The organism is Paracoccus maritimus, assembly GCF_025195095.1.
Lineage (GTDB): Bacteria > Pseudomonadota > Alphaproteobacteria > Rhodobacterales > Rhodobacteraceae > Paracoccus > Paracoccus maritimus.
In genome coordinates this window covers 1-54,567 of record NZ_JANAVZ010000013.1, presented here as the reverse complement: position 1 = coordinate 54,567, position 54,567 = coordinate 1, and the positions used below count along the sequence as shown (strand labels likewise).

The 54,567-nt window shown below is 61.8% G+C and carries 63 protein-coding genes and 1 pseudogene; 36 read left to right on the top strand and 28 right to left on the bottom strand.

Annotation, left to right across the window (positions count from 1 at the left end; translation table 11 throughout):
- From MU516_RS17045 to MU516_RS17010, 8 genes are all read left to right on the top strand, one after another.
- Positions 1-587: type IV secretion system protein (locus MU516_RS17045; protein ID WP_260278462.1), on the top strand; the 587-nt coding region annotated here is incomplete at its 5' end.
- Positions 587-820: a hypothetical protein gene (locus tag MU516_RS17040; protein WP_260278461.1), complete on the top strand. Its 234-nt coding sequence runs from the start codon at positions 587-589 to the stop codon at positions 818-820. The genes MU516_RS17045 and MU516_RS17040, both read left to right, overlap by 1 nt.
- A complete protein-coding gene (locus tag MU516_RS17035) occupies positions 817-1,596 on the top strand; it encodes a hypothetical protein (protein WP_260278460.1) in 780 nt (259 codons plus the stop codon). The genes MU516_RS17040 and MU516_RS17035 overlap by 4 nt, the downstream gene beginning before the upstream one ends.
- Before the next feature lie 3 nt (positions 1,597-1,599).
- The gene (locus MU516_RS17030; RefSeq protein WP_260278459.1) at positions 1,600-2,628 is read left to right on the top strand and encodes a TrbL/VirB6 family protein; all 1,029 of its coding nucleotides are present in this window, start codon (positions 1,600-1,602) and stop codon (positions 2,626-2,628) included.
- On the top strand, positions 2,625-3,278 hold the full coding sequence (locus MU516_RS17025) for a VirB8 family type IV secretion system protein (RefSeq protein WP_260278458.1): 654 nt from the start codon (positions 2,625-2,627) through the stop codon (positions 3,276-3,278). The genes MU516_RS17030 and MU516_RS17025 overlap by 4 nt, the downstream gene beginning before the upstream one ends.
- A gap of 4 nt (positions 3,279-3,282) precedes the next feature.
- Complete coding sequence (locus MU516_RS17020; RefSeq protein WP_260278457.1) at positions 3,283-4,014, top strand: TrbG/VirB9 family P-type conjugative transfer protein; 732 nt, start codon at positions 3,283-3,285, stop codon at positions 4,012-4,014.
- A gap of 4 nt (positions 4,015-4,018) precedes the next feature.
- Positions 4,019-5,281 (top strand): TraB/TrbI/VirB10 family type IV secretion system protein, encoded by a 1,263-nt coding sequence (locus MU516_RS17015; protein WP_260278456.1) that lies wholly within the window; start codon positions 4,019-4,021, stop codon positions 5,279-5,281.
- Positions 5,281-6,315 (top strand): ATPase, T2SS/T4P/T4SS family, encoded by a 1,035-nt coding sequence (locus tag MU516_RS17010; protein WP_260278455.1) that lies wholly within the window; start codon positions 5,281-5,283, stop codon positions 6,313-6,315. The genes MU516_RS17015 and MU516_RS17010 overlap by 1 nt, the downstream gene beginning before the upstream one ends.
- A 233-nt stretch (positions 6,316-6,548) precedes the next feature.
- Here the strand turns inward: MU516_RS17010 and MU516_RS17005 are convergent, their stop codons facing one another.
- The 3 genes from MU516_RS17005 to MU516_RS16995 are packed head-to-tail and all read right to left on the bottom strand — an operon-like array spanning position 6,549 to position 11,164.
- Positions 6,549-8,558 (bottom strand): type IV secretory system conjugative DNA transfer family protein, encoded by a 2,010-nt coding sequence (locus MU516_RS17005; protein ID WP_260278454.1) that lies wholly within the window; start codon positions 8,556-8,558, stop codon positions 6,549-6,551.
- A gap of 12 nt (positions 8,559-8,570) precedes the next feature.
- Positions 8,571-10,529: a relaxase/mobilization nuclease domain-containing protein gene (locus MU516_RS17000; protein WP_260278453.1), complete on the bottom strand. Its 1,959-nt coding sequence runs from the start codon at positions 10,527-10,529 to the stop codon at positions 8,571-8,573.
- Positions 10,526-11,164 (bottom strand): helix-turn-helix domain-containing protein, encoded by a 639-nt coding sequence (locus MU516_RS16995; protein ID WP_260278452.1) that lies wholly within the window; start codon positions 11,162-11,164, stop codon positions 10,526-10,528. Before MU516_RS16995 ends, MU516_RS17000 begins: the two co-directional genes overlap by 4 nt.
- A gap of 462 nt (positions 11,165-11,626) precedes the next feature.
- On the opposite strand from MU516_RS16995, the gene MU516_RS16990 reads away from it, so the two are divergent.
- The 4 genes from MU516_RS16990 to MU516_RS16975 all read left to right on the top strand — a co-directional run bounded on the left by MU516_RS16990 (position 11,627) and on the right by MU516_RS16975 (position 14,161).
- Positions 11,627-12,310, top strand: a complete 684-nt coding sequence (locus MU516_RS16990; protein ID WP_260278451.1) for a ParA family protein — start codon at positions 11,627-11,629, stop codon at positions 12,308-12,310.
- Positions 12,307-12,945: a hypothetical protein gene (locus MU516_RS16985; RefSeq protein WP_260278450.1), complete on the top strand. Its 639-nt coding sequence runs from the start codon at positions 12,307-12,309 to the stop codon at positions 12,943-12,945. The genes MU516_RS16990 and MU516_RS16985 overlap by 4 nt, the downstream gene beginning before the upstream one ends.
- Before the next feature lie 218 nt (positions 12,946-13,163).
- Positions 13,164-13,598, top strand: a complete 435-nt coding sequence (locus MU516_RS16980) for a hypothetical protein (protein WP_260278449.1) — start codon at positions 13,164-13,166, stop codon at positions 13,596-13,598.
- A gap of 359 nt (positions 13,599-13,957) precedes the next feature.
- On the top strand, positions 13,958-14,161 hold the full coding sequence (locus MU516_RS16975) for a dodecin family protein (protein WP_260278448.1): 204 nt from the start codon (positions 13,958-13,960) through the stop codon (positions 14,159-14,161).
- A gap of 51 nt (positions 14,162-14,212) precedes the next feature.
- Here MU516_RS16975 and MU516_RS16970 read toward each other — a convergent pair whose 3' ends face one another.
- Positions 14,213-15,106: an ArdC family protein gene (locus MU516_RS16970; RefSeq protein WP_260278447.1), complete on the bottom strand. Its 894-nt coding sequence runs from the start codon at positions 15,104-15,106 to the stop codon at positions 14,213-14,215.
- A 516-nt stretch (positions 15,107-15,622) separates the two neighbouring features.
- On the opposite strand from MU516_RS16970, the gene MU516_RS16965 reads away from it, so the two are divergent.
- Positions 15,623-15,991, top strand: a complete 369-nt coding sequence (locus MU516_RS16965; RefSeq protein WP_260278446.1) for a hypothetical protein — start codon at positions 15,623-15,625, stop codon at positions 15,989-15,991.
- Positions 15,992-16,334: 343 nt separating this feature from the next.
- Here the strand turns inward: MU516_RS16965 and MU516_RS16960 are convergent, their stop codons facing one another.
- From MU516_RS16960 to MU516_RS16945, 4 genes are all read right to left on the bottom strand, one after another.
- A complete protein-coding gene (locus MU516_RS16960; protein WP_260278445.1) occupies positions 16,335-17,123 on the bottom strand; it encodes an SAM-dependent methyltransferase in 789 nt (262 codons plus the stop codon).
- Between the two features lie 61 nt (positions 17,124-17,184).
- The gene (locus MU516_RS16955; protein ID WP_260278444.1) at positions 17,185-17,796 is read right to left on the bottom strand and encodes a DUF6927 domain-containing protein; all 612 of its coding nucleotides are present in this window, start codon (positions 17,794-17,796) and stop codon (positions 17,185-17,187) included.
- A gap of 1 nt (position 17,797) precedes the next feature.
- A complete protein-coding gene (locus MU516_RS16950; protein WP_260278443.1) occupies positions 17,798-18,424 on the bottom strand; it encodes a hypothetical protein in 627 nt (208 codons plus the stop codon).
- Between the two features lie 472 nt (positions 18,425-18,896).
- Positions 18,897-19,088 (bottom strand): hypothetical protein, encoded by a 192-nt coding sequence (locus tag MU516_RS16945; protein WP_260278442.1) that lies wholly within the window; start codon positions 19,086-19,088, stop codon positions 18,897-18,899.
- A gap of 267 nt (positions 19,089-19,355) precedes the next feature.
- On the opposite strand from MU516_RS16945, the gene MU516_RS16940 reads away from it, so the two are divergent.
- The 6 genes from MU516_RS16940 to MU516_RS16915 all read left to right on the top strand — a co-directional run bounded on the left by MU516_RS16940 (position 19,356) and on the right by MU516_RS16915 (position 23,416).
- On the top strand, positions 19,356-19,508 hold the full coding sequence (locus MU516_RS16940) for a hypothetical protein (RefSeq protein ID WP_260278441.1): 153 nt from the start codon (positions 19,356-19,358) through the stop codon (positions 19,506-19,508).
- A 477-nt stretch (positions 19,509-19,985) separates the two neighbouring features.
- On the top strand, positions 19,986-20,564 hold the full coding sequence (locus MU516_RS16935) for a DsbE family thiol:disulfide interchange protein (RefSeq protein ID WP_123194461.1): 579 nt from the start codon (positions 19,986-19,988) through the stop codon (positions 20,562-20,564).
- The gene (locus MU516_RS16930; protein WP_111772737.1) at positions 20,561-21,082 is read left to right on the top strand and encodes a TlpA disulfide reductase family protein; all 522 of its coding nucleotides are present in this window, start codon (positions 20,561-20,563) and stop codon (positions 21,080-21,082) included. The genes MU516_RS16935 and MU516_RS16930 overlap by 4 nt, the downstream gene beginning before the upstream one ends.
- Positions 21,083-21,177: 95 nt before the next feature.
- Positions 21,178-21,906, top strand: a complete 729-nt coding sequence (locus MU516_RS16925) for a cytochrome c biogenesis CcdA family protein (protein WP_111772736.1) — start codon at positions 21,178-21,180, stop codon at positions 21,904-21,906.
- Between the two features lie 10 nt (positions 21,907-21,916).
- On the top strand, positions 21,917-22,525 hold the full coding sequence (locus MU516_RS16920) for a class I SAM-dependent methyltransferase (protein WP_425606879.1): 609 nt from the start codon (positions 21,917-21,919) through the stop codon (positions 22,523-22,525).
- A gap of 231 nt (positions 22,526-22,756) precedes the next feature.
- Complete coding sequence (locus tag MU516_RS16915; RefSeq protein WP_111772734.1) at positions 22,757-23,416, top strand: cation diffusion facilitator family transporter; 660 nt, start codon at positions 22,757-22,759, stop codon at positions 23,414-23,416.
- Here MU516_RS16915 and MU516_RS16910 read toward each other — a convergent pair.
- The 7 genes and pseudogenes from MU516_RS16910 to MU516_RS16880 form a co-directional block, all read right to left on the bottom strand.
- Positions 23,400-24,647, bottom strand: coding sequence for a cytochrome P450 (locus MU516_RS16910; protein ID WP_111772733.1), 1,248 nt, complete (start codon positions 24,645-24,647; stop codon positions 23,400-23,402). The two genes, MU516_RS16915 and MU516_RS16910, sit on opposite strands and share 17 nt — an antisense overlap.
- A 3-nt stretch (positions 24,648-24,650) precedes the next feature.
- A pseudogene (lspA, locus tag MU516_RS16905) lies at positions 24,651-25,031 on the bottom strand (signal peptidase II); the annotation flags it as partial.
- Positions 25,032-25,046: 15 nt separating this feature from the next.
- Positions 25,047-26,603, bottom strand: a complete 1,557-nt coding sequence (gene tnpC, locus MU516_RS16900) for an IS66 family transposase (RefSeq protein WP_260278440.1) — start codon at positions 26,601-26,603, stop codon at positions 25,047-25,049.
- A 54-nt stretch (positions 26,604-26,657) separates the two neighbouring features.
- Entirely contained in the window at positions 26,658-27,011 is a 354-nt protein-coding gene (tnpB, locus tag MU516_RS16895) for an IS66 family insertion sequence element accessory protein TnpB (RefSeq protein ID WP_260278439.1), read from the bottom strand.
- Positions 27,008-27,439: an IS66-like element accessory protein TnpA gene (tnpA, locus tag MU516_RS16890; protein WP_260278438.1), complete on the bottom strand. Its 432-nt coding sequence runs from the start codon at positions 27,437-27,439 to the stop codon at positions 27,008-27,010. The genes tnpB and tnpA overlap by 4 nt, the downstream gene beginning before the upstream one ends.
- Positions 27,363-27,665: a hypothetical protein gene (locus tag MU516_RS16885; RefSeq protein WP_260278437.1), complete on the bottom strand. Its 303-nt coding sequence runs from the start codon at positions 27,663-27,665 to the stop codon at positions 27,363-27,365. The genes tnpA and MU516_RS16885 overlap by 77 nt, the downstream gene beginning before the upstream one ends.
- On the bottom strand, positions 27,662-28,516 hold the full coding sequence (locus tag MU516_RS16880) for a cation efflux transmembrane domain-containing protein (protein WP_260278436.1): 855 nt from the start codon (positions 28,514-28,516) through the stop codon (positions 27,662-27,664). Before MU516_RS16880 ends, MU516_RS16885 begins: the two co-directional genes overlap by 4 nt.
- A 56-nt stretch (positions 28,517-28,572) precedes the next feature.
- Here MU516_RS16880 and MU516_RS16875 point away from each other — a divergent pair, with 56 nt between their 5' ends.
- Both MU516_RS16875 and MU516_RS16870 read left to right on the top strand, forming a co-directional pair.
- Positions 28,573-28,917: an ArsR/SmtB family transcription factor gene (locus MU516_RS16875; protein ID WP_035746440.1), complete on the top strand. Its 345-nt coding sequence runs from the start codon at positions 28,573-28,575 to the stop codon at positions 28,915-28,917.
- A complete protein-coding gene (locus tag MU516_RS16870; protein ID WP_035746442.1) occupies positions 28,914-29,102 on the top strand; it encodes a multicopper oxidase domain-containing protein in 189 nt (62 codons plus the stop codon). The genes MU516_RS16875 and MU516_RS16870 overlap by 4 nt, the downstream gene beginning before the upstream one ends.
- Positions 29,103-29,463: 361 nt before the next feature.
- Here the strand turns inward: MU516_RS16870 and MU516_RS16865 are convergent, their stop codons facing one another.
- From MU516_RS16865 to MU516_RS16845, 5 genes are all read right to left on the bottom strand, one after another.
- Entirely contained in the window at positions 29,464-29,658 is a 195-nt protein-coding gene (locus MU516_RS16865; protein ID WP_260278435.1) for a hypothetical protein, read from the bottom strand.
- 583 nt (positions 29,659-30,241) lie between these two features.
- Positions 30,242-30,658: a hypothetical protein gene (locus tag MU516_RS16860; protein WP_260278434.1), complete on the bottom strand. Its 417-nt coding sequence runs from the start codon at positions 30,656-30,658 to the stop codon at positions 30,242-30,244.
- Positions 30,659-30,661: 3 nt separating this feature from the next.
- Entirely contained in the window at positions 30,662-30,895 is a 234-nt protein-coding gene (locus tag MU516_RS16855) for a hypothetical protein (RefSeq protein ID WP_260278433.1), read from the bottom strand.
- 72 nt (positions 30,896-30,967) lie between these two features.
- Positions 30,968-32,818 (bottom strand): ParB/RepB/Spo0J family partition protein, encoded by a 1,851-nt coding sequence (locus MU516_RS16850; protein ID WP_260278432.1) that lies wholly within the window; start codon positions 32,816-32,818, stop codon positions 30,968-30,970.
- A 262-nt stretch (positions 32,819-33,080) separates the two neighbouring features.
- On the bottom strand, positions 33,081-33,554 hold the full coding sequence (locus tag MU516_RS16845; RefSeq protein ID WP_260278431.1) for a DUF3768 domain-containing protein: 474 nt from the start codon (positions 33,552-33,554) through the stop codon (positions 33,081-33,083).
- A gap of 997 nt (positions 33,555-34,551) precedes the next feature.
- On the opposite strand from MU516_RS16845, the gene MU516_RS16840 reads away from it, so the two are divergent.
- Together MU516_RS16840 and MU516_RS16835 are read left to right on the top strand one after the other, a co-directional pair.
- Entirely contained in the window at positions 34,552-36,090 is a 1,539-nt protein-coding gene (locus MU516_RS16840; RefSeq protein ID WP_260278430.1) for a site-specific DNA-methyltransferase, read from the top strand.
- The gene (locus tag MU516_RS16835; RefSeq protein WP_260278429.1) at positions 36,087-38,735 is read left to right on the top strand and encodes a DEAD/DEAH box helicase; all 2,649 of its coding nucleotides are present in this window, start codon (positions 36,087-36,089) and stop codon (positions 38,733-38,735) included. Before MU516_RS16840 ends, MU516_RS16835 begins: the two co-directional genes overlap by 4 nt.
- 18 nt (positions 38,736-38,753) lie before the next feature.
- Here the strand turns inward: MU516_RS16835 and MU516_RS16830 are convergent, their stop codons facing one another.
- Together MU516_RS16830 and MU516_RS16825 are read right to left on the bottom strand one after the other, a co-directional pair.
- Complete coding sequence (locus MU516_RS16830) at positions 38,754-38,990, bottom strand: DUF4113 domain-containing protein (RefSeq protein ID WP_260278428.1); 237 nt, start codon at positions 38,988-38,990, stop codon at positions 38,754-38,756.
- A gap of 152 nt (positions 38,991-39,142) precedes the next feature.
- Positions 39,143-39,763 (bottom strand): LuxR C-terminal-related transcriptional regulator, encoded by a 621-nt coding sequence (locus MU516_RS16825; protein WP_260278427.1) that lies wholly within the window; start codon positions 39,761-39,763, stop codon positions 39,143-39,145.
- A 118-nt stretch (positions 39,764-39,881) separates the two neighbouring features.
- On the opposite strand from MU516_RS16825, the gene MU516_RS16820 reads away from it, so the two are divergent.
- Together MU516_RS16820 and MU516_RS16815 are read left to right on the top strand one after the other, a co-directional pair.
- Complete coding sequence (locus MU516_RS16820; protein WP_260278426.1) at positions 39,882-40,130, top strand: hypothetical protein; 249 nt, start codon at positions 39,882-39,884, stop codon at positions 40,128-40,130.
- Complete coding sequence (locus MU516_RS16815; protein WP_260278425.1) at positions 40,120-40,773, top strand: acyl-homoserine-lactone synthase; 654 nt, start codon at positions 40,120-40,122, stop codon at positions 40,771-40,773. Before MU516_RS16820 ends, MU516_RS16815 begins: the two co-directional genes overlap by 11 nt.
- A 523-nt stretch (positions 40,774-41,296) precedes the next feature.
- Here the strand turns inward: MU516_RS16815 and MU516_RS16810 are convergent.
- Positions 41,297-42,469, bottom strand: a complete 1,173-nt coding sequence (locus MU516_RS16810; protein WP_260278463.1) for a DNA polymerase Y family protein — start codon at positions 42,467-42,469, stop codon at positions 41,297-41,299.
- A gap of 102 nt (positions 42,470-42,571) precedes the next feature.
- Here MU516_RS16810 and MU516_RS16805 point away from each other — a divergent pair, with 102 nt between their 5' ends.
- The 4 genes from MU516_RS16805 (at position 42,572) to MU516_RS16790 (ending at position 45,526) form a co-directional block, all read left to right on the top strand.
- Complete coding sequence (locus MU516_RS16805; RefSeq protein ID WP_260278424.1) at positions 42,572-42,883, top strand: hypothetical protein; 312 nt, start codon at positions 42,572-42,574, stop codon at positions 42,881-42,883.
- Between the two features lie 17 nt (positions 42,884-42,900).
- The gene (locus MU516_RS16800) at positions 42,901-43,587 is read left to right on the top strand and encodes an SOS response-associated peptidase (protein ID WP_260278423.1); all 687 of its coding nucleotides are present in this window, start codon (positions 42,901-42,903) and stop codon (positions 43,585-43,587) included.
- A gap of 362 nt (positions 43,588-43,949) precedes the next feature.
- Positions 43,950-44,330, top strand: a complete 381-nt coding sequence (locus MU516_RS16795; protein ID WP_260278422.1) for a hypothetical protein — start codon at positions 43,950-43,952, stop codon at positions 44,328-44,330.
- Positions 44,327-45,526 carry a hypothetical protein gene (locus MU516_RS16790; protein WP_260278421.1) on the top strand — a complete coding sequence of 400 codons (1,200 nt, stop codon included), beginning with the start codon at positions 44,327-44,329 and terminating at the stop codon, positions 45,524-45,526. Before MU516_RS16795 ends, MU516_RS16790 begins: the two co-directional genes overlap by 4 nt.
- Positions 45,527-45,907: 381 nt before the next feature.
- Here MU516_RS16790 and MU516_RS16785 read toward each other — a convergent pair whose 3' ends face one another.
- The gene (locus MU516_RS16785) at positions 45,908-46,483 is read right to left on the bottom strand and encodes a recombinase family protein (protein ID WP_260278420.1); all 576 of its coding nucleotides are present in this window, start codon (positions 46,481-46,483) and stop codon (positions 45,908-45,910) included.
- Between the two features lie 148 nt (positions 46,484-46,631).
- Positions 46,632-47,153: a hypothetical protein gene (locus MU516_RS16780; protein ID WP_260278419.1), complete on the bottom strand. Its 522-nt coding sequence runs from the start codon at positions 47,151-47,153 to the stop codon at positions 46,632-46,634.
- A 137-nt stretch (positions 47,154-47,290) separates the two neighbouring features.
- Here MU516_RS16780 and MU516_RS16775 point away from each other — a divergent pair, with 137 nt between their 5' ends.
- Complete coding sequence (locus MU516_RS16775; RefSeq protein ID WP_260278418.1) at positions 47,291-47,644, top strand: thermonuclease family protein; 354 nt, start codon at positions 47,291-47,293, stop codon at positions 47,642-47,644.
- A gap of 60 nt (positions 47,645-47,704) precedes the next feature.
- The gene (locus MU516_RS16770; protein WP_260278417.1) at positions 47,705-48,013 is read left to right on the top strand and encodes a hypothetical protein; all 309 of its coding nucleotides are present in this window, start codon (positions 47,705-47,707) and stop codon (positions 48,011-48,013) included.
- Between the two features lie 67 nt (positions 48,014-48,080).
- On the opposite strand, the gene MU516_RS16765 is transcribed toward MU516_RS16770, so the two are convergent.
- From MU516_RS16765 to MU516_RS16755, 3 genes are all read right to left on the bottom strand, one after another.
- Positions 48,081-48,401, bottom strand: coding sequence for a hypothetical protein (locus MU516_RS16765; protein ID WP_260278416.1), 321 nt, complete (start codon positions 48,399-48,401; stop codon positions 48,081-48,083).
- A complete protein-coding gene (gene repC / locus MU516_RS16760; protein WP_260278415.1) occupies positions 48,398-49,654 on the bottom strand; it encodes a replication initiation protein RepC in 1,257 nt (418 codons plus the stop codon). Before repC ends, MU516_RS16765 begins: the two co-directional genes overlap by 4 nt.
- A gap of 309 nt (positions 49,655-49,963) precedes the next feature.
- Positions 49,964-50,515 (bottom strand): hypothetical protein, encoded by a 552-nt coding sequence (locus MU516_RS16755; RefSeq protein ID WP_260278414.1) that lies wholly within the window; start codon positions 50,513-50,515, stop codon positions 49,964-49,966.
- A 369-nt stretch (positions 50,516-50,884) separates the two neighbouring features.
- Between MU516_RS16755 and MU516_RS16750 the strand changes: the two genes are divergently transcribed.
- The 5 genes from MU516_RS16750 to MU516_RS16730 form a co-directional block, all read left to right on the top strand.
- On the top strand, positions 50,885-51,235 hold the full coding sequence (locus MU516_RS16750) for a hypothetical protein (RefSeq protein ID WP_260278413.1): 351 nt from the start codon (positions 50,885-50,887) through the stop codon (positions 51,233-51,235).
- 181 nt (positions 51,236-51,416) lie between these two features.
- Positions 51,417-51,953, top strand: a complete 537-nt coding sequence (locus MU516_RS16745) for a lytic transglycosylase domain-containing protein (protein WP_425606880.1) — start codon at positions 51,417-51,419, stop codon at positions 51,951-51,953.
- Between the two features lie 12 nt (positions 51,954-51,965).
- A complete protein-coding gene (locus MU516_RS16740; RefSeq protein WP_260278412.1) occupies positions 51,966-52,277 on the top strand; it encodes a TrbC/VirB2 family protein in 312 nt (103 codons plus the stop codon).
- Positions 52,277-52,546 carry a VirB3 family type IV secretion system protein gene (locus MU516_RS16735; RefSeq protein WP_209059471.1) on the top strand — a complete coding sequence of 90 codons (270 nt, stop codon included), beginning with the start codon at positions 52,277-52,279 and terminating at the stop codon, positions 52,544-52,546. The genes MU516_RS16740 and MU516_RS16735 overlap by 1 nt, the downstream gene beginning before the upstream one ends.
- Positions 52,539-54,567: VirB4 family type IV secretion/conjugal transfer ATPase (locus MU516_RS16730; protein WP_260278411.1), on the top strand; the 2,029-nt coding region annotated here is incomplete at its 3' end. The genes MU516_RS16735 and MU516_RS16730, both read left to right, overlap by 8 nt.

Here is a 54,567-nt window from a genome sequence, read left to right as displayed (position 1 = left end):
AACAGGTCGTCTCATCGCTGACCGATGGCTTCGATCTTGACACGCTGCTGGCCGGCCTCGATCTCGATGACCTCCTGGGCGGCCTCAACCTCGGCAATCTTCAGGATCAGCTGGCAGCGGCTCGTTCGGGCGATTGGGGGTCCGTGTTCGGCAACGGCACGGTCGGCGGATCTCCTGCTGGCGACGTCATTGCCGGGATCTATGAAAGCGCCGGTCTGTCGCAGGACGGAGTGGACGCGCTGACCGCCAGCGACAATCCGGATCAGCAGCGTGTGGGCACTCAGGCGGCGACCAGTGCCTATACCTCGGCCGCGGCCGAGAATGCGATCGAACAGACCTCGGCCTCGCTCGACCGTACAGCTACGCTGATCGGGCAGATCGACGACGCGACCAATCTCAAGCAGGCGATCGACCTCAACACCCGTGTGACGGGCGAATTGGTCATTGCGCTCATCAATCAGGCCAACATGGAGGCGATCCAGACCGTCTCCATGGGCCAGGCCGGTGTGATCGACGCAGCGACGATGGCCGATGACGAAAAGTTCCTGTCGCTGACCGGCGACGACGCTCTGATTGAGGACGAGTGATGATGAAGCATATCTGGATCGGCTTCTCGCTCGTCGCGCTTGCGCTCGCCATTGGAGGCTGGCTCTGGCTGCGGGACATCACCACACTGCCGTTCTCGCCCCCACAGCCTGAACAAGCCGCCGATCCTGAAACGGCCGCCGTCATGGAGCGTGTCCGTCAGGAACAGGCGGAGGCGCTGGCCGAAGACACCGCGCCCTCGACCGAAGAACCCCAAACGGAGGACCTGGAATGACGACGCCGAAGACACGCCTGATCGGTGCCACGGCCATTGCCGCCCTTGCCCTCGCCGGGGCGCTGGTCGCCTGGCAGGCATCCTCCGACAGCCCCGCCGATCTGGCGCAGCTCTCGGACAACGACAAGCTGGAGATCCTGAACAGCGGCGATGCCGACGCGATCAGCGAGCTTCTGGAAGCCGAGGAGGCCGCCGCGCAGGCGCATTTTGCGCGCGAGCGGCTGGAACGCCAGAAACGGGAGGCCGAGATCGAGGTGGAGCGCGCCGAGGCCAAGGTGCGCGGCGCAGCCTATTGGGACAGCTTCGATCCCGACAGCATCGACCTGACAGGCTTCGATTTTTCAATGGCAGAGGTTGGTCTGCGCGATGAAAGGCGCGCCATGCTCGACAATGCCTCATTCGTCACCGATTTCGAACGTGCCAGCGACTTGAACTATTCTCGTAGCAAATTCGATTGTGATCCATCGCGATATCGGCGGATTGATCGTGTGCTGACACGCGAAGCCCCTCTGCCGATGCCCACAGATGCTTCCGATGTCGCGCGCGTATTGGACTACCTTGCCGACCGTGCAGCGCTCCAAACCGGAGATTGTTCCTGTGCCACTCAGACCGTGCCAATCGAAAAGGGATGGCGCTTGCTCTCCCGCCTGGCAAACGACCCGAGCAGCGAAACAATCAGCGGAAGCTTCGCGAAAGACCGCGCGATGAACGAGATTGCCATATTGTTCCGCACCGCCTTGGACGTTGAAGCGCGTAGTTTCTGTGAACGAGGCTGAGCAATGGAGTTCATCACGATTATCATCGAACTGATCGATGATCGCGTAACACAGGTTGCAGAGAACACCTTCGGACGTCTGGCATCGGTCCTCTCTGGCGGACTGGAAATTCTGGCGGTGCTGCTGATCGTCCTTTACGGCATCAATGTGCTCTTCCGCTTCACGGAATTCTCCTTCCCGCAGCTGATCGGCATCATGATCCGGATCGGTGCGATCTACATGTTCCTGTTTTCGTGGGAAAACTTCAACATCATCTACAGTGCCGGAACGTCCCTCTTCGATACGGTCGGAAACACCGTGCGCAACTTCGTGGCCGGCGATGCCGCCGCAGGCAGCGAGGAAGCAGCAAGAGGCATGTTCTTCATCCTGTCGAACATCATTGACGCTGTTGTCACCGGTCGTGCGATCCTGACCCGCGCCATTGTGGCCGGACTGCTTTTCGCGGTCCTCGGTCTGCTCGCCGTGGTGTATATCCTTGTTGTAGCCTACGCGAAGATGCTTCTGGCGGTTCTGATCGCCATCGCGCCCCTGATGGGGTTCTTCCTGCTGTTCCAACGCACCCGCTCGATGTTCGAGGCCTGGCTGGCCGCCGTCTTCGGCTACCTGATCTATCCGGTGGCAATCGGCGGAGTAATCGGAACCATCGCCGGGCTGCTTGTCCATATCAATACCGGCGAAAGCGGCATTCAGGATCTGAGGAGCGTTCTGGGCTTCATCACGGTGGCAGGTCTGGGCATCAAGATGCTCGCGGACGTGCCGTCCATCGCATCGAGTCTCACCGGGCAGTTCAATCTTGGCTCCATGTCGGGCGCCGCCTCGGCAGCAATGAACCCGATGGGCGCCATGCGTCGCCGCGCGCTCAACTTCGGGGCCGGTTACATGACAGGCCGCACCGCGAAGATGCAGGAACGCGCCAGCGACAAGTCATACGCAAGCGCTGGTATGGCGGCACGCGGTACCGCTGCGGATCGCACGCGCGCCATGCAGACCAAATTTTCCGAAATCGCCCGTTTGAGAAAGGCATCGAAGTGACCGATCAGGCCCTCAAATCCCAACTGAACCGCGACATGTATTTCGGGATCAGGCGGCGCGAACAACTGGCCTGGGTCGTGGCAATCATCGCCGGCCTGGCTGCCCTGCTGCTGGCTGCCGCGATTCTCGTGATGATGCCGCTCAAGACCACGCAAGCCTATCTCGGCCTTGTGGACCGCCAGTCCGGCGACGTGATCCGTGCCTATGAAGTCGGCCGGGCCACGCTGACCGAACGGGATGCGGTGATCGAAAGCTGGGTCTACAACTATGTCCTCGATCGCGAGACCCACGACATTCACGACCAGCAACAGCGTCTCGAACGGGTGATCTCCCGATCCGTCGGCACCGCCCGCGACGATCTGCTCGATCTGTGGAACCCCAGGTCCTCGCGCTATATCCGCAAGCTCATCTCCCGCGACGCGCGTGTGTTCGTAACCATCAACGCGATCACGCTTCTGAGCGAGAACACCGCCCAGGTCCGCCTGCAGAAACGCATCGTCGATGGCACCCGCGAGGGCACATCGAACTACATCGTCACCCTCTCCTGGCGCTTCAAACCCGCGAACACCGCCTCCGACCGGATGATCTGGGAAAACCCCTTCGGCTTCCAGGTGACGGATTATCGCATCGACCATCAATCGGAAGGATAAGGCCATGCCCCGTTTCCCGGCCCTCGCCGCATCTGCAATGTTCGGCTTTTGTGCTCTTTGCAGCGCCGCCACCGCCGAAATCACCCCCTCCGTCAGCCCAACAGACGATCGGGTCCGTACCGTCGTCTTCACCGAACGGCAGGTCTACCGGATCGACACGAAGGTGCTGACCGCCACGACCATCGAGTTCGGTCCGGGCGAGGAAATCATCAACGTCGCCCTCGGCGACAATGTCGGCTTCACTTACGGTCAGCTCGGCGACAACAGCCTCGCCGTCAAGCCGACCCAGACCGGCGTACGCACGAACATGTCGGTTGCCACATCGCGCGGCACCTATGTCTTCGAGATGATCGAAGGCGCGAGGCGGCCGATGTACCTGGTCGAATTCGCCTATCCAAAATCCGGGGCCGCCACCCGCAGCGCGATCCGCGGACCCAGCCCGAATTCGCGGACCTACTATGTCAAGCAGGCCAGCCGGGCGACCGGCTTCATGCCCGCCCGGATCTGGGATGACGGGACCAAGACCTACATGCAGTTCTCTCAGAACGCCGCGATGCCGGCGGCCTTCCGCGCCGATGGCAACGGTCGGGAATACTCGGTCCAGACCAAGATCGAGAACGGCGTGATGATCATTCCGAGCGTTCAGGACCGCTGGGTGCTGCGCCTCGGCGATTCGGAAATCTGCATCTGGTCGGACCGCCTGCGCGCCGCGCTGGCAAAGCAGGGAAAGGGGTGACGCCATGGCTGCACGCAACGAAATCCTGAACCAGAAGCGGACCCCGCGCAAAAGCGGCTGGATGCGGACCACCGCGCTGGCGGCAGGCTTCGCCGCCGTCGGCGGCGCCGGGGTCTATTACGTCCTCTCACAGCCGGACGCTGCTGACGGGGCGCTGCTGGAAACCTCGCAATCCGCCGCGATCCAGCAGAACGACCGCAGCGGCGTCATGGTGCCCGACCTGGGCGAGCCGGAGATCGAGGCCACGCCCGTTGCCGACGATCAGGGCGAACTTGACCGCCTGCGCACGGAAAACGAGCGCCTGGCCGCGCAGATCGCCGAGGAACAGGAAGCGGCCGCCGAACGTCGCAGGCTGTTCGAGGAACGGCTTGACGAGATCGAGCAGGAGAACGCTGACCAGCTCGCGGCGATGCAGGCGCAACTTGAATCCGATTACAGCCGCAGGCAAGCCGAGGCCGCGGCCGAACAGGCCGCGCGCCTGGCCGCCGAGCAGGCCGAAGCCGACCGGCGCAGGGCGCTGGAAGAAGAACGTGCCCGCCGCGAGGAAGAACTGGCCCGCCGGATGCAGGCGCCCCCGGTGATGGGAAAGACCGGCTCGGAGACCTTCGCGAACGGAACAGTCGGCGCCGAGCGGCAGGCCATGTCCGGTGATCGGGAATTCCTGATCGCCAGTGCCGCCGCGACCGAGACCCGCCGCGCCACCGTGACGGCCAATCCCTCGAACACGGTCGGACAGGGCACGATCATCGAGGCCGCGCTTGAAGTCGCGATCAACTCCGACCTTCAGGGCCAGGTGGCAGCCATCGTCTCGCGCGATGTCTGGTCGATGGACATGACCCGCGTGCTGGTGCCCAGGGGCTCGAAGCTGTTCGGCACCTATAATTCCGAGATGGGACAGACCCAGAAGCGCGTCCTGGTGGCATGGACTCGCCTGACCACCACCGACGGACAGACCGTATCGCTCAAGTCCTATGGCTCCGACCGCCTCGGCCGCTCCGGCATGGTCAGCGAGGTGAACAATCACTTTGCTTCCCGCTTCGGCTCGGCCGCGCTGGTCAGCGTCATCAGCGCCCTGCCGTTGCTGCTCTCGGACGATGGCGACGATTCGTCCGGTTCCTCGAACGATGCGGCGGCAAATGTCAGCAACAGCCTGTCGGGCGCCGTGGGCGATGTGATGAAGGGGTATCTCGGCCAGAAACCGACGATCCTCGTGCACCAGGGATCGAACGTGTCGATCCGCGTCGATAGCGACCTGGAATTCTACTGATGCTGGTCCCGCTGCTGATCGACGCGCTGACGCCTCTGCACCAGGTTCTGAAACGTCCCGATCTCGTCGAATGCTCGATGAATGCCGATGGCCGGATCTGGGTGAAACTTCAGGGTCATGCCCAGATGCACACACCGCAGGGCGTCCCGGTATTGCCGCCACAGAAGATGATCGAAATCACCGAACTCTGCGCCGGCGCTGCCGGCGAGAAGTTCGATGAGGACCGCATCCTTGCGACCGGGACATTCGATTTCTGGATCGAGGGCATGGAGGGCGGGACACGCAAGTTCCGCTTCCAGGCCGTTCGCTCGCCGGCCGTCTATGGCGGACCCGTCGCCATGTCGCTGCGCGCCTTCGTGACCGGCGATGCGCAGAAGGATTTCCGCTTCGAGCGGTTGCGGGATCTGGGCAAATCGCTTGAGGCCGAGATTGCCGAGAACGCCCGCGCGATCTTCGACATGGCGCTGGACGGCAATTGCGACTTCGACGACGTTCTGGCGGCCCTCGCGCGCGAACGCATGAACCTGGTGATCTCCGGGGCCACCGACAGCGGCAAGACCGCTCTCACCCGGCGCTATATCTCGTTCATCGAGCCCGATGAGCGCATCATCACCATCGAGAAGGGGGTCGAGCTGTTCCCGACGCAGCCCAACAGCCTGATGCTGCAATCCGAGCTGGACCCGGCAAGCCAGCGCAATCCGACAAAGCTGCTTCAGGCATGCCTGCGTCTCAACCCGCGGCGGATCATCCTCGGTGAACTGCTGGGACCGGAGGCCCAGACCTTCATGGAGGCCATCAACTCCGGCCATGAGGGTTCCATGACCACGATCCATGCCAGCACCGCCCGCATGGCCTTCGAGAAACTGTCCTCGCTGATCCGCCAGTCCGGCGCGCGCATCGACCACAGCGAACTGCTGGAGAACTTCCGCCAGTCGATCCATTGCGTGATCCAGGTGATGGAAGACCGCCGGACCGGGAAACGCGGCATCGCTGAAATCTGGTTCCCGTCACTCGATGCAACCGGGACGCCGTGAGGACCATTTCTGTTCGGTGAGATGGCCCATGCACGGCCTCACCGACTGGAGGAATGGTATGAGCGAAAATTTCAGAACAACGAATTAAGAATTACGAACTGTGATTTGCGTATCACGTCAGACGAGTCTGCGTGCCCGGAGGGACGCTAGACGAACAGATCGGCCCACACCTCCGTGCGGGCCATATCAGAAAGAGATGCAGTCCATGACGGGAATGCCCGTTGGATTGAAGCCTAGTCTTCCTCGATCGGTACGAGCTTCTTGAGCTTCGAGACGGCTCCACGCTTCTTGTCGACAGCCGTCTTCGAATCCTTGTCGATGCTGCTGTCAATATTCGCCATCCGCTTCTGAATAGCCTCCTTGAGCTCCGTTTTGGGCATGGATTTTGCAGTACGCGGTTTTTCGGCATGGCGCTCGGTCTCGAACGTCTTCGCCTCTGCGATCGCTTCGCGCATCTGCCGGTTTTCCACGGCTGTCCGCACCACCTGCTGTTCCAGCCTGTCGATATGCTGCAACTGGCGCGACGGATAGGGATAGGCCCCCTTCTGGCGCTCGAAGATCGGCTTGAAGACAGGATCGGCGTAATAGACGATCTTGTCCGCCAGGATCGGCTGGTGCCCCTCCGGCATCAGCAAGACCTTTGACTTGGGCAGGCCCCGCAGCTGTGCGGCCGTGAACAGCGGCAGCTCTTCGGTCGAGAGATTGACGCTGCGGTTCGAGAAGTCGTTCAGCGTATAGCTGTAGGACGCCTTGAAGCCCGTCCGGGTGCCGAGCGCCTTGGTGATCTCTTCCGTGGTCGAATGATCGTTGGGAGAGATATAGATCTTCATCTCGCAGCCGGCGATCAGGCTTTCGACCTCGGCATCGCTGTAGCCCACAGATTTCAGGCCGGGGATCGACTGTGTAACCACCGTCGTGCGCGCGCCGTGACCGGCAAGCTGCTTCATCGACTGCTGCACGATCGGCATGTAGCCAAGCTGGTCGAACTCGTCGAGCATGATGAACACCTGCCCCAGCCCGCTGTCGTGGTCCGAGCTGGTCTGCCGGATCGAGGCGATCAGGTCCGTGAACATCAGCCGGATCACCGCGTTCAGCGGCGAGATATCGTCCGACTGCACCACGATATAGATCGACTGCCGCCGCGAGCGGATATCGTCGAACCGGATATCGTCGCGCCGGGTCACGGCCTGGATCTGCGGGTTGGCCCACTGCTTCAGCCCGCTGTCGCTCATGACCTGGCTGTAGGATTGCCGGATCTTCGGATCGAGGTTCCCGTAATTCGAGAACTCGCGGCGCACGATGGGATTGTCCGACGACCTCGCGATGGCGTTGTAGCGGTCGCTGTCGCTCACCCCGACCTCGCTGCCATCGCCGAACATCAGCGCATGGACACGGGTCAGCGTCGGATCGCCCATCTCGATGGCACGCAGGCAGCCGGCGATGAACCATTGCTTTGCCCCGCCAAGGAAGTTCGAGGCCGACCCCTCCCCCTTCGCGACCAGGAAATTGTCCGCGAGCTTGTCCAGTTCCGCGTACCGGCGGTTCGGATGCGTGATCGCGGCAATGCGCGCCAGCGGATTGTAGTGGTGCGAGCCATGCTCGAAATCATAGGGCGCGAAGCGAAACACCTCGTCGCCCAGCTCCACCCGCATCCGCGATGTGTTCCGGAAGATTTCGCCCTTCACATCGAGCACCACCAGCGAGCCGTCCGCCAGCAGGCAGTTGGGCGTGAGATAGGACACCCCCTTGCCCGAGCGCGTCGGACCGATCAGCAGGCATTGCGGAAAGGCGTCGATCGGTGCCGAGATGAACTCCGCCTTGAGCGCTTCCTTCGGCGATGTTTCCACCACCTCCAACGGCTTGCCGCGCAGCTCCTTCGGCGGGCGCGCGACCTTGCCAAAGATCAGGCCGCCCTCTTCCAGCGGCGTGATGAAGCCGTTCCGCCGCATCTCCCTGATCCCCTGGAAATGCGCCGTGCCGTAGCGCGTCGTCGTGGTGCTGTAGACCATCACGCCGATGAACACGATGCAGAGCGCAACCACCCCGACGAAGATCGCCGCGGCGATCTTCTGCGCCTCGGTCTGAAGGCTCAGATCGCTCAGCACTCCGACGATCGAGATCGGACTGCCGTTGAAGTCGCGGTTCATGCCGTTCAGCACCAGGCTCGATGCGATCACCGCGATCAGAAGCGTCATGACGATGCCGGCGACGATCCGCACCCGGTCTTTCAGGTCAAGTTCCATGCTGTCCTCCCCTCAGAGCGAGAAATCGTCGCCGGTGCTGCTCTGGCTGAGCACACGCCGCGCCTTGTGGGGCTCGTCGGCCGCATCAAAGCCTTTGGCAATCTGCTCACGCGACAGATCGAACTTCGCGGCATGTTCCGGACGCTCCGCCATCGCCATCACCGAGGCCGCCAGCTCGCGCTGGTGCAGCCGGTTGGGTGTGATGGCTTCGAGATCGCGGTAATCGGCCTCGGCCATACGCTCGAAGCCCCTGGTCCCGAACTCGGCACGAAGCGCCGCCGCGTATTCCCGCTCGCTCTCGCGGTTGGCGAACTCCGGCGCCGCGGAGGGATACTCGCGCTCGGTCAGGCGCTGCATGAAGGACCGCAGGTAATCCCTGTCGGGCGTCATGATATTGGCCCGCATCTCCCCTCGCACCTCCTGAACCCTGTCGAACATCTCGTCGGCCGAGATCTTCGGACCGCGCTCGGGATCGACGGCCGAGGACAGCACGTCACGCTTCTGATCATCGCTCAGCAGGTCGTTCTCGAACACGCCCTTGGCGTATTGCCGGTCGATCCCGGCATCGCCCGACAGCTCGTCGAACTTCTGCCAGAAATCCGCCACCGCGCCGGGCCGTGCCTCGAAGCTGTAATCGACATTGGCAAGCTCGACCGCGCGCAGCGACGTCTTGTAATCGCGAATCTGATCGTCGCCCAGCTCCGCGCCCGAGAAGGCCCGGATATCGTCCTCGTCCGAGACCCCGGCCGAGAACATCTCGACGGCGGTCGCCAGTGTCTCCCGGCCAATGTCGCGGCCCTCGGGCACGTAATCCTCGGCGCGGCGGGCCAGAAGGTCGCCATCGGCATGCAGGCTGTTCGCCATCGGGCCGGGATGCGCGATCCCCTCAACCTCGATGACAACGCCATAGTCCTGCTTCACATCGTCAAGGAAGCTGCCAATCGCCGTGAAATGCTTGCCCTGCATCTCCGGGGGAAGCTCCAGGACCTTGTCCCGCATCCGCTCCGCCCATCCCTGGATCGCCGCTTCGAAATCTTCCGGGGTCTCAACATTCTCAAGTGCCATCTCGAATTCCTTCCTTGAAATCGGGTTCTGCGTGGCGATGCCGTGGATCATTCGATCCGCAACCTCCGCCACGCGCTCGTTGCCCACCATCTTCGCGGCTTTCGCCACCTCTCCCCACTCGTCCGCCTCGTCGATCAGCATCCCCAGAACGCGATCCGTCAGCGCACGCTGGCCCGGAACCCGGCCCTGCCGCCATTGCGCCGAGGATGGCGAGTACTGAAGATCGCCACGCTCGTAGCGCGTCGTTGCCTCCAGGTGGACGCCGTAATCCTGCGCCACCGACACCATCAGGTTCCGGAAGCCCTGGTAGGTGAACGGCGCATCCAGCTTGTTCGACAGATAGAACCAGCTGCCGTTCTCGATCCCACGATTGTTGACCAGCACATGCACATGCGGATGCGACCTGTCCGTGTGTAGCGCCGCGATGTATTCCCAACGATCGTCGGCGAATTCCTTCTCCGACCCGAACGCCCGCTCGCACATTTCCTCCGCGATGGCCGCCGCATCGCGCGGCGCCGTGTCAGGCGGAAACGAGATCAGCAGATGCGATGTGTGGCCGTTCTTCGGCGTACCCTGCCAGCTGGCCTCCCAGCTATCGGCGATAGCCTCAAGCGAGGCCTCAGGCTGACGCCGCTCGTCGGTCAGCGCATCGCTGAACCCAAACGTGTATTGCGCCTTGGTGTTGATGTAATCCATCTGCCGGCGCATCTGGTGGCGCGTATGCGTCCCGCCGCTGGCGATCTTCTTGAAGACGGCGGCCCGCGAGCCTTCCGCGAAATTCCACTTGTTCAGCAGGCTGCCCGACAGCCCCGACCCGCGCCGACCACCCGAGCGACCACCGCCCCGCACCTTCCGCAGATGCGGACGGATCGTGACGCCTTCTTCATCGTCGGCAAGAAAGCTCACTCGCCCTCCCCCTCTCCCGCCGCATCAGCGGCCCGCGCCGCAGCCCAGACCCGCTCATTCGAGCGACGCGCCTCCTGGACGACGTTATTCAGCGCCGGCAGCACCTTCCGAAGCTGCGATTTCAGCTCCGCCAGATCCTTGCCCGCCTCGCTCATCGGCGGCGCCTGGCCTCGGTTCACAGCTCGCGCGATCTGGTTCACATTGACCCCGATCGCCGACACCTCGTCGTAGAGCGCCTTCACCTCGCCCACGAACGCGAAGTTCCGATCCAGCAATCCGACCGAATTGCGCACCAGTGCCCGCAGCGCATCCGACCGATCCTTGAACCCGGCACGCGCCACTTGTTCGTCGAAAGCCTCCTGTTCGCCCGCAGAAATCCGGAACGAGACCCGCTCAGTCGGCGCGAACGCCGGGCGGATCGGCGCGGTCGCCGCGCGCCGCAGCCGGTAAACCGTGCTCTTCGCGACCTCGAACTCCGACGCGATCCGGCCGACCGGCACGCCCTCCTTGAGCCGCGCCACGATCTGATCGCGGGTCGCCGTGGTCAGGTGGGTTGCCTGCCCGCCCTTCGACAAATTGGCGCTACGCGAATTCTGTCGGACAATATGCACTTCCTGCCAACCGCTTGCTATCAACCTTAACCTCCATTACCATGTTCAGAGCAACTTCCAAAGTAGATTTTTCCGGGCGCACGACTTGATGAATTCCGATATAGGAAATCCGAATCACGAATTATGTGCCTCTTGCTGACGTCATGAACTCGATCCGGTTCAGATCATAATGCCCATGTCGGATTGCGTAATTCGGAATTCGGCGTGCATACTTCGGCTGTGACAGAACATCTGCACAGTTTTCGTATTACGCATATTGTTATATCATAATTCGTGTATCGTTCTTCGTGGCACGCAGTACGTTATTCGCTATGCACTGTTCGCATAGCGTATGTCCCGATACGCAGTCCAATTTTCTGGTGTCGTGTTCGCAACACTCGCGATGCATGGTTCGTATGTAACTTTACACGCAACGGGATATACGTATCCTGCTGTAAGAACTACGAAACGGGAAAAGGGGCCACGATGCCGTGCAAGGTGATCAGCATGGTGACGCGCAAGGGCGGAACCGGAAAAACAACATGCGCCAGGCTCTTCGGGGCTGTTGCAAACAGCCGCGGCTATCCTGTTACATTCATCGACACTGACGAATCCTGCGCACTCGTCGAATGGGCGAAAGTCGGCCGCGACAAGGGCCTCTGGTCCGATAATGTCGATGTTATCGAGACCATGGACGACCAGATGGTGCTCGATACAGTCATGCGCCTGAACGATGAAGAGACCGAAAGCGTCTGCATCATCGACATGCAGGGATCATCCTCAGAACTCATGGGTATGGTGTTCGAGGTCAGCGACATTCTGATTGTCCCAACCCGGCCGTCTCGCAGCGATATTGCCGAAGTCGAGAAAATTCTGACCTTCATCGAGGCGTACCGGAACGAAGGCGGGCAGGTGCCGCATCCGAAGGTTCTTCTGAACGTGCCCGAGAGACTGACAGCCTCACAAGGGCGACTCTTCGAAGAATGCTATGACATGTTCGGCTCCGCCGTGATGGAGGAGTTCCTGCTGACCCGATCCTCCTACAACGAAATGGACTCGCAAGGGCTTCTCAATGTCATGGCCCAGAAGGGCATGCCGGGGCAGCGCAAGAACTATGCTTCAAGCCTGGATCTTGCAGCCGAGATTTTCGACGAGGCAACGAGTGGGGAGTTGGAAGGGAAGACGTCATGAGCACAAAAGAACGGCTGGAAAAGCTGAAGAAATCACGACCGGCGCTTCCGGACACCGGCTTCATCACCAGGTTGCCGGATAAGCCAAAGGACAGCCCGCGCGCTGACAATACCGTGCCCTCAGAGCCGCAGGCGAAACCTCCGTCTGACGAACCTAAACAGAAAGCGGCACCCGTAGCCGAGGATGTTGCCGGCACACAGATCTCGTCGCCGCCGCCGAACGAACCAAAGAACAGGTCCGGTGCGGCCATCGTCAGCCCACCGGAACCCGCTCTCGAAAAGCAGCTTCTTCAGTTTGTCCTCAAGGTGCCGAAATCGCAGGCCGAACAGCTGGCGGCCCTTGCTGCGCAGGCCCGCCTCGAACAACAGAGAGTTCTGAAATCGCTCGGGAAAGATTTCATCCCGGCCTTCCGAGAGGCCGTCGCGAAAGGCCGTCCATCAGCAACGCATCTGGAACCGTTCCAGGACAACATCCCACGACTGTATTTTCGCACGACGCTGACACTACAACTCAGCGACGTTTCCCATATCGACCCGATGAACCTGGTGGGCGCGAAGGAAATCTTCGAAAATTGGGCACAATGGGAATTCGCGAAATTTCTTGAGACGCGGATCAAAGAATTGCTGACCCGGTAACTTCGCGACCCTTTGTCCGAAGAGCTATGGGGCTTCGCCCCTCGCGCCGGCAAGGACAATAGACAGAACCGTGTCCTCGGCTTCGCCTGCGGGCCGCACCACTTCCGTCGATTGTCCTTGCCTCTGCTACCCCCACTCTCGGCGAGGCCAGACCCCGAAAACCGAAGTTTTCGGGGCAGGCTCCATTTGGGGCACCCCGACGGAGACAGGGGGCGCAGATGACCTATCAACACGAGGGCGATTGCCAGGCGGAAGGGCAGGGGGGCGGTTTATCTCGACTGGCCAGGTTTCAGAACCTGCTGGACGCGATTGAAGCCTGTGACTGGCATGACGCGGAGATGGTCATGTCCGCCGTTCTGGAGGAAGCCCGCGCGGATGCACCGCTGGTGCCGTTCGGCGATATCGAGGACGATGCGGAGTTCTGGGTCGCGATGGCGACATATGAGGAACTGCGCGCATATTTCCTGGCGTGCGGAAAGCGCCTCGCGCGCCGGCAGCTCGGCCGCCGTGGAAAGATCCGGCTGGCGCAGCTGCTGCTCGCTGACATGCCCGATGAGGACCGTCAGACGGTGGTCGCCACGCCCCGGACTGGCGACGCCGGCCGGCAGGTTATCCAGCCCGAACGCCGCCAGGCGGAAGGGCCTCGCAGATGAACGAGCGGGACGCGCCCCCAAAGAGCGATGGGACGCGAGGAAATCTGTGGGTAACGTGCCGGGCGGCACGGCCATCGGAGGCAGTGACGTGGCGCAAGCCGCGTCTCCGCTCCCGGCGCTGCCGTCAATCCTGGCCGCGAAAATTGCTCCCAATCCACACGTGGCGGGCCGGGAATCTTCATCAGTATCAGTTGATATCCTCGATGCGGCGTACGCCTTGTTAAGGGTCCATCGCATAGATGGCGGCCGCTGTGCCTCCGACCAAGTCACGGTCTTTGGCTCAGGCGGGAGTGGGACGCCGGGAACCCTCAGTGTCAGGCTACGTTGGCATGGACAGAACCAATGCAGGAGGACAGCACATGAGTATCGCACGCGTCACGGAAATTTCCGCCGCCTCGGAAACCAGCTTTGAGGACGCCATTAAGCAAGGGGTTGCCCGTGCGCATGATACGCTGCGCAACGTCAAGGGGGCATGGGTCAAGGAACAGTCCGTCGATTGTGATGGTGGCCGCATTACCCATTACCGGGTAAACATGATGGTGACATTTGTCCTGGACGATTGAGCTGGAGTAGCGCCGCCACTGCAGAATTACCGGGGCAGGGGGTAGGGCCGCTCATGCAGCGGCCCTTTCCACGATAATCCCGGCGGGGGCGGTGCGCATCAGCCAGTCTGCGGCCTTCTGGGCCTCGGTCGCGGCTTTGAAAATCATCCGCTTGTCGTCTTTCAGCGCTCGTAACCACGACGCGATATAAGCCCCCGACTGCCCGAAATCAGGCGTCAGGCCGAGCTGCGCGCAAACCATGACCTGCCCCAATTCGGCGCAAAGTTCCTCGAATGCATAAGCTGCCCGGTCGCTGAACCGGGAAAAGCGGTCCAGCCGGTGCCCTGCGCCGCTGGCATGGCAATATTCATGGGCGAGGGTGGCATAATATCCGCCCGCATCGCGGAAGGTCGAAACCGGCGGCATATGCACGAAATCCCCGGCGATATCGTAATAGGCGCGCGGATCGTCGCTGGTGCGGCGTTCGATGCCGGTCACGTCAAAGAACGCCTCAAGCGCCGGATCTGCCTCGGTGCCGAGATCGCGGGGTTCCTCGATGGGTGCGCCGTGATAGGCTTCGGGCAATCCGTCGATCTGGTCCGCGTTGAACACCCGGTAAGACTTGGCATAGCCAATGGTCTTTTCCTCGCCGGTCTCGGGGTCTTCACGGTCCACGGTGCCATATTTGACGACGATGGCGGATTTCTCGCCCTTGCGGACCTGTCCGCCAGCCTCCTGCGCCTGCCGATAGGTGAACCAGTAGGGGCTGCGGAAACCCTTTTCGGCCGCCTCTGCCCACAGCATCAGGATATTGATGCCCCGGTAAAACTCGCCGGTGCTGCGGCGGGGGAAGGGGATGCCGCCAGCATCGCCGGTCCAGGGCTTGCGCCATGCGGGCGTGCCCGCCTCGATGCTGGCAATGATCTGATCGGTGACATGCTGATAGATATCGAACTTCGCTGCCATGTCGGCCTCCTTTGCGACGGGCGGCGCGGGGCTTGGTGCCTGCTTTCCGCCGATGGGCGGGACCTCTCTGCGTGTCGTCGAAAGGCCCCATGCCTTTCGGACGGCAAAGCGGGGAGGGCGCAGCCCTGCCCGCGGCCCTGGGGCTGACTGTCAAGGCTCGGGAGGGCGGGGTGGTGCGGCCCGCAGGCGCAGCCGAGGACACGGCCCGCCAGGACGACGACGCGCGGCACGCGCGGCGCTTGGCCATTGACCGTCAGACGCAGGGATGCGTGGCGGACAAAGCGAAAGGAAACATCGTCGGGGCGGGGGTGAGCGCGGGCGCAGCCCGCGTCGATCCCCCGGCACGTCTTCAGCCCATCTGGGGCCGCGCTCTCGCGCGGACTCCCATAGAAATGACGCAAGCCGGGGATTCGGGCGGCGTGGCCGATGGCGGAAGTTATTGAATATTTGTATTGATCGCTGTTCAGTGGACAGCGCCAACATGTTGGCCGCTCATTAGCTGCCGAGGAGAACACAATGAAAAGACACATACTTGCGATCTTCGGTCTTGCGGCTGTCGCAGCTTGCACCGGGTCCATGGGGTATACAGCTACTGAACTCACTGACCGGGACAGGGAGATGCAGGCTCGCGCCTTCAGAGAAAATCTCGCAGATCCATTAGGCACACAAGTTGAAGCCGTTCAGGTCTTCGCCGCGCCGAATGGGAACAGGATGATTTGCGGAAAGGTGAACGCCAAAAACGCCTTTGGTGGATACATTGGGTTCCAGACCTTCGAGGTCGTGACGGCTGGTGGATATGATTACTCAAAGCCTGGCCTGCGGCCAATCTTTGCGACGGGGGCCACAGCGTCACTGGACTGTGCCGGTGCAGGTTATAGTGGCTGAGAAATTATCAGATAGGCACTGACCAAAATGGTGCCATGGTGCCGGATGTCAGAAATAATTGCGATACTTCGCGAGGCCGGCAACGCCTAGACGAGTTGGGCGGCAAGGCAACCATGTCAGCGGCACCTTATTTGATGCTTCTGGGTGACTACAACCGCACACTCGGCCGGGAGCCATCTGAATCAGATTTGATCGGGTTTCCCCCGGAACGATCCCCAGAAATTGTGGATAACTTCGCCGGCAAAGAAAGGGGCCGCCCGAGGGCGGCCCAGTTGAACCTTCGTCGCAGAAGGATCGGTCATGTCGGGGTCGAGGCTAGGGGGCCGGTCGGCCTGCGTCAAACTCACTGCCAGACGGCACGCGCGGCGGCTGGCGCGGGGCTGTGCAGCAGCTCGCGACGCCTCGCCTGCGCGGCCTTTTCGGCGTCGGCCGCCCGGCGTTCGGTCTCGCGCTGTTTGGCGAAAGGATGGCCGTTCAGCGCATGGAACACGGGCGCGGCAGGGGTGAATGCCTGATCGTAGGTTTCCAGCGAGAGACTGTTGCCGTGAATGACGCGGCCGGCGACGCCGCGCGCGGCGATCTGGACATAGGCCATATGAAACGTCGCGCGGGACAGCTCGACGGCCTCGACCCAGAAATGCCGGGCCGGATCGAAGCCCTGTTCCTCGATCACATCGGCCGCGGCCAGCACCATGCCGCCCGCGCCAGCGGCGGGTTCCGAGATGGTGATGAAGCCCTGCGCCTCGATCCGGGCCGCCACGTCGCCAAGAATCATCTCGGCCATCATGCGGCTCACCTCGTAAGGTGTGAAGAATTGCCCCATGCGGGCATCGAGCGCGCCGATCTCGGCCGCGACCTGGCCGAAGAAATCGACGCCACCGGCGGCGATGGTCTGCAAGGCCAGGGCCATCATTTCGGGCATCCGGCGCACATCGTCCTTGTTCGGAAACATCCCGACACAGGACATGTATTCGGCCTCCAGCCGGTCGCGCTGGTCGGGGAAGGGCGAGGCGCGCTTTGCCAGGGCGCAATACGCCATTTCGCAGAAGATGCGGAAGATCTCGGTGCGGGTCTTCGAGCGGTCGAAGCTGTCGAGTGCGCGCAGAAAATCGGTCACGGCGGGATGGGCCATGTCTGAATCCTTGGGGCAATGGGGCAGGGCGCCGCGCCCGCCAGGGCGCGGCGCAGTACGGTCAGATGCGGGTCCAGTCCCGCGCCATGACGCGGCTGATCCGGCAGTCCTTCCCGGTCTCGATGCAGGTGAAGAAGGTGGTCGCGCGGTTCGCGCCGGCGAAGCGCTCCTTCTTCACGCGGAAGGTGCAGCCCTCGGTGCCATCGCTGAACCGCAGCGGCTCGGCAAAGCGGATCACGTCGCCGGGCTTCAGCGGGCGTTTTTCCCTGGCCGCGTGATCGCGGCACCGCTGCCGCCAGTCGGTCGCATGATCATTGACCGTCTCCGACAGCAGCGACAGCAGCTTTTCCGGGGCATGGGCGGCGGCATCCGTGGGGCCGGCGGTCTCCGCCATCGACTTGTAGCCCCATCCACCGCCCTTGGTTGATGTCAGGAAGATCGCGGCAAAGACATAACCGCCGGTTGCGTCGGTCACGTAGTCGCCATAAGGGCAAAGCCCGTCCTCGCGCCGGCCAGCGGTCTTGGGTTCCGACCTGACGGCTGCATACCAGACCGATCCCTTGCGGCTGATCAGCACGGGATAGCTGCGGCGCTCTTCATCCTCGCCGCCACAAAGCCGGGCGATTTCGTCGCGGATGCAGGGCGGGGTGTGGTTATAGATGAGCCAGCCCATATCAGCCCCTCCGCTTTTCGATAGCGGCGCGGATCTGTTCGCGCAGATAGGTCAGGGGGTGCGTGTCGGCATCGTCGGCGCGCGCAGCGGCGTCACCCTGATCTGGCATGTCATCGAGGATGCGCTGCGACAGCAGGTCCACCAGATCGGGCAGGCGGGTATTGGCATAGGCATGGGACAGATCGCGGTATTCGACCAGCTCGCCGGTCAACTCCACGATCCGGGCGAGGGATTCGCCGATATCGTCCGACAGCGCGTCATGGACGATCTGCCACTCCTCTGCCTCCCGATGAAACCCATAGACCGACCAGAACGCCTGTTCGCCGGGGTCGCAGACCTCGATGCTGCCGCCCATGTCGCGGACGGGCGAGACGCGGAACCCGGTAAAGTCGAGAATGCAGGTGCCGGACGGCAACCCGTTCCAGTCATGCACCAGCGCGGCGTCATCAATGCGCTGGCCCGCCCCCAGATACTGAACGGCGCTGACCCATTTGGCTTTCACCTGCGCCTTCTCGCGCAACTCATCGAGGGTGAAGGTGCCGAGATATTCCCCGGTCACATCGAATGCGCCCCAGAGATTGAGCCAGCGGCCCTCGTTCCGGGTCAGGTCGTCAAAATTGCGTAGCATCTCGCATCGTCCTTCTCTTGCGACGGGCGGCGCGGGCCTGGTGCCTGCTTTCCGCCGATGGGTGAGACCTCTCTGCGTGTCGTCGAAAGGCCCCATGCCTTTCGGACGGCAAAGCGGGGAGGGCGCAGCCCTGCCCGCGGCCGGGGGGATGACTGTCACGGGGTCGGGAAGGCGGGGTGGTGCGGCCCGCAGGCGCAGCCGAGGACACGGCCCGCCTGGACGACGACGCGCGTCCCGCGCGGCGCTTGCCCCTTGACCGGCAGACCCCCGGATGCGTGGCGGACAAGGGAAAGGGAAACATCGTCGGGGCAGGGGTGAGCGCGGGCGCAGCCCGCGTCGATCCCCCGGCACGTCCTCAGCCCATCATGGCCCGCGCCCTCGCGCGGGTCGCGCATGATCTGTCTGGCCGCAGGCCGTCGCGGCAGCGACGGGATGGAACGGCGAAGGGGCGGCTTTCGCCGCCCCTTGCCGGTCATTCCTGGTCGTCGTTCCGCTTGGGGAAGGCAACCATATCGACGCCGGGGAACATGTTGTGGCGGACCTGGATCGAGGTGATCTCGCCGGCGGGGTTGCGGTTGATGAAGAGGACCCCGCAGTCGTCCCAGAAGTTCTTGCCGTCCTTCTCGCCGGTTTTGACCTTGAGCTTCATGTTTTCGGTGGCCATTGGATTTTCCTTTCCTGCCTGGCGTTTCGATGAAACCCCTGCGGACAGGGCAGACCGCGCGGCTGTCAAAGGCGAATTTGGGTCGCGAGGAATGGCCGCAGGCCAGGGGAAATTCGTCGTTGAAGGCCGAAGGCCGTCAGCCGCACTGCCCTGTCATGTTTCATCAGGAAGAAACGCCCCTTGCAGGACAGGACCAACCGGCCACGGAGCCACGCGATCCACGAACCGGCAGCGGGAAGGGCGGCAAGGGCTGGGACTGTGCATGTCGTGTCCGGATCACCCGCAACCCTGCTGGCCTCGCCCGAAACCGCCCCCGCCGCCTGTGGTCCCGGCAGGATGGACGCGTGCAGGACGGTGAATGACCGGGCTTGGCGGGAGGCCGAAAGCCCGCCCGATGATCCGGTTCTGCGCGAGGGCTGAAAGCCAACCCGCGCAAGTGACCGACACCCGGATGGGCCGAGACAGGCGGGGCAGGGCGGTCAGGACCGGCGATCGAGGATCTGGCTCGGGACGAGACAGACCGCAGGCGCCGCAGCCGACCGCATCGCCCTGGCGGGCTCGGGTCGCGCGACAGCGCGACTGGGGCACGGTCGCCGGCCCGCCGGCGATGCGCCGATAGCTTTGGTCGCCCCCTCGATCGTGCCAAAGCGGCCCTTCGCCGTGCTCAACATGAACTTACGCAGTGCGGACGAAGGGGCCGTTCAGAGGTCTGAATTCAACGACATCTTCAGATACCGACCTCTCGCTGATTTCATATGAATCTAAACAGTAAGTATGGCTCGGGTCTGCGAAGCCGGGGCAAAGCCCTCCCCAACGCTCGGCATTGTGATCGGCGACGGTTTGCTTCATATCAGTAGACGCTGATACCTTATTCCTTCCAAGTATTGACGGCAGGCTATGAGTTCGAAGGATAACCAGGAAAAGCGGCGGCGGAGGGGGCGGCTGCTTGCGCTCTTGCCACTGGCGGTGTTCGGCCTGCTGGGTGCGGCCTTCTATTGGGGCCTCTGGAACAACGACGACCGGTTGCCCTCGACGCTGATCGGGAAACCGATCCCGGAGTTCGCGCTCCCGCCCATCGAAGGGCGGCAGGACGGCCTAGCGTCGGCGAACCTGCAAGGCCAGGTTTCTCTCGTCAATGTCTGGGCGTCGTGGTGCGTCCCCTGCCGCACGGAGAACCCGCTTCTCGTCGACCTGGCCGAAGCGGGCACCGTTCCGATCTACGGTATCAACTACAAGGACGATGCCGAGGAAGCGCTGGGTTTCCTCGACGAGCTCGGCGATCCCTTTACCCGCATCGGCGCGGACCGATCAGGCCGCGTTGCGATAGACTGGGGCGTCTATGGAGTGCCGGAAACATACATAATCGATGCCGAGGGGCGCATTGCATACAAGCATGTCGGCCCCTTTGATCAGGCCTCGCTTGAGGAGGACATTCTGCCGGTCGTGCGCCGGTTGCAGGCGGAGAGCGACCCGTGAGGCGACGTGACGTCCTTGCCGGAGTCTTGGCGCTTGCGGCAAGCCCTGCCTCCGCCCGACCACCGATCCGTCATCACGAAACTCCGCGTGATCTACTGTCGCCGCCTTTCGTGGACGGAGATGAGCGGGATCTGACGCTGGCGGACTTTGAGGGACGTGTCGTGCTTCTGAACATTTGGGCGACCTGGTGCCCGCCCTGTCGCGAGGAGATGCCGACGCTCGACGCGCTGCAAGCACGCCTCGGCGGACCGGATTTTCATGTTCTGCCGCTGTCGATCGATCGGGCCGGTCTCGAACCTGTGCGCCGTTTCTACCGAGAGACCGACATTCGCAACCTCGATCTCTATATCGCGGAGGATACGCGCGCGATGCTGGCCTTGGCAGTGGTGGGTCTGCCGACAACGATTCTGATCGACCGCATGGGGCGCGAGCTCGGGCGCCTCGCAGGCCCGGCCGAATGGAACAGCCCCGAAGCTGTCGCGCAGATAAGCGCTCTTATTGACGAACGGAAACAATAGGACATGGAAAAGCACGACGACCGCACCTGCGGCGCCAGCCGTTCCACTCCGCGCGCACACGTGGCGGCGGTCTCGATCAGCGCGGAAATATGGATATGATTGACCTTTCGGCTCTTGGACTAATGGCGGCATTGCTGGCCGGTGCCGTTTCCTTTCTGTCGCCCTGCGTGCTGCCGCTCGTGCCCGGCTACGTATCCTACGTTGCTGGACGTACGGTCTCCGGCAGCGCAGCGCCTTCGAAGGGGCGGGCCGTCTGGCTCAGCCTCTGCTTCGTCCTCGGCTTCTCTACTATCTTCATCCTGCTCGGCGCCTCAGCCACCGCGCTCGGCCAAACCTTGCTGCGATGGCGCTACGAACTCAACATCGTGGGCGGCGCTATCGTGATTTTGTTCGGCCTGTTCATGATCGGGGCAGCGCGCCTGTCGGCCATGGAGCGCGACCTGCGCTTCCATCTCGACCTGCCGGGCGGGCAACCGGTCGCCTCCTACGTGCTCGGGCTCGCCTTCGGTTTCGGCTGGACACCATGCATCGGCCCGATCCTCGGCGCCATCCTGACCGCCAGCGCAACGAGCGCGACGATTGGCGAGGGCGTCGCGATGCTTGCTGTCTACTCGGCCGGTCTTGGGGTCCCGTTTCTGGTCGTCGCGGGGTTCACCGACAGTATTGCCGGCAGGCTGCGCGGCGTCGGTCGTTGGGGGCGGCGCCTGCATCAGGCTGCGGGCGGCGTCATGATCCTGATGGGCTTGGCGATGATGACCGGTCGTTTGAGCGCCTTGGCCTACTGGCTGCTGGACACCTTCCCGGTCCTTGGGCGGATCGGATGAACAGATGCGATTGTACGAGAAACATATCCTCCCTCGGCTGACGCATCTGGCGATGGGCCAGGATCAGCTTCTTCCCTACCGGCGCCGCGCCGTCTCCGGGCTGCATGGGCGTGTACTGGAGATCGGGATCGGCTCGGGCCTGAACCTTGCGCTCTACCCCGAGGCCGTGCATCAGATCATCGGTGTTGACCCGTCGCCCGAACTCCTCTCTCGGGCCTCGCAAACCTCCCATGGCCTGATGCCCGCGACCGAGATGATCGAGGGCGTCGCCGAGGCGTTGCCGCTGGAGGATCGCAGCGTCGATTGCGTCGTCGCCACCTGGACGCTCTGCAGCGTGTTGGAGCCGGAGAAGGTGCTTGCCGAGATCCGGCGCGTTCTCAAGCCGGATGGCGTTTTCCGCTTTGTCGAGCATGGTTTGGCGCCGGAGCCCAGTGTCCAGCGCTGGCAGCGCTGGCTCACGCCTGTCTGGAAACATTGCGCCGGGAACTGTCACCTTGATCGCCCGACGGACGCCCTGGTCGAGAAGAGCAGGTTTCGGATCGAGCGACTCGACACCGGCTATGCGACAGGGCCGAAGCCTATGGTCTTCATGTATGAAGGGTTCGCATGCATCGACTAGAGAAGCTGTCGCCAAAGCGGGATAGGCGCGACATCCAAGTGAATTTTGATCTGTCCCGATCTGGTTTTGGCAGGTTTCAAACCCCTGCGTGGCTCCTTCGTGATATCGCACCGGGTGGCCGCGATACCAGACTAACACATTTCCGGTCAGCGTCTTGGCGCAAGGGTAGCAAGGGCACTGACCCTGGTCACAATCGAACATTCGGAACATTTACGGCATCGAGAGTCCAAGATGGCAAAAAACCAAGATAACCGGCAGACCAATCTCAAGCGCGGCATCCGCGTCGAGATCGCCAGCCTCGTCTACAACGTGATCGAGGTCGTCGTATCCGTCACCGTAGGACTTCTGACCGGCAGCGCAGCGCTGGTGAGCTGGGGTCTCGACAGCACGGTCGAGGCCACCTCGGCCGCGACTCTGATCTGGCGCTTGAAGAGTGAGGTGGACGGTGCCGACAAGCGCACGGTCCTGCATCGCAAGAAGGTCGCGCTCTTCGTGGTCGCCTGTGCCTTTTGGATCGTCGTCGCGGCGATCCTCTACGAGGCGGTATCCGCGTTCATCTCGCAGGACACGCCCGACTTCAATTGGTGGGGTATCGCGATCCTGGGTGCTTCGCTCGTGGTCAACCCGTTCCTCGCCTGGGGCAAGTATCGCTATGGCAAACGACTCGATGCACCCGCCCTGAAGTACGATGCCAAGGACACGATGATCTGCCAGTATCAGACAATCGTGGTGTTGGCCGGGATCGGTCTGACGCAATGGATGGGCTGGTGGTGGGCCGATCCGGTCGCGGCGCTTCTGATCGTGCCCTACGTTGCGTGGGAGGCGTTCGAGGCCACCAAAGATGCGCGGTCGGTCGATCCGGACGAGGCCGAAGCTACTGCCGACGCCTGACGTTGCGCATGATGAACCGGGATTTAGGCATGGGTGGCAGTTCTCCGGTTTCCAGATCCAGATCCTGATCCGGCACTTCGAAGTCGATGGCGTTCACCAAGAAACTGCAAAACGCCTTCATCTGGCTGATCGCGATCCACTCGCCCGGACAACGGTGGTTCTTGTGGTGATCGCCACCGCCCTGCGGAATGAAGTCGTAGGGGTTGTCTTCCCGATCCTGAAACCGCTCGGGCCGGAACTCTTGCGGCGCGTCCCACGAACGAGCGTCGGTATTCGTGCCGTATAGGTCGAGCAGAACCCTGTACCCTTTGGAAAAGCGATATCCGCGCCACTCGAAATCACTCTTCACCCGTGCCGCGACCGCGGGAAAGAACGGATACAGACGGCGGACCTCTTGCACGAAAGGTTCGAGCTGTCCCTCGTCGTCCTTCAGCTTTTGCCGCCACTCGGGATGCCGATGCAGGGCATGCGCCGCCTGGGCGATGAACGCAGAGACGGCGACGATCGGGCGTACTACGTTCAGAAGCTCCACGGCGGCAACCTTGGAGGTCAGCAGCTCCCCATTCAGATCGCGCCACGTCGCGACGACATGGGCGGCGCTTTCCTGTCCTGTCTGAAGGCTTCCGTCGCGCAGCCGTTCAATAATCCCGGCTGTCCAACGCTCTGCGCGATGCCGCGCCAGACGCGCACCCCAGTGCTTCCAGCCGACCGCCCCGGCGTCTTGGAAGAGCGCCGTCATCTGCGCCGTCCGCGTCTCGACCTCCGCTTCGGGAAGCGGCACGCCCGACCAGGCGCAGGCAGCTCTGGTGAGGATTTCGCGCACTTCGTCGTAGAGAACGACCTTCTCCGCCGCTTGCCAGTCCCGTGCGTAGCGGTCCAACAGGTCCCGCGTCGTGTTTTCGAGAGCTTCGATCCGCTCCGACGCCATGAGTGACATAAACATCCGCTTCCGATGACGGTGGGCCTCGCCATCGAGCCCCTGGATGCCCTTTTCGCCGAGCAGGGTTCTCTGGATACGCTTCGGCATCGAGCCTGCGCGCACGAGCCCATCCTCGGAATAGAAGACCTCCGCAGCTGCGGCACCAGTCATGCAGATCGTCTTTTGAAAGAGGATGCGGGTCTCGAACAGGTCGCCCTCAAGATCGCGGCATGTGTCCGGAATGAACTCATATGGGTTGCGCAGCAGGGCAAGCGTGCTGTCGATGCCCTTTGCGGATGGAATGCTGGACATCGATTATTTCCCCGTAACGTTTTCTTCTCGGTGGTTACGTTCGGGCTTGTTCTGCGCCGAGCGGAAGCTGTCCCAGAACAGCAGGGCCGCACCGCAGAAAATCGCCACATCCGCAAGATTAAAGGACGGCCAGTGGTATGTTCCGTAATGGAAATCCAGAAAATCCGGGACGGCCTGATAACGCAGCCGGTCGAGGACATTGCCGAGCGCGCCGCCGATGATCAGACCGAGAGCGGCAGCCGTCAGCCTGTCCGGCGCGCGCCACAACCAGATCAGCAGCCATGCCACGATCACGCCAGCAAGCGCGATGAGACCCCACCAAGGCACGATCCCGCCCAGCATACCGAAGCTGACTCCATCGTTCAGAACCGTAAGCGTTCGCAGGACATCACGGTCGGCTTAGCTTGACGGTTTGAAGTTCCATGGCAGCAGGTCGTCGATGCGGCTTTGCGGGTGGCCGTTGGCGATGGCTGTCAGGGTTGCCTTGAGATAAGCGAAGGGCTCGATGCGATTGATCTTGCAGGTCTCGATCAGCGAGGCAATGCGGCCCCAGGCGATGCCGCCTTCGTCGTGGCCGGCGAAGAGGGCATTCTTGCGATTGAGGGCAATGGGACGGATCAGGTTCTCGACCCTGTTGGAGTCGATCTCGACACGGCCATCGGTCAGGAAGGTTTGCAGCCCGTCCCAGTGGTTATGGATATAGGCCAGTTTTTCGCCCAAGCGGGATTTGGCGGAGGTCTTGCGGCGCTGCGCCTGCAGCCAGTCGCCGAAAGTGGCCACCAGCGGCGCGGTGCGGGCTTGGCGGGCTGAGAGGCGCTGGCCGGAGGAGACGCCGCGGATATCGGCCTCGACGGCATAGAATTCGGCAATGCGGCGCAGGCCCTCGGCGGCGATCGCTGATCCGTCGCGGTCGAAGACCTCCTTCAGTTTGCGGCGCGCATGCGCCCAGCAATGCGCCACGCGAATGGGCGCGCCGCCCTTGCGCGAGGGTTTGGTCAGTCGATTGTAGCCGGTATAGCCGTCGACCTGCAGAATGCCGTCGAAGCCGGTCAGGAAGGTTTCAGCACATTCGCCCGCGCGGCCGGGGGCGTAGAAGTAGACCACGCCGGGCGGGTCCTCGCCGCCCCAGGATCGGTTATCGCGGGCGAGTGCCCAGAGATATCCGGTTTTTGTTGCTCCGCGCCCCGGATCCAGCACCGGGGCGGTGGTTTCATCCATGAACAGCTTGCCGGATCGCTTCAGATTCTCGGCCAACCGGTCGACGACGGGCTTCAGATGGAATGCAGCCTTGCCGACCCAATCGGCCAGCACGGCACGGTGCAGATCAAGCCCCGCCCGCGCCAGGATCTGGCTCTGGCGATACAGTGGCAGGTGATCGGCATATTTGCTGATCAGGACATGAGCGATGGCACCTTCGGTTGGCAGCCCGCCCGCGATCAGATGTGAGGGTGCCGGGGCCTGCGTCACGCCGTCGGTGCAGGTCCGACAGGCATATTTCGGGCGCACGGTGACGATGACGCGCAACTGGGCCGGCACGATGTCCAGCCGCTCACTGCGGTCTTCACCGATCCGATGCATGACACCGCAGCCGCAGGGGCAGATCAGGCTGTCAGGCTCGATTACCTCTTCAATGCGCGGAAGGGCGGCAGGCAGATTGCCAATGGTGCGCTTGGGCGCGGACTTGGTCGTCCCGCCCCCTGCTTTGGGGGCACGGATTTCCTTTTCCGCCTCAACCTCGGCCAGCGCGATGGACAGATCCTCGAACGCGAGCTGCCGCTCGTCCTCGGACAGCTTTTCCGACCGCTTGCCATGCAAGGCCTGGTTCAATTCGGCGATCAGATGCTCTTGCCGCCGGGTGATATCCTTGAGCGCCGCGACCTCTTCCAACAGCGCTTGCACCGCCGCGCGTTGCGCGGACGGGATGGCGGAAAGATCAAGGATTGCTGCGGTCTGCATGCTCGAGAACTATCAGAAACGCTTGGCAAAAACACGCAAAACCAAGCGGCTGATTCACTCTGCCGCAGCCGGTGGACGGGTTTCCAGCGCTTTGACGCGGCGCCAGTCCAGACCGGAAAACAGCGCCTCGAACTGGGCATGGGTCAGCGCCATCATCCCGTCCTTGATGGCGGGCCAGGTAAAACTCGCATCCTCCAGCCGCTTATAGGCCATCACCAGACCCGTGCCGTCCCAATACAAGAGCTTCAACCTGTCCGCCCGGCGCGAGCGGAACACAAAGACCGTGCCGGTAAACGGATCCTTGCGCAGCACCGATGACACCAGTGCCGCCAAACCATCATGGCCCTTCCTGAAGTCGACGGGCTGTGTCGAGACCAGAACCCGCACACGATTGGAGGGAAACATCATGACCGCAATCCGATCGCCAGCATGATCTCGGCAATGCGTGCGGCAGGCGTGGCGCTATCCAGCCGGATGGTCATCTGGCCTACAGCAATCTCGATGGCTCCAGTATCTGGCGCTTCGGACTTGCCCGACGGACCTGAAAGAACCGGAACAGGGGCGGAAAGGCCCCGGTCAGGCAGCACGATCGGCGCAAAACAAAGGCCGTCATCCTCGTCTGCAGGCAAAACCAAGCGGCCATCCCGCGCCCGACCGCGCCATTCCGACAGATGGTTCGCCCGAAGCCCATATCGCGCCGCGACCGCGTTAACCGTCGCCCCCGGCTTCAAGCTCTCGGCCACGATCCGCGCCTTGATCTCATCCGGCCAGCGCCGCTGCCCGTTCGGTCGGATGTCTACCCCATAGTCCCTGAGAAACTCCACCGTAGTCGCCATCGCGAAACTCCCGCACAATCTCCGTCAGGCGCAAAATCTCAGACCGTGTGAAAACAAGGAAGGTGGGGCACAGGCGCCGCTTACTCAGAACCCGCACGAGATTGAGAAAGGGTAGAACCTCGACGCCGCGCTCAAGCGCCGGTGTGTTCAGCGCAAGCGCCTTGGTACCCTGATCGAGGCCGAACGCCGCGATCGCGCAGAGCCCGCCCAGAACGCGGCTGTTCATGCCGCTGCCTTCAGATCGGCCCGCGCATCGCGAATGATCGCCCAGGACGAGTGCAGGAACAGTCCGGCGATGCCGAAGGCGACGATGAGGTCCGGCCAGGCGCTGCCCAGCCACGCCACGAGACCGGCGGCAACGACAACCGCCGCATTGCCGATGGCGTCGTTGCGCGAGAATAGCCAGACGGCCCGCATGTTCGCGTCGCCCTTGCGGAACCGCAGCAGCGGCAGAACGGAGATGACGTTGACGACAAGGGCGATCATGCCAAGCAGGCCCATTAGACCTGCATCCGGCGTCGTCCGTTCGAAGACTCGCAAGATGGTCGTGCCGAGGACGCCAAGGCCGAGCAGGCCGAGGAAGATGCCTTGGATCAAGGCCGACCGTGCCCGCCAGGCGAGGCTCCAGCCGATGGCCAGCAGGCCAAGGAAGGTGATCGCGCCGTCGCCGATGAAATCGAGCGCATCGGCCTTCACGGCCTGCGATCCGGAAATGAAACCGCCGATCATTTCGAGGACCCCGTATCCCACGTTCAGGATCACGACGATCCAGAGGGCACGGCGGTAGGCCGGGTCCTGATGGGCGGGATTCGGCGGAATGTCTTCATCGCCCTCGATCCGGTCGAAGCCATAGCCTGTCACCGCGACTGCCTTTTCGATGTCCGGCAGGCGCACTTCGGGTGCAGTCAGTGTCATGATGTGCGTCGCGGCCGACACTTTCACATCGCCGGGCGCGACCCCGGCTGCCTGTGCCGCCCGCTCGATCTGCGCGGCATCCTTGGCGCAATCCATACCGGAAACCCGGTAACGGACGGGCGGGACATCTGCCGTCGATCCGGCATTTTCGGTGTTGGCCATGGTCGCGCTATTCCTGCTAGGATGAATCGAAGAACAACATATCAGCGAGGAGTGATATGGCGCAATTGGTCGATGACCGCAAGAGCGCAACCATCGAGCGACGGGCGAAGCTGTTCCGCGGCTTCGCGGACCCGAGCCGCCTGGCCATCCTCGGTGCACTTTGCAACGAGCCATTGGCCGTTCACGAGATCGTCGAGCGGACCGAACTATCGCAACCCAACGTCTCCAACCATCTGAGGTGCCTGCTGGACTGCGGGCTTGTCGCCAGCGACCGCGAAGGGCGCTTCATCCGTTACCGTATCAGCAACCCGCGCATCACGGTCCTTCTGAACGATGTGGACGCACTTCTCGACGTGGTCGCAAAGGGTGTTGAGGCGTGTGACAATTATCGTGAGGCGTGAGTCAGAACGGACGGCCGGTCGACTCGGCGCAGATCGGTTGGAAAGATGTTGTCCGTGTGCAGGGTCCGACCGGAATCCTGCTGAGGTTCGACAAGCTGGCTTCGGAAGAGACACCATTCATGTATCACTGCCACATCCTCGAACACGAGGATGCGGGCATGATGGGGCAGTTTACGGTCACATAACAGGACCCCACCCGCTCGACACCGGGCGTCGTCAAGAGCTTACGTCTTCTTGCGGCGTTCTATCAGGTGCCGGTGTCGCCTTGTTGAAACGCATTACGGAGTATGTCTAGACCCGAACGGAGAACACCTCGCTAAGCTGCGGGTCCGCCGAAGCGGCCGTCCAGTCGCTCGGCAGCATTCGTCAAAAAGGGCTCTGCGCCGGCATTCGCTGCTTTCTGGATGAACGTCCGCACTGGTCTGGTTGGTTGTTTGCTGCAAGTCGGGGCTAAGACAGGAATGGCGGCGTCAGCCGCCCTTTGTTATCCAGCGCGCCCCAGCTTCGGCACATAGCAAAGCGGCCCCCGAAGGGGCCGCTGGATTGTCAGAAGAACAGCTTGGCGATAGCGACGATTGCGAGTGTCGCGCCGGATCCGACGACGAGCAGGTACCACCGCGCTTCGGTGGTGAGCTTTCTGGTCTCTGCCAGAAGCTTGGCGGTTTCGGCATTCAGCTTTGCCGTGTTGGCGGCAAGCTGTGCGATCTCGGTATCGAACTTGCGGGCTTCAGCGTCGGTCATGTGTATAGCTCCTTGGTTTCAATATAGGTGATTGCCGCGTCCCGGAGAAGGCATATCGCCCGCCCTGCGCGGTCGGAGGATTCAGGCACGCGAGGTCAGGGACGCCCGGCACGGGCGCTTGCAAGCCGCGCCCCTTCGGCGCGGCGCCGTCCTTGACCCGTGTGGGAGACTCCAGAGACCGTGTGGGGTGGTGCGGCCTGGCCCCGGCCGAGGTTCGGCCGGGTTAACAGCCAGGCACGATTGTTGCGCCGGTTGGCTGTCGCTGCCGCGCCAAGGGGCGCGGCTCGGCGCGAAGCGCCGGGCCTGTCCTGTCTCCCGGCGTTCTGCCGAGGGCAGGACAGGGCAATTCCTGCCTCGTCACAAAAAGAACCCCGCACGAGGCGGGGCCAGTCAACCTTCGTCGCAGAAGGAAAGCGTAAGGCTCAGTCGCGATAGCGTCCGCGCGGGCGGATACACGCGCCGACACTCGCCTGACAGGTCGGACAGGGGACGGCAAAAAAAGGATGGCGATGTGTCGTGCAGTCAGACATATTGAACAAACCTCCCTGTTGGACTGGCGGCGGGTGACTCCCGCCGCCGTTTTTCAGGCGATCGCATGACCGCGCGGGTTCACGCGCCGCAGGGTGAAGGGCAGGGCATCGAGGGCGATGCGCCCGGTCTCAAGACTGTGCAGGAAATCCAGCAGATAGACCGGATCGGCGGGATAGGGTGCGCCGTCCCATGCCGCCCGGACCTTGCGCCGCTGCCGTGGTGGCATGGCGTCGATCAGGCGGCGGGCACGCCGCCACTGATCGGCGCGGCGCTGGCGGCTGCGGTCCTCGTGCGCCGCCCAGGCATTCGCGCGCGCCTGCATCACATCATCGGGGCTTTTCTGCCGGGCCGCGATCTCGGCGGCAAAGAGCGGCAGGGCGTCCCGGTCGGCTGTCTGTCTGCGGGCCAGCGCGGCCCGCTTGCGGGCGGTGTCGGTAAAGGGGTGACGGGCCGATCGGATGAAGCGCACGGGTCAGCCTCCCGTGGCGGTTCGTGCGGCGACGGCCTCGATCCCGGCCCTGATGCGACGCAGATCGGCGGCTTCGGCATGGTCGCCGTGGACCACCGCGCGCGCCAGATCAGACTCCAGTTGGCCAAGATTGTCTTTGGCGGTTGCGTATTCGCACCCGATGGCATGGCCGACGCGGTAGCCCCCGCCGCAGGGGCAGGAAAGCCCGTGCCATAATTTTTCCCGTGCATAGTCCATCTGTGCCGTCCTTTCTGAATCCGGGTTGCCGGGATCGGGGCGCGCGATCATCGCGCGCGCGCCCCGCTGTTATCAGGCCATGCCCTCGGGCAGCCATGCCGCGATGTGGGCCTCCTGCGCCTCGGTGATCCCGAGCGCCTTGCGCGTGTCGGCATCGCTGAACAGTGTTTCCAGCTTTGCCGCCTTCTCGCCCTTTTTCAGCTTGGCGAAGCTGGTGGCGGTGGGGTGATCGGTGGCGAGGTCCAGCAGATCGCACCACAGGTCGTTGAGGTATGGGCCTCCGACGCGGGAAAAGAAATTCGCGGCGGTGGGCGTCCAGACCTCGCGGATCGCGGGCTTCGTCTCCTTGTCGATCAGCGCGGCCAGTTCATCGGACCCGCCCCGGTAATGCGCGGCCAGCATCCGCACCAACTCGCCCCGAACATGCTCGGCCCCCTTGGCACGGAAGGCGCGGAAGGATTTGGCGAGGTCCTTGCCGTGCATGTCCCTCGGCGGGTTGGCGGTCAGGCGGTCGTCCAGCGCATATCCCTCGGCCTCGGTGGTCGGCCAGGTCGGCACGTCCTCGGTCGAAAGTCCGAACGGCTTGCGCCATGCAAGCCCGTGGCTCACCTGATAGGCCAGCAGGTCGATCAGCAGTTCGGGATCGCGCAGCGCCGCGTTCTGCCGCGCGCCCTGCGCCACCCGGCCCAGATCGTCGCGCAGCGCGTTGCTGATGGGCGATTTCGGGGCGGCATCGGCGGCGCTGCCGTCGCGGCTCCGGGCGGCAAAGCCGGTCAGCACCTCCGCTGCAATCGCGGCCTCGCGGTCCTCGGCCCGGACATAGGCGGCCTGCACGGTCAGTTGCCCCCGACTGTCCACGAAGATGAACAGTCCCGCATGGTCGCGCTGCGCGTCGGTGAAATCGCCTTGGTCAATGGCGTCCAGCGCATCGAGTTCGGCCTGTCCTTCCGCGTCCAGCGCCTCGGCCTCGGCCAGTTCCGACAGTTCGTCATAACGCTCGACCTGTTCCTCGGACAGTTCGCCCTCGATCCGGTAAATGCGGTCCAGTTTCGAGGTCACATCATAGCTGATCCACGACTCCGCGCTGGTCTCGACCCATGTCCAGCCATGGCCGATGGCCTCGGCGTCCATCGCCAGTTTCTCGGCAAAGAGCCGGTCCAGCAGCGCGCCATCGCCCAGAAACACCTCGTTTGCGAACAGGTCGCGGGTGATGGTGCCGCCTGCGCCTTCATAGGCGGCAAGCCCGACATAGACGGCGCGGCGGTCGGTGTCGCGGATCGCTTCGGGTTGCAGAAGCTGTTTCAGGCGGTGCGCCGACACGTCCTGCCCGCGCAGCCGGTCCAGAATATCGAGCGCAAGGGCTTCGTCCTGGGCCACGGTGAAGCATTTCGCGGCCTCAAGGGTGATCTCGCCCGCTTTCAGCGCATCGAGGATCGGGGCGGGCAGGGCCGCGAGCGCAAGGCGGCGGTAAACATGCGCCTCGGTCACAGCGAACACGCGGGCGATGGTCGGCACATCGCTGCCGGTGTCGGCCATCCGGCCATAGGCGCGGATTTCATCGGCGGGGTGCAAATCCTCGCGGGCCGCGTTCTCGACGCTGGCCCATGCCCGCGCGGTGGCCGCGTCGGGGGCGAGCCGGACGGGGATTTCCGCCAGTTCCGGGCGGCGGTCCAGCAGGTCGGCGTGTTTCTCGGTGGCGCGGATCAGGGCGCGCAGGCGGCGACCGCCCGCGACGATCCCGACATTTCCGACCTCGTCGGCAAGTCCCGCGAGGTTCTGCAACAGGCCCACGGCCACGATGCTGTCGGCCAGCAGGTCGATGCGGTCGGCATCGACGTCCTGCCGTGGGTTCATGTCCGAGAGATAGAGCGCGTCCAGCGGGAAATACTGGATCGGGGCGGTGGTGATGGCACCTTGTTTCATGGGGTCTTTTCCTTGTTTGCGACAGGGGTTTCGTGTTATCGATGCCTCACCCTGGGGAGGGTGAGGCGTGAGGGTCAGATGACCCCGTGCTGGTTCAGGAAGGCGCGGCCGATCTTTGCCGAGGGACCGCCCTTCCTGATAAGCGCCCACGCTTCCGCGATGCGCTGCTCAAGCCATTGGTTCGTTGTTCTCACCTCCTTTCCGGTTGCCGTGGCAGTTGACCGGCCCGCGCGGGACGCATGACGCGGGCCGGGATCACGGATCAGTAATCGGAGGGGAACATGATGGTCAGGACGCGCCGGGTGACGGCGGGGTTGGCCGGTGCGGGCGAGCCGTAAACCAGTTCCTCGTCGTAAAGGTCGATCTTCCAGAACAGCTTGAGGGTCAGCACGGTGACGGTGCCGAACCCATGATCCCCGTAAGGATCATTGTCCGGGGTGAACGTGCTATCCCCGGCCACCGCCATCAGCGCGGCGGTCACGAAATCCCGCCCCATGGCGTTGACGGCAGAGGTCACGACAACCTGGCCGCGCAGATCGCTTGCGTTCCCCTTGGTCAGCCCCGCGCGAAAACGGTCGTTCTGTTCCGCGATTGTCACGGCCTCGGCGGTCGGGAAACCGTGATCGGGCGCGGCGGTCTGACATTGCGGGCAATGGCTCGGGCAGGTCAGGGCATTGATGATCTTGCCGCAGGTGGTGCAGCTGAAATCCACGGCAAAGCTATCTTCGGCCAACATGGGCATCGTCCTTCTTTTGCGACGGGCGGCGCGGGCTTGGTGCCTGCTTTCCGCCGATGGGCGAGACCTCTCTGCTTGTCGTCGAAAGGCCCCATGCCTTTCGGACGGCAAAGCGGGGAGGGCGCAGCCCTGCCCGCGGCCGGGGGGATGACTGTCACGGGGTCGGGAAGGCGGGGTGGTGCGGCCCGCAGGCGCAGCCGAGGACACGGCCCGCCTGGACGACGACGCGCGGCACGCGCGGCGCTGGCCCCTTGACCGGCATCCAACCGGATGCGTGGCGGACAAAGGAAAGGGAAAGATCGTCGGGACGGGGGTGAGCGCGGGCGCAGCCTGCGTCGATCCCCCGGCACGTCCTCAGCCCATCATGGCCCGCGCCCTCGCGCGGGTCGCGTCTGTCCTATTGCCCGTCGCCCCAGTTGGCCGATTGCCGTCCGCCATTCGCCACCTGCTATCCGCCATCAGCAGATCGCTGCGGGCGCCAAAACCCGTTCCGCGTTTCGCGTTATTCGTTTTTCGGTTCTGAACCCGGCGCTTCGCTCGATCCATACTGTCTCGCTCAGCGCCTTGCGCCTGCGTCAGCGGTCCCGCCCGCCAGGGCGAGATCGTCGGGGCAGGGCGCGCAGGACCGGGGTTCGGGGGGATGGCTTGGGACGAGACATTCAGCCGGATGCCGCAGCCGCGCGCAGCGACCCGATCAGCTCGGGCGGAGGCCGTGAGGCCGGAGCCGGGAGCGCGGCCCGACAGGGCGACCCCATAACGCTGCTTCCCGAAATCACTCTATGGCAACGACACAGGGTCACAGGAGGAGATCCAGGAATTCAGAGAGCAAATAGTCGGTCGGTGCGCCGCGCGCGATTTGTCGTCATCAGGTGGACCTTCAGCCGCAAATTGAGTCTAAAGCGAGGGGCATCTCCGCATTGCGTGATGCTGCCGCATCCAGCGGTTATCTTGCCCATCGCGGATTTTATCCGCCCAGGAATGAACGAGACCCGAGCAGATGCCCACCCTTCGATGGCTGACCCGAGACGACGATGTGCGCGCCGCCGAGAGTGTGCCTTACCGCCTGTTGGAGGAGGTGCCGGGGCTGGGCTATGGCGACCGGGACGCGGGCAATATGCTGATCCAGGGCGATAACCTTGAGGCGTTGAAGGCCCTGCTGCCCTATTACGCGGGTCAGGTGAGATGCATCTATATCGACCCGCCCTATAACACCGGATCGGCGTTCGAGCATTACGACGACAATCTTGAGCATTCCCAATGGCTGGCCATGATGTGGCCCCGGCTGGAACTGCTGCGGGAACTGCTGGCAGAGGATGGCTCGATCTGGGTGAGCATTGATGACCGGGAAGGCCATTACCTTAAGGTCGTCATGGATGAGGTGTTTGGGCGAAGGCGCTTCGTCACCACGATCACTTGGCAGCAGCGGACAACTCGGGAAAACCGAAAAGTGTTCTCGGAAGACTGCGAGCGTGTCTTACTGTATTGCAAGGACACCGAAAAATTTGGTGCTTCACGAAATGACCTTCCTCTCTCAGATGAAGTCAGGGCCAGATATTCGAACCCAGACAATGATCCCCGCGGCCCTTGGCAATCGGTTTCGTTGAACGCCCAAGGAGGGCACGGCACCAAGGATCAATTCTATGAGTTTGTTGCTCCGAGTGGAAAGGTCCACCAACTGCCGAATGGACGTTGCTGGCTCTACACTTGGCCAGTCATGCAAGAAAAAATTGCCGACAATCGCGTTTGGTTTGGCACAAGCGGACAGAATGCGCCGCGTCAAAAGAAGTTTCTTTCAGAAGCCAAAGCGGGCCTGACGCCTAACACGCTTTGGTTGGCGAGCGACGCAGGAACCAACGATGAAGCGAAGAAAGAGACGGTTAAGCTCTTTGGCGAAGCCGTATTCGATACGCCAAAACCCGAGAGGCTGCTTCAGCGCATCCTCCACATCGCCACCAACCCCGGCGACCTCGTGCTCGACAGCTTCCTTGGCTCGGGCACCACGGCTGCCGTGGCACAAAAGATGGGGCGGCGCTATATCGGGATCGAGATGGGGGACCACGCCGTCACCCATTGCGCGCCGCGTCTGCAAAAGGTGGTGGACGGCGAACAGGGCGGGATTTCCAAGGCGCAGAACTGGCAAGGCGGCGGCGGCTTTCGCTTTTATCGCCTTGGCCCGCCGGTCTTTACCGAAGATGGTCAGATCCAGCCCGATATCCGCTTTCCCGTGCTGGCCGCCCATATCTGGTTTTCAGAAACCGGCAGCCCATGGACGCAGCCGCAGCCCCTGACCCCCTTCCTTGGGGCGCAGGGGGGCAAGGGCTATGCGTTGCTCTATAACGGAATCCTTGGCGACAAATCGGCGTCTGGCGGCAACGTGCTGACCCGAAAGACGCTGGCCGCAATCCGCGCCGCCATGGGCGATTTCACCGGCCCCCTGACCGTCTACGGTGAACGCACGGCGCTGTCTGACGCAACATTGAAGGCCGAACAGATCGAATTCAAACAAACCCCCTATGATGTGAAGGCGCGCAAATGAAGCTGAAGGAGTATCAGAAAGCCTCGCTCGCCACGCTGCGGAAATTCTTTGAAGAGGCGCGGATTACCGGCCCCAAACCGGCCTATGAGGCGATCACGGCAGAACCGGAACTAGCCAAGCGGTTGAAGGGTTACGCGGCGGGCTACAAGCCGATCAAGACCCTGCCCGATGTTCCTTACGTCTGCCTGCGCTTGCCCACCGGCGGCGGCAAGACGATCCTCGCGGCGCATTCCATCACCGTGGCCAAGGATGCCTGGGTCGAAAAGGATTTCCCGCTGGTGCTGTGGCTGGTGCCGACAAATACCATCCGCCTGCAAACCGCAGAGGCCCTGAAGAACCCGCGCCACCCGTATCGGCAGGTGCTGGACGAGGCGTTCGAGGGCCGCGTGCGCGTGTTCGACATTGGTGATTTCACCCAGATTACGCCGCATGACCTGCGCTCGAACCTCTGTGTCGTGGTCGGCACGATCCAGACGCTGCGCGTCAGCAACACCGACGGGCGCAAGGTCTATGCCCATCACGAGATGCTGGAGGGGCATTTTTCGACTGTCTCGCCCAATGCGCCGGGGCTGGAGCGCAATGACGATGGCCCGATGAAGGGTGACATTCGTTTCAGCTTTGCCAACCTGATGCATCTGCACCGCCCGCTGGTCATCATGGACGAGGCGCACAAGGCGGGCACAAGCCTGAGCCAGGATGTCTATGAGCGGATCAACCCGAGCGCCCTGATCGAATTCACCGCCACGCCCAAGGGATTCAACAACATCCTTCATTCCGTGACAGCCCAAGAGCTGAAGGATGAAGAGATGATAAAGATGCCCGTGGTGCTGGACGAGGCCGAGACGTGGCAGGGGGCGGTGAATTCGGCCATCCTGAAGCGGGCCGAGTTGCAGGAACATGCGGATCGCGACCGTGAGGGCTATATCCGCCCCATCGTGCTGTTCCAGGCGCAGAAGAAGGGCGAGGAAGTCACGGTCGATGTGCTGAAACAGCACCTGATCGACAATGAAAATATCGACCCGGCCAAAATTGCTGTGGCGACCGGCGCGCAGCGCGATCTGGACGGGATCGACCTGTTCAAGCCCGATTGCCCGATTGAGTATGTCATCACCATCGAGGCGCTGAAGGAAGGCTGGGATTGTTCGTTTGCCTATGTGTTCTGCTCGCTGGCCAATATCCGGAGTTCGACGGATGCCGAACAGCTTTTGGGCCGTGTGCTGCGGATGCCCTATGCGAAAAAACGCAAGGAACCGGCGCTGAACAAATCCTACGCCAAGCTGGTGTCAAAGCATTTCTCTGAGGCCGCCGTCAGCCTGCGCGACAAGCTGGTCGATATGGGGTTCGAGGAAAGCGAGGCCGAGGCCAATATCGAGGCCGAGCAGCCGGGGCTGGATGATGGCCTCTTCGGGCGGCATTCGCGTCCCAGAGCCACAATGACGGTCGAGCTGGATGCGTCCGAGGAGGAGCGCCGCGAGATCAATATTGTCGCGCCGGGCAAGATCAAGGTCTCGGCAGGCGATGACGGCAGGACCCGGATCGAGTTCACCGGCGTGCCTAAGCCCAAAGACGAAGAGCGCCTGTTCCAGATGGCGCCTGCGCGCCTGCATGGCGTGCTGCGCGAGAAGCTGGCTGAGTTCAAGGCCAGGCACTCCGACGACCTGGCCCCCGCCCATCTGGGCGAGGAATTCACCGTGCCGCGGCTGATGGCGCATGTGCAGGGCGAGCTGGTCTTTGGTGATACCGATATTCTGATGGAATATCACGACTGGTCACTGGCCGATCATCCGGCGCGGCTGACCAAGGCCGAGTTCGATATCGTGGAAACCACGAACACCTTCGAGATCGACCTCGACGGCAATCGCCTGTCGATCTCGGCGGCGGACAGTTCCGAGCAGCTTTCGCTGGATATCGACGTGGACGACTGGACGCCGAATGCGCTGGTACGCTGGCTTGACGGGAAGGTGCGCGATCAATGGATCGGCCAGGCGGAGCTTCTGTCCTGGCTGAGTGATGTCGTCACCCACTTGACCCGCGACCGGGACATCCCCCTGTCGCAGCTCATGCGCTGCAAATTCATCCTGGCGCGCAAGCTGAACGAGAAGATCCAGGGCTTTCGCCAGATGGAGCGCGACAAGGTTTACCAGATGAATCTGTTCGGCCCCGAGGCGCGCGTCGCAGTGTCTTTCGATGATGGCATCCGGTTCTTCGACGAGATGTATTTCGACGTGCCTAGGTATCGCGGCATGTACAAGTTCAAGCACCACTTCATGGGGCCGGACGAGGTGCCGAGTTTCGACAGCAAGGATGGCGGTGAAGAGGTCAAGTGCGCCCTGGCGCTGGATGCTCTGCCGGGCCTGAAATACTGGACCCGCAACGTCAGCAGGCATCCGAATTCGTTCTCCCTGCCGACCTCGACCGACAAGTTTTACCCGGATTTCGTGGCGGTCATGGACGATGGCCGTCTGCTGGTGGTCGAATACAAGGGCAGGGACCGCTCACCCGAAGAAAATCGCGACAGCCGCGAGAAAGAGCTGATTGGCCAGCAGTGGGCCAAAGCGTCAGCGGGCAAGGCGGTGTTCATCATGGCGACGATGGAACGCGGTGATCCCAAGGAGGTGCGTGAGCAGGTGATGGACGCCCTGTAAGCCGGGGTGACACCAACTCTACCCCCTCACGAAAAACCCCGGATGAGGCGTGTTTATTCCGAAGCGGATCGCACCGTCGCCGTGTCGGGCGTTGATCTGATCGAGCGCGCGCGAGACCTTCTCGCCACGGGTCAGCTCGGCCGGGGCGAGTGGTATCAACAGATCCCCGCGCCGGTCCAGCAGCAAGCCCACATCGCCAAGATGCACGCTGATGCTGATGACCGCGCCCGGTCGTGCGGTGCGCCAGAGGCGCACCCACAGGGCGCCGCAGCCGCGCGCATCGGTCCGATCAGCTCGGTCCGATCAGCTCGGGCGGAGGCCGCAAGGCCGGAGACGGGGGGCGCGGCCCGAAGGGCGACGCCCGAAGAATTTCGCTATCAGGCGAAGTCCAACGGGCAATCGTCCGACTAGATCAGCTGCTTGCGCACAGCCATGGTTATGGCGGCCATACGGTTATCGACACCCAGCTTCTTCTGAACACTGTTTATGCGGAATTTCACCGTTGATGGGCTGATATCGAGTTTTTCAGCAATATCGACGTTGATCAGGCCGTCCCGCGAGAGCTTCAGGACGTCAAGCTCAGCTTCCGTCAGTGCTTGAGGTGATTTGCATACGATTTTCGCCCAACGCTTGAGGGAGCGCTCGATGTGATCGAGCTCGGCATCAGCCAGTTCGCGATCCGGCCGGGACAAAGACAGGAAGCACCGCTTCCGGCCGACTTTCGTGACCGTGGTTGCCCCATATATCAGGCCGTGCTTGGCGGCTTCTTTGCCAACTCCACGCGGGTCCGGAAATCCTATCTCTGACCAGCGCGCTGTTCCCGTTCGTGCGATTGTCCATGCAGCGACTGGATCGCCGAAGAAGTAGTTCTCTTCCTCGTATTTCTCTGTCCAGGCGTCAGGGTAGCGGTTCAGGAAAAAATCCGGCTGCCCAAAGCGGAGTCCGAATCCCATCACGAATCCGGTCGTACCGATCTGCGCGAGGCTCTCAAGTTCTGCCTCGCCGTCGGGAATCAACTGCTCAATCATAAAAATGCCTGTCAAGTAAAATCGTCAACCTATCCTTTTGGACTGCCAAAAAAGACAGGTGGGTGTCAATAGAAAACGGAGTGGCTATGTAGATTCGGGTAAGCAATGGAGCCACCTCATGAAGACCCTCGCCAGCAGAGCCAACCCAAAGGGCATGAAGTTGGTAGCGAGCACCAGGTTCACTCAGGACATGGCAAATAACTTGCTGGAGATGTGCAAACATCTCGAAGAGGGCGAAACAATCACGCTTGAGCTGTTCGAATGGGGCGTTTGGGGCAAGACCGAAAACAATGTGAGGCTGTTCATCGGCGCGACCGAACCGCTTCAAAAACACAATCTGAACAGAGTTGCCGGGCATGCAAACTGATTTTAACGATAAGGGTTTCGAGGCCGGACTTCAGATTGTTGTCGTCCGCTATCCGGAGGGCCTGTCGAAGTGGCACTTGGTCAACGACTATCTGAAGCTCAGGAAAACCGTATTCATAGACCGTCTGGATTGGCCGCTTTTCCATTCGAGCGAGGTCGAGTTCGAGCAGTATGATACGTTTGACACGACCTACATCATCGCGGTCGAGGATGGCGTTGTGGTTGGGGGTGCACGCTTGCGGCGTACCGATCAACGGAGCGGTGCAGGTACACTGAAATATTCCTACATGATCCGCGACGCCTGTCTCGGCCTGTTGCCTGGGCTGCCCGACACGCTATGCACTCAAACGCCTCCATTGGATTCAGACGTATGGGAACTGACACGCATGGTGGTTGCTGGGTCGAGTGACATCACGCGCAAGCTTCTGGATGCCACGAACGCCTTCCTCGCTGATGAGGGAGCCCGTTCGGTACTTTTCCTTGGATCTCCGGCGTTTCAACGGATGGCCCGCAGCTTTGACTGGCCGGCGAAGACACTGGGGCCGGTTTCGGGCAATGACGACGGTCGCTTCCAGGTCTTTGAATGCCCGGTCAGTGCGAGCGGGTTCGGGAAGCTGTCAGCCGCGCGACACGCGGTCGAGTAGGTCCGGACAGCACCAGCAATTTGACCCGTCATCCTCTCCGGATGCGGCGGTATTTCAATGCGCCCGTTTTCGGGCGGCCCTTTGTTATGGGAATAGGACAGTGACCAAAGAAAGACTGGTAGCCCATCCTATCAAACGGATCGTCGATGTGGAGACGAACGAACTCGTGGGCTGGCTCTACCGCTGGAACACAGGTGAGGACGCGCCAATGTGGATGAACGGTTCCAGAACGAAGGTTCGCTATGAGGCCGCAGATCCACGCTAGTCCTGCAGAATGTCAGGGAAGCAATTTCAAGTAATCGCCAATGCAGCATATTGTGAAACAACCTTCGACAACCTGCGACACTGGCACGAGAAAAGTGCCGAGTTCACTCACTGGCAGCGAGTGGCAGTTGCTCCTCGATGCCGTTGGAGCATACAGCCATAACATTCGCTACCGCAGGCTGTTAGACAAGCTCAACACAGCAGAGATATCTGACGAAAGTTGCGGCAGATGAAGCGCGCGAGGCGGATTTCGTCTGCGTTAACCACGCTCGAAGAACCCCGGATGGGGCGTGTTGAGGCCGAAGCGGATCGCGCCGTCGCCATGGCGGGCGTTGATCTGATCGAGCGCGCGCGATAGGCGTTCTCCACGGGTCAGCTCGGCCGGAGCGAGGGGCATCAGCAGATCCCCGCGCCGGTCCTGCAGCAAGCCCACATCGCCCAGGTGCACGCCGAGGCTGATGACCGTGCCCGGTCGTGCGCTGCGCCAGAGGCGCACCCACAGGGCCCGGTGAAGCCGCAGGAAGATCGCGGTATCCTGCGTCGGAAAGCAGCTGACGTTCCGGGACCAGACCCCGCCGGCCATGAAACTGACCGACAGGCTGAAGCGTCCGGCCACGCGACCATCGCGGCGCAGCCGCGCGGTCGCCTTTTCGACCAGCCAGCGGCCGACCAGGTAGGCACGGCGCGGATCGCGGTATTCGGGCGACAGCACCTTGCTGTTGCCGAATCCGCCGCGCTCGGTGGCAACCAGCGGAATATCCATGCCCTGGAGCATCCGCACGAACCGTTCCCCTTCGACCGATCGCCAGATCAGCCGGGCATGACGCGGATCGAGCCTGAATAGGCCGGGAACATCGAAGATGCGGGCGCGAAAGAGCCGCGTCTTGATGGCGGTGGAAATGCCCGGCAGATCGTCCAGGGACAGATGGGCGATGGCGTCGGGCAGATTGTCCGGCCCGAGCCATTGGCAGCCATCGGGCTTTTCGAGCTTGCCGGCGATCTTGGCGAGAAGATGGTTTGGCCCGATCCCGGCCGAGAAGCGCAGGCAGTCGCCGACCTCGGCGGCAACGGCTGCCTTGAGACGCGCGACCAGATCGACGGCGCCGGCGAGGGTCCGGGTTTCGCCCGACAGTGCCAACTGAAACTCGTCAACGCTGCGGATATGGGTCAGCTCGGCATGCCGGTCCAGCACGTCGGCCACGGCCAGGTTGAAGCGCACATAGAGCCTGTGTCGTGACGACCGGAAAATGATGCCGGGGCAAAGTCGCCGGGCGTCGCGAACATGGGTGCCGGTTTTGACGCCATGGGCCTTCGCCTCGTAGGACGCGGCGACGCAGGCACCGCTGTCCGAATCAACGGCGGTGATTGCGACGGGGCGTCCGCGCAGCGCGGGATCGAGCTGCTGTTCCACGCTCGCGAAGAAGCTGTTCATATCGAGATAGAGGACGCGGAAGGGGGGCATGATACCAGATATCGCGGATGGTCGGATCGCCCTTTATGTTCTATTTTTGTTCTCATTCGGCAAGGAGGAAAAATGGACAGGTCGGGTCAGCTCCGCAATGTCGCGTTCGGCGGCGCCTGGTCGGAACAGATCGCCGGGCGCGAGGCCCAGGCCGCGGCCATCGCAACCCTTGACGCCGCGGCCGCCGGCGCGGCGAGACGCGATCCGCTTTCCAGCGAGATCATGGCGGCCGTCGATCTGCTTTGCGAACGACACCCGAAGGGTTCAATGTTGCGCGAGGCGTGGATTGCGGCGGCCCGGTTCGAGCCTGCCCCGCGCCGGATCAGGTCGCTGGCGCGCGTTTCGGCGCAGATCGCGGCGGCGTATGGTGGAATGCAGGGCTGAAACGCGCGGGGGCGAGCATGTGCAATCTTTATGCCAACACGACGTCACAGGCGGCGATGCGCGAGATATTCGAGGTGATGGGTCAGCGCGATCACCTCGGCAACTATCGCGGCCAATCGGCCATCTGGCCGAAGTATGAAGCACCGGTTGTCCGCATGAGTGAGGATGGTGAACGCGAGCTGGTCGAGATGCATTGGGGGTTCCTGACGCCGCAGGTGAGCAAGAAGACCGGCAAACCGATCAAGCCCGCGGCCTGGAACAACGCTCGTGACGACAAGCTCCGATCGTCGGGTCTATGGAAGGACAGTTTTCTCAATCGGCGTTGCCTGATTCCGGGCTCGGCATTCCGCGAGGCCAAGGGCAAGAACCCGGCGACGGATTTCTGGTTCGCGATCAAGGGCGGCGCCGCGCGGCCGCCATTTGCGTTCGCCGGCCTCTGGCGCGCGGGGCAGCCAAGCATCGACGGTGAGGCTGGCGATTGGCTGACCCATACGATGGTCACGACAACGGCCAACGATCTGGTCAAGCCAGTGCATCCGACACGGATGCCGGTGATCCTGGACGAGCAGGATTATGACACCTGGCTAGCTGGCAGCGCCGAGGATGCTGCGCGGCTGATGCGGCCGTTTCCCTCTGATCGAATGCAGATTGTCTGTGAGGGGATCGGGATCACGGCGGATACCGCCGCCGTGGACGATCTGTAAGCGGTGGACTCTGCGCCGAACGGCGCTCGCCACCTGTCTGGGAGCGAACCGCGCATCGACTCCATCGGCCGACGCAAGACGGCCCTAAGCCGCCTCTCACGGAACGTGCTTTCGCTGCTGTGCAGCCTTCCCAAAGCGGCCATCCAAGCCATCGTGCAGCATGGCCCCGCAGGCCGAGGTCAGCAACGCGTGACTACTGGGACGTCATGAACCACTCACAACCTCCAAAGTTTCAGAATATGGGGTAATGAAGTCGCTTCGCAGCCAATAGGAAATTCTTGACTCAACCTGCCCTGGGCCTCATTGAAACTCACACGCTGCGCGTTCAGCCCGCCTATAAGTAGCCGATGTAAAGTATACCAATGCCTCATTTCGACCCAGAAATTCCGAACTACGTTACTGACCAGTGCCCTCCAGGCGACGCGCAAGCTCCAGACGGCACGTTCTATCGTCACGTTCCCGGTCCAACCTGGACGAACGACGATTTTGAGTCGGACTACAGAACAAATAAAAAGCCCCTGCGCCCACCTGAAAAGTGTGACTCATGGGCGTGTTCTATCTTTGACAGCTGGCGGACTGCTGAAGCCATGATGGCGAGATACAAGAAGTTCCGCCGACAAGGCATGTGGCTGGAAGTTCAATTGCAAAATCACCATGGTGTAGTGAACCATGGAAGTGGGCACCGCGACTTCTGGAAATATGTTGGAGCGGATGTTGTTTCGTATTGCAAGGTGATGCCGTGAGCGAAATGTGGAGCATGAACGATCCGGCGCTTTGTGACATGGAAAACATGCAGATCAGAGCGACGGAGGTTCTTGAAAAATATGACGACCCTATCCTATTTACTGCAAAGGTGGGGTTCGAGGATTATATATTCCTAAACGTTATGGACCTTGAAGATGGGTTTCTATTTGCAGCCTCTTCAATAACCGAAGAGGCTATATCCCTTCTCAAGAACAATAAACTTTCTATTTTGGGCGCACTGCGCTCGGGCGATTTCATCGTGGTGGAATGCGCGTCTGACTATGTTGTCCGCCGCTATTGGCCAATTGACATAGACCGCTTTGATCAGTCATTTCTACCGGATCCTGGGGCCGCGTTGTCGTTAGAAGTGGACGGTGTTGCAGATACCGTCGATCAAGCGAAAAGCTACTTCTCAATTCGCCTCTCCGGCGGCACGTTGAATCATGAAAGAATGGCTTTTCATCAATTCAAGAAAATGGTGGATAACGCTTATGTGGTTGCCCGCAAGCTCTTGGCTCCAGCTGAGGTTAAGTCCTCTAAAAGCCAAGTATACGATTTTCAGATTACCGAGCCAGAGTTTGGATCCCTTATCATAAATATTGAGAGGCCCAAACTTCCAAGGCAAGAGATTGTGTCAAACTACTTCATGGGCGATGCCGTCAGCCAAGATGATCTTAGAAACATCTTTTGGGAAACCAAAGGCAAGACTTTAAATAACCTTCGAGAACTCAAGAACGCCCTCGATCTCGGTAAACTTGATGACGCGACAGTTTCTAACTTCGCGCTTTTGATCAGGGACATATCCTCGATATTTCCGGATCGGCGAGATGCTTTCTCGGATATTGAGTTTTCTGGCGAAGTGGACGGCGCTTGGAGAACGCTGAAGTTTGATGGTGATGATACAGCAGAACTAAAAGAGGCGCATCGAAGGTTCTTCGAAAAGCCACAGTTTGTGACCGGTGTGATCTCTATCATTAATGAGGGAACGCTGAATGTGGTTATCAAGGTGCTCGGGACAAATGAGGTTAGGTGCAATTTTAGCGCTGAAGACTTCGCGGAGATGAAAGCTATGGATCACTTTCAGACGGGGAACATGTTGCGAGCTCACGGAACTATCTTTAGCCGATCCCGGCGCGATATCATGAACTGTGACAGCGCTGCCGACATCTTTACGAAAACGGAATCTCCCAACTGATCGCTACCTTTTGGGGATCCAGAGTGTCTCTGCAGCTCCGTGATAGCAACCACGTCGCAAGTTGCCGCCCACTTGCGAGCTATTGAAAAAAACTTACCACTCGCAATTCAGGCCACTCGCAGAGAATTGGCATTTTCGGACAATGTAAGCCTTATATCCGTCCGCTGATTGGCCGGTGTGGTCCGTGAGCCTCGGGCAGCATAGCATATTAGAAAATGGTCCTACTAATGCAGACAGCTGCCTTTCGGCGCATTTGCAGCGAATGACGGCTCTCCGCCCTTATCTGTAGATGCCGCTCGCAGCCGCAGCGTGGATTGAGCGCGCCGGCCGCCCGTACGCCACGGGTCAGCTCGACCGGTGCGAGGGGCGCGCCTGCTTCGTTTACCCATCTACGCTTCTCGGCATCTGTGCCTTTGCTTTATAGACAGTGCCGCGCGAAATCCCCATCTCGAGAGCAATTTTCGTCGGAGAAATGCCTGCACTAAGTTTAGCCTGCACCTTTCCCATGTCGATCTTGGGCGGACGGCCACGGTAGACCCCTTTTCGTTTCGCGGCCTTGATACCTTCAGCCTGCCGCTCCCGTCGTAGATTGGTCTCGAACTCAGCAAAGACACCAAGCATGTCGAAGAACGCCTTGCCCGCTGCGGTTGACGTATCTACGGGCTGTTCGGTGGCTGCCAAATGGGCCCCCTTCGCCTTCAACCTGGCAACGATAGTCTGAAGATCCTGCATCGACCGCGCCAGCCGGTCGATCCGTGTGACCACCAGGGTTTCGCCTGGATGGATGAAGTCGAGTATCGTCCTTAACTCTGGGCGGCCTTCCAGCGTGGTCCCGCTGCGCTGTTCTTGGCGCACCATCCCACATCCGACAGCCGTCAGAGCCTCGATTTGGGCATCAAGGTTCTGATCGACGGTCGATGTTCGGGCGTAGCCGATTCTAGGGCTCGGTTTGTTCATTTTGGGTATGACCTTGGCGAAATGTGTTCAATATATATAAACAGACCCAAATTGAACAGTCATTCCGCTGTAGGCGGTGTTCATGAAGAACGTCCATAATGGGTGTACCCAAATGGGACACATACTAAGATGAATTGGGGGCCGCCCCTCAATCGTCGTCCGCGGGTCGCATCTCTCTGATGTTTTCCAACATCCGGCTATGGACATACCAGACGATCCCCGCGATCGCGGCCATCAGTGGAACTGCGCTAACGGTTCCGATTAACGTCGCGACTGGCAAGCCGACAAAGATGAGCAGAAGGATCAACGGCACGCCTTGGCGGAGTGCCAGGAAGAACGCGCGACTTTCTTCAAAAGGGCTTGGCGTCCATGATCTGCCCCCGGAGAGATTTTGTTGCGCGGATGCCTTGGCCCGGCGTTTGACGATGCGATCGAACTCCATCTGCGCCGCAGCTTCGCTCCCGAAGATCTCTCGTCCTTCATCGAGCAATTGCGCCGCAGCCTGTTCCCACGCCTCGCATTCCAGATCCTCGTCATCGAAGTCGTCTTGCCACTCGCAATCGCGCGCCGCTCTGGCTAGGGCGGCTTTGCCTTCCTCATCGCGCTGGTGCGCCACGAAGGCCGCAACTTCGCGCTGACTTGCAGTCCTGATCTGAATGGGCCGGGTCATGGCTCGATCTCCTTTCAGATGAAGATTACCATGGCCGCGTCGAGCGATGAAAACATTTCATGAACACAGCCTGCTTTTCTGCTAGAAACCGTGGCATGAAGTCCCCTGCCCTTATTGTCCTCAGCCTCCTGGCGCTGTTGATCGTCACCATCGACCCAGCGGAGCGATTTCCCGAATACGTGCCATGGCTGGTCCCCATCCTGGCGCGGGAAAAGATCGCCGGTCCTGTGACGCATGTGCGCGACGGCGACACGATCGAAGTCGGCGGCCATGCCATTCGCTTCGGATCGCTCGATTGCGCCGAACTGGGCACGCCGGCCGGCCAGCGCGCGAAGACCGAGATGCAGCGGCTGGTCAGAGGCCAGTCCCTTGCCTGCCATCTGAACGGCAGGCGCAGCTATGACCGATGGATCGGAAGCTGCACATTGCCGGACGGCCGAGATCTCGCCGGCGTCATGATTGCGCAGGGCGCGTGCCGACGATACTGGTGACTCCACCTAGAGCTGTATTCTTTGCCCGTGAATTCCGGAGTGCATTCCATGAAGCGATTTATGATCCTGATCCCCTGTCTGCTTGGCGCCTGCGCAGCGGCCATTGAGACCACGCCGGCGGAGAACACCCGCGCGCTCACTTATCGCGGTCAGGAGATCATGGTGAGCTGGACGCCGCGCAGCTCGGACCTGGTGATGACGCCAGGTGAAGGCGAAGCGACGCTGACACACCCGGCAGGCATGGCCCTGACCACGGAGGAAGCGCAGCGGCTGATGGCGCAGGCCACCGGCTGCGCCATCCGCAAGGATGTGGTCGGCTACGGCAAATCCGGGACCGACGGCACCATCATCCTGCCGATGGACTGCTGAACGGAGCCGGAAAGGGCTGGCAGCGAGACGACGCGGATCGAGCGCCGGACCGGCATCGGCCGCCAAGTCACTCCGGGTCAGCATCGGGTGCGACTTCCTCCGTCAATCCCATCTCGTCGGCCCGTTTCCAGAACGCCTCGTGCTGTGCGGAAACCTCCCGCGCACGGGCAAAGGCATCCTGTCGCGCGGCGTCGAGGCACGCGATGTAGGGCCGGACTTCCGAAAAATACCGCTCGAAATCTTCCGCCACCAGGTCGGCATATTCACCGAAAGCTGCGTCGTCGGCCGGCACGAAGGGCTCTTCCGGCGGGATACAGATCGATGCCTGCGCAAATGCCGGGTGAATGAACAGAAGCAGGATCGCGGCGGCCGCCAGTTCGGGTTTCATGATCCGTGCCCTGCCCTCTGGCGTTCGCTGAGCCCGATCAGGCTGCGGATCAGGTACAGCTCGCCACGGCGATATCGTTCCGTCATGGCCCGCAAGTATCCGCCAGGCTTGAAGATGACATGGCCCGGCTCGGATTTGCGGGCATCGAGGATCAGGATCGACAGCATGGCACTGTCCTCTCCCATCACCTCGCGCGCCGTGTTCCAGGCGTCGGGGCTGATGCCGAGTTCCGGAACCCGCCGCTCGGCAGCCCAGACAAAATCGTGGAATCGTAGATATTCCGGCTCTGCCCTTCCGCAGAGATACAGCTGCATGTCCGGTGAGGCGAGATCGAACAGCCTCTGTGGTCCAAGCCGGGCGATAAATTCGCTCTTGAGCGCTCCGCTCGCCGCCCCATCATCTTTTTCTCGGCAATTCGGGCCGCCGTTAGGCGGCACGACATGGAAATTGTCGTGCGCGGGCAAGCCCGCGCTCCGCTTATCCACGGTCTCGTTACAGGATACCAAGGATTCTTCAGTTGTATCTTGTATATAGGGTCGATTGTTTTCGAACGGTTCACCGTTCGATTCTTCCCGTTTTTCGAGAAGATCCAGTGCAGTTCTGCACAGCCTGTCCGCCTCATCCACATGGGATTCGAGTGCCGCGAGGTCCATACAATGAAGCCGTTCGGCTGAAGGCCACGCCTCCGCCTCCTGCCGGATCGCTTCAGCCTCCGGGCAATGGGGGCTGAGCTCCGACAGGCCCTCCAGCGCGCGGATCAGATGGCGCTTGTGCGTGCTGCGCTGGCCGCGCAGGAAGATCGCCTGCTGCCGTTCGGCCTTTAATTGGTCATCGAGGGCCATCAATTCAGCGGCGCGGGCAATCGCTGCCCCGAAATAGAGCCCGGTTCCCGACGTCCGCGACCGGCTGCCATTCGCGCCTGTCCGGCGCTCGATCAGACCGGCGCGTTCCAGCTCGGCAGTGATCACGCGCGTGCGCACTTGTGATCGATCCAGCATCTTTGCGACCTCGCCAGCCGCGGCATAGATGACGGGGGATCTGTCCGGACTGGTCCAGTCACTCGGCCGGGTCATCGACGCCAGGCGCACAAAGGCGTTCGCAGCTGCCCGGCCGACGCCAAGGCGCGGTGCCACGCGCTCCACCAGGGCCGCGAAGCTGTCCCGCTGCATGTTGCCCGGCAGCGTCGGGTGTTCGTCTTCGGTGTCGCGGTAGGCCCGCGTCGCGGCGGGATGCGCCGCCCTCTGAAATGCCATCTCTGTCCTCATGTTTGTTGAGGCACAGGTTCCGCAGGCATATCGGATCTGTTCGCACAGATGCGTTTTTGCTCTTGATTTTCGGGGTTGGGAAGGTAACTATGCTCTTAACAGAGTTGAGCAATGCAGGTCGGCAAACCTGTGTTACGCCCCAAAGCCCCCTCGTGCGGACCCCGTGCGGGGGGTTTTCATTTCCGAATGGTCTGTCTGATTCTGCTCGTGCTCCTCTTTGGGGCCTTAATCGGAAACCCTACGACAACTTGGGGTTAACGGCAATTATAGTGTTCCTGGCGGCGGCAAAGACAAGCCTCAGTAGCTGATCCAGGTGTACGATGGCTGATTCCGGTAGTCGTGGTAACGCATCAGGATGCCGTTAAAGCTGCCGAAATCGCCTGCCAGCCCTATGCCATTGTGCTCGATGATCTGCTGATCAACCCACGATGGCATACTCAACAGTGAAGCTTCTCCCCGAACCCAACGCCCCCCTTCGTCATAATGGTGGCGTGAAATCGTGCGGTGCACTTCTCGCCCACCGCTTGAGTTCATAGATCGCTTGGTGACCTGCCACAGCTCTATTCCCTCGCGATAGTGTCTCACATCGTCAGGAACGTCACCTCCAGCGCTTCCGGCCGGCAATCCACCATTCATCGGGCAACGCCAGAGCTGCAAGGGTGGCTCGATCGGCCAGGGCGTGACGCGCCGGATCATTTCCGTATGTGCCGCCGAACACTCGGCCGAGGCTGGAAAACCACCTGCGAGACAAAGCAGGATCGCGCAGTCGATCGGATACGCTTCAGCGGGTGTGCTGATACCGAAAGCTATTGCTACACAGGCGGGTGCAAAAACGCGAGGAATGGGCATGGGTCGCTACAGGGGGTCACTACAAAGATAAATTATTGCACCTTTACTGCAGTTTTGATTTCAATGCAAACGATCGTGACAGTGGACTACCGCACACTGTGATCGTTCCCGTGTCCCCGACTAGGGCGGTTCGTCTTCGTCAAAGTGGACTTCAATATCTAAGCTGCTTCTGTTCGATGAGAGTTCACAATGATGCAGATTTGTACTCGCCTCCCGTCCGCTGCTTTCCTTGGCAATTGCACAGTGAACGGATAGCTTACGCTCCTGAAAAGATCGCCGGCGCAAGACAATAATTAACCTTGCGCTCATTACTGCATTATTGTATCAAACCTGCATAGTAGCAGGTTGATCCACCTTTGGGGCTGACCTGTGGAACTGGAACACAACTTCAAAGAAGCTCCTAATGTGGTTAGCGAAGACGGATGCCGCGTGCTCATCAACCAGGGATGGGCCATCGAAGTTATCTGCCTGGAATCCGCAGCGAAGCGGCACTCAAACTATTTCGGAAAATGGGGAGTTCGCGTCGTTTCGCCGGACGGATCGGTTGAACGAATTCTTGTCACAGCCCGGAAAGTTATGGAATTGCGGGTGTTTAAGACCATCACTGGCCTCATCTCTTTCCTTGACGACTTTGACGTATCTGGTCCCCGCATTCCTTTGTATGAAGGGATGCGCCTCATCCAAGAAATCAGCAAGCCACCATCACCGGCAAGGAACTGACCGAAGAGCATCGGTATGGCCTGTCATTGTCCCCCAGCCCCCGCGCTGCGACAATCGCACGCATTCGGGAGCCCGGACTTGTGCACGAGAGCCATTATCCCGCCGTGTCCTCCTAGCATCGCTACTTGCCGTACCCTTTTCTGCTAAGGCCGACGTTCTCTCCGAGACGCGCGGCTTTGTCCTGAACGCCGGCGCAGCCCGCGATATCTTCGCGCGTCCCGAGGACGATCCCGAATACTCCCGGACACCAGATGATGAGCCGGCGCTGATCCGCTCGATGCTGGTCCCCACAGAGGCGTCAGTGTCCATCCGGGACATGGTGACGGCAGCCGCCGCACGCTACGCATCCCATCCTGCGATCCGTGCCGCAGGCTTCTCGCCCCGGCATTGGGACGCCTACTTCCATTCGATGATCCAGGTCGAAAGCGGGTTCAAGGTCACAGCCTATTCCTCGGCCGGCGCGATGGGGCTTGCGCAGCTCATGCCCGGCACCGCGCGCTTTCTCGGCGTCGATCCCCGCGATCCGGTCCAGAACCTCGATGGCGGGGCGCGCTATCTGCTGATGCAGCTCGGCGCTTTCGGCACGCCCGAACTCGCACTGGCGGCCTACAACGCCGGCCCCGGTGCGGTCCGCAGGTATCGCGGCATCCCCCCCTACCGGGAAACCCGGAACCATGTCCGCAAGGTCATGGCGATCTATCGCAACCGTTTGACATAAAGGAATTACCCAATGCTGAACTTCAGGCAAAAGCTCGTCGCCGCCGGGATCTGGTGCGCTGCCAACGTCCAGGCCTATGCCCAGGAAGTCGATCTGTCCGGGTTTGAAGATACCGGCGAAAGCATCATCGAGCAGCTGCGCGACAACAACCTTGCCCTGACCGCCGTCGTCCTCATCCTGCTGATCATCGGCTTCCTGGCGATCTTCACCAAGTTCATAGACTGGAAATGGATCGGCGTGACGGTCGTCGGGCTGTTCTTCATCTTCGGCGGCGACAACCTTGCAGAGTCGATCATCGCGATCTTCCGGGGCTCCGGCGACTGATGCGGGAGAACGTGTATATCCAGGGGCTCAACCGGCAGGCCAGGTTCTTTGGCCTGCCTCTGCCGCTGGCCGGGCTGGCCTTCATCCCGCCTTTCCTCACGTTCATCTTCCTCGACAGCCTCTGGTATCTCTGGGCGATCCCCGTTCTCTGGGCGGCTCTCTGGGCCGCCTCGGTCATCAATCCGCATTTCGCGCGCTTCATCGCGGTCGTGACCTCGCGCACGCCCGAGCGGCTGCTGCGCGCCAGCTCTGGATCCCGGTATGAATGATATTTTCCCCAGCCCGATCCGGGCGCTGTTCGGCGGTGCCCGCGACCTCGAAGACATGCTGCCCTATCTCTTCGAGGAGAATAACCATGCCATCGCCACGCGCAGCGGGGCGCTGGTCTCGGTCGTGAAGATCGCGGGCGTCAACCCGTTCACGGCCAGCGAAAGCGAACTGGCCCATATCAACGACCGGCTTGCCGAACTCGTGGACAAGTCCGGAAACAATTTCAGCTTCCACTTCCACAAGATCCGCTCGGCCTATCACGACTTCGACTATCAGCCCAAAGCCTTCGTCGAACCGGGCTTCGGCAAGGAACTGGACCAGGCCTGGCGCACCCACATCACCTCGGCGGGCCTCTGCGTCCCGGTGCTCTTCCTCTCGGTGATCGAGCGCAAATCCATGGCGGAACGGATGCCGATCTTCGGCGGCTTTCTCAGTCATGGGCGTCAGGATAACCTGCCCGAGCGCCTGTCCGATCTCGCGGAACTTGCCCAGAGTGTGGCCGAGACCCTGGGCGACGGCTCGGAACTGCTGGCGATCGAGGATGGCACGCTGATCGGGTTTCTGCGCGCGATCTCGACGGGAATCTATGCGCCGCTGGCCCGGTCCGAGACCGGCACCATCGTGGACGATATCCGCACGCCCATCGAAATCTACGACCGGGCCGTGGAAATCGGCGACGACTTCGAGACGCGATACGCCTCGGTAATCAGCGTGGCGAACCTTTCGCCCCAGACCCATGGCGGCATTCTCGACACGCTCTACACAGATCCCGATATCCTGATCTCCTGCACCTACCAGCCGCTTCTGCCCGACCTGATCTCGGCCAAGGCGACAACCCGGCTTGAGCAGACGCTTGAGGAAAGCGCCGGCGGCAAGATTGCCGCGCAGCTTCAGGAGGCCGCCGAGGATCTGCAAATGGGCCAAATGGGCTTTGGCGACAGCCAGACCATCGTCACCGTCTATGCCGCAACTCCCGATGCCCTCAAACGCAAGGTGACGGCGGTCACGGCCATCCTGCGCTCGAAGAAGCTCAAGATCGTCGTCGAAAAGCACGGCCTGGCCGCTGCATGGTTCGCGCGGTTTCCGGGCAATCACGAGTTCCAGAAGCGCCCGCTGACCATCTCCAACCGGAATTTCTCGGACTTCGCCGCGCTGCACATGGTCCGGCTCGGCAAGCCCGCCTCCGAATGCTATTGGGGCACGCCGATCACGACCTTCAAGAGCTGCGCCAATTCGCCGTATGATTTCTCGTTCCACGGTCGGTTCGCCCACGCGGAGTCCGAGCCGCCGTTTGCCAGCACCCTGATCGTCGGCCCGCCCGATGCGGGCAAATCCACGATCATGGCCTTCCTGGCCGCGCAGGCGCGGCGCACAGGTTGCCGGATCATCGCCTTCGACAAGGACCAGTCGCTGGAAATGCCCCTGCGCGCGCTTGGCGGCACCTATACCGCCGTGCGCGCGGGCCGGAATACCGGGCTCAATCCGCTCGCCTCGGAAACCGACGAGGAAGGTCAGGCATGGCTGCGCAGCTGGCTGACCGCGCTTCTGGAACGCAAGGGGCACCAGCTGTCGGTCAGCGATTCCGAGAAGCTGGCGCGCACCGTCGAAAGCAACGCGACGGCCCTTCCGTCCTTCCAGGACTTCACCAACTTCACGACACGGTTCCGCTCCTTCGAGGGCGATATCGGCGGGCGTGTCGGTGAATGGTCCCCCAACGGCCAGTACGGCTGGGTCTTCGGTCAGGACAGCGCGCCAATCGTCGATTTCAGCGCCTCGGATATCGTCGGCGTCGATATGACCGCGCTTCTCAACATGGAGATCGAGCGGACCGCATTGCTGGCCTATCTCTTCCGGCAGATCGAGAAGACCGTCAGCGCCAGAACCCCGACCCTGCTGGTTCTGGAAGAGGCGGGCGTGTTCCTCGACGATCTCTACTTCCAGCGCGAGCTGAAGACCTGGCTGGCGACGCTGCGCAAGAAGAACGTCGTCGTCGTCATGCTGGTGCAGTTCGTCTCGCAGA

Excerpts from the sequence above, each read along its gene's own strand:
- MU516_RS16800 (WP_260278423.1), top strand. The coding sequence starts at position 42,901 with ATGTGCAATCTTTATGCCAACACGACGTCACAGGCGGCGATGCGCGAG.
- MU516_RS16990 (WP_260278451.1), top strand. The coding sequence starts at position 11,627 with ATGGTGACGCGCAAGGGCGGAACCGGAAAAACAACATGCGCCAGGCTC.
- MU516_RS16850 (WP_260278432.1), bottom strand. The coding sequence starts at position 32,818 with ATGAAACAAGGTGCCATCACCACCGCCCCGATCCAGTATTTCCCGCTG.
- MU516_RS16820 (WP_260278426.1), top strand. The coding sequence starts at position 39,882 with ATGAAGACCCTCGCCAGCAGAGCCAACCCAAAGGGCATGAAGTTGGTA.
- MU516_RS17040 (WP_260278461.1), top strand. The coding sequence starts at position 587 with ATGATGAAGCATATCTGGATCGGCTTCTCGCTCGTCGCGCTTGCGCTC.
- MU516_RS17010 (WP_260278455.1), top strand. The coding sequence starts at position 5,281 with ATGCTGGTCCCGCTGCTGATCGACGCGCTGACGCCTCTGCACCAGGTT.
- MU516_RS16865 (WP_260278435.1), bottom strand. The coding sequence starts at position 29,658 with ATGACCGACGCTGAAGCCCGCAAGTTCGATACCGAGATCGCACAGCTT.
- MU516_RS16785 (WP_260278420.1), bottom strand. The coding sequence starts at position 46,483 with ATGAACAAACCGAGCCCTAGAATCGGCTACGCCCGAACATCGACCGTC.
- MU516_RS17020 (WP_260278457.1), top strand. The coding sequence starts at position 3,283 with ATGCCCCGTTTCCCGGCCCTCGCCGCATCTGCAATGTTCGGCTTTTGT.
- MU516_RS16770 (WP_260278417.1), top strand. The coding sequence starts at position 47,705 with ATGATCCTGATCCCCTGTCTGCTTGGCGCCTGCGCAGCGGCCATTGAG.
- tnpA (WP_260278438.1), bottom strand. The coding sequence starts at position 27,439 with ATGGCGACTACGGTGGAGTTTCTCAGGGACTATGGGGTAGACATCCGA.
- MU516_RS16740 (WP_260278412.1), top strand. The coding sequence starts at position 51,966 with ATGCTGAACTTCAGGCAAAAGCTCGTCGCCGCCGGGATCTGGTGCGCT.
- MU516_RS16980 (WP_260278449.1), top strand. The coding sequence starts at position 13,164 with ATGACCTATCAACACGAGGGCGATTGCCAGGCGGAAGGGCAGGGGGGC.
- repC (WP_260278415.1), bottom strand. The coding sequence starts at position 49,654 with ATGGCATTTCAGAGGGCGGCGCATCCCGCCGCGACGCGGGCCTACCGC.
- MU516_RS16880 (WP_260278436.1), bottom strand. The coding sequence starts at position 28,516 with ATGGCCAACACCGAAAATGCCGGATCGACGGCAGATGTCCCGCCCGTC.
- MU516_RS16955 (WP_260278444.1), bottom strand. The coding sequence starts at position 17,796 with ATGGGCTGGCTCATCTATAACCACACCCCGCCCTGCATCCGCGACGAA.
- MU516_RS16840 (WP_260278430.1), top strand. The coding sequence starts at position 34,552 with ATGCCCACCCTTCGATGGCTGACCCGAGACGACGATGTGCGCGCCGCC.
- MU516_RS16805 (WP_260278424.1), top strand. The coding sequence starts at position 42,572 with ATGGACAGGTCGGGTCAGCTCCGCAATGTCGCGTTCGGCGGCGCCTGG.
- MU516_RS16985 (WP_260278450.1), top strand. The coding sequence starts at position 12,307 with ATGAGCACAAAAGAACGGCTGGAAAAGCTGAAGAAATCACGACCGGCG.
- MU516_RS16810 (WP_260278463.1), bottom strand. The coding sequence starts at position 42,469 with ATGAACAGCTTCTTCGCGAGCGTGGAACAGCAGCTCGATCCCGCGCTG.
- MU516_RS16915 (WP_111772734.1), top strand. The coding sequence starts at position 22,757 with ATGGCAAAAAACCAAGATAACCGGCAGACCAATCTCAAGCGCGGCATC.
- MU516_RS17015 (WP_260278456.1), top strand. The coding sequence starts at position 4,019 with ATGGCTGCACGCAACGAAATCCTGAACCAGAAGCGGACCCCGCGCAAA.
- MU516_RS16950 (WP_260278443.1), bottom strand. The coding sequence starts at position 18,424 with ATGCTACGCAATTTTGACGACCTGACCCGGAACGAGGGCCGCTGGCTC.
- tnpB (WP_260278439.1), bottom strand. The coding sequence starts at position 27,011 with ATGATGTTTCCCTCCAATCGTGTGCGGGTTCTGGTCTCGACACAGCCC.
- MU516_RS16795 (WP_260278422.1), top strand. The coding sequence starts at position 43,950 with ATGCCTCATTTCGACCCAGAAATTCCGAACTACGTTACTGACCAGTGC.
- MU516_RS16825 (WP_260278427.1), bottom strand. The coding sequence starts at position 39,763 with ATGATTGAGCAGTTGATTCCCGACGGCGAGGCAGAACTTGAGAGCCTC.
- MU516_RS16975 (WP_260278448.1), top strand. The coding sequence starts at position 13,958 with ATGAGTATCGCACGCGTCACGGAAATTTCCGCCGCCTCGGAAACCAGC.
- MU516_RS16970 (WP_260278447.1), bottom strand. The coding sequence starts at position 15,106 with ATGGCAGCGAAGTTCGATATCTATCAGCATGTCACCGATCAGATCATT.
- MU516_RS16855 (WP_260278433.1), bottom strand. The coding sequence starts at position 30,895 with ATGGACTATGCACGGGAAAAATTATGGCACGGGCTTTCCTGCCCCTGC.
- MU516_RS16935 (WP_123194461.1), top strand. The coding sequence starts at position 19,986 with ATGAGTTCGAAGGATAACCAGGAAAAGCGGCGGCGGAGGGGGCGGCTG.
- MU516_RS16780 (WP_260278419.1), bottom strand. The coding sequence starts at position 47,153 with ATGACCCGGCCCATTCAGATCAGGACTGCAAGTCAGCGCGAAGTTGCG.
- MU516_RS16925 (WP_111772736.1), top strand. The coding sequence starts at position 21,178 with ATGATTGACCTTTCGGCTCTTGGACTAATGGCGGCATTGCTGGCCGGT.
- MU516_RS16735 (WP_209059471.1), top strand. The coding sequence starts at position 52,277 with ATGCGGGAGAACGTGTATATCCAGGGGCTCAACCGGCAGGCCAGGTTC.
- MU516_RS16815 (WP_260278425.1), top strand. The coding sequence starts at position 40,120 with ATGCAAACTGATTTTAACGATAAGGGTTTCGAGGCCGGACTTCAGATT.
- MU516_RS16910 (WP_111772733.1), bottom strand. The coding sequence starts at position 24,647 with ATGTCCAGCATTCCATCCGCAAAGGGCATCGACAGCACGCTTGCCCTG.
- MU516_RS17035 (WP_260278460.1), top strand. The coding sequence starts at position 817 with ATGACGACGCCGAAGACACGCCTGATCGGTGCCACGGCCATTGCCGCC.
- MU516_RS17005 (WP_260278454.1), bottom strand. The coding sequence starts at position 8,558 with ATGGAACTTGACCTGAAAGACCGGGTGCGGATCGTCGCCGGCATCGTC.
- MU516_RS16755 (WP_260278414.1), bottom strand. The coding sequence starts at position 50,515 with ATGCCCATTCCTCGCGTTTTTGCACCCGCCTGTGTAGCAATAGCTTTC.
- MU516_RS16835 (WP_260278429.1), top strand. The coding sequence starts at position 36,087 with ATGAAGCTGAAGGAGTATCAGAAAGCCTCGCTCGCCACGCTGCGGAAA.
- MU516_RS16845 (WP_260278431.1), bottom strand. The coding sequence starts at position 33,554 with ATGTTGGCCGAAGATAGCTTTGCCGTGGATTTCAGCTGCACCACCTGC.
- MU516_RS16965 (WP_260278446.1), top strand. The coding sequence starts at position 15,623 with ATGAAAAGACACATACTTGCGATCTTCGGTCTTGCGGCTGTCGCAGCT.
- MU516_RS16945 (WP_260278442.1), bottom strand. The coding sequence starts at position 19,088 with ATGGCCACCGAAAACATGAAGCTCAAGGTCAAAACCGGCGAGAAGGAC.
- MU516_RS16765 (WP_260278416.1), bottom strand. The coding sequence starts at position 48,401 with ATGAAACCCGAACTGGCGGCCGCCGCGATCCTGCTTCTGTTCATTCAC.
- tnpC (WP_260278440.1), bottom strand. The coding sequence starts at position 26,603 with ATGCAGACCGCAGCAATCCTTGATCTTTCCGCCATCCCGTCCGCGCAA.
- MU516_RS16885 (WP_260278437.1), bottom strand. The coding sequence starts at position 27,665 with ATGAACAGCCGCGTTCTGGGCGGGCTCTGCGCGATCGCGGCGTTCGGC.
- MU516_RS16960 (WP_260278445.1), bottom strand. The coding sequence starts at position 17,123 with ATGGCCCATCCCGCCGTGACCGATTTTCTGCGCGCACTCGACAGCTTC.
- MU516_RS16875 (WP_035746440.1), top strand. The coding sequence starts at position 28,573 with ATGGCGCAATTGGTCGATGACCGCAAGAGCGCAACCATCGAGCGACGG.
- MU516_RS17030 (WP_260278459.1), top strand. The coding sequence starts at position 1,600 with ATGGAGTTCATCACGATTATCATCGAACTGATCGATGATCGCGTAACA.